55 protein-coding genes, 1 tRNA gene, 2 pseudogenes and 1 riboswitch (1 of these 59 only partly in view) are annotated in these 54,927 nt (G+C 65.8%); of the genes and pseudogenes, 23 read left to right on the forward strand and 35 right to left on the reverse strand.

Annotated features, from left to right (window positions below; translation table 11 throughout):
- Positions 1 to 220: 220 nt before the first annotated feature.
- The 15 genes and pseudogenes from N5C88_RS25980 to N5C88_RS26050 all read right to left on the reverse strand — a co-directional run bounded on the left by N5C88_RS25980 (position 221) and on the right by N5C88_RS26050 (position 13,990).
- Complete coding sequence (locus tag N5C88_RS25980; protein WP_015460533.1) at positions 221 to 979, reverse strand: TnsA endonuclease N-terminal domain-containing protein; 759 nt, start codon at positions 977 to 979, stop codon at positions 221 to 223.
- 64 nt (positions 980 to 1,043) lie between these two features.
- Positions 1,044 to 1,451 (reverse strand): annotated as a pseudogene (locus tag N5C88_RS25985) (DNA cytosine methyltransferase); the annotation flags it as partial.
- Positions 1,452 to 1,457: 6 nt separating this feature from the next.
- Positions 1,458 to 2,614, reverse strand: a protein-coding gene (locus tag N5C88_RS25990) for an IS3 family transposase (protein ID WP_280016530.1) whose coding sequence is annotated in 2 segments (ribosomal slippage) — positions 1,458 to 2,374 and positions 2,374 to 2,614 — 1,158 coding nt in all. Because the reading frame shifts where the segments join, the coding sequence is not laid out codon by codon here.
- A 64-nt stretch (positions 2,615 to 2,678) separates the two neighbouring features.
- Positions 2,679 to 3,338: pseudogene (locus N5C88_RS25995) on the reverse strand (DNA cytosine methyltransferase); the annotation flags it as partial.
- A gap of 537 nt (positions 3,339 to 3,875) precedes the next feature.
- Complete coding sequence (locus N5C88_RS26000) at positions 3,876 to 5,888, reverse strand: DNA topoisomerase III (RefSeq protein ID WP_280016531.1); 2,013 nt, start codon at positions 5,886 to 5,888, stop codon at positions 3,876 to 3,878.
- 273 nt (positions 5,889 to 6,161) lie between these two features.
- A complete protein-coding gene (locus tag N5C88_RS26005) occupies positions 6,162 to 6,614 on the reverse strand; it encodes a single-stranded DNA-binding protein (RefSeq protein WP_021264250.1) in 453 nt (150 codons plus the stop codon).
- Between the two features lie 73 nt (positions 6,615 to 6,687).
- Positions 6,688 to 7,215, reverse strand: coding sequence for a DUF3158 family protein (locus tag N5C88_RS26010; protein ID WP_021264251.1), 528 nt, complete (start codon positions 7,213 to 7,215; stop codon positions 6,688 to 6,690).
- The gene (locus tag N5C88_RS26015; protein ID WP_021264252.1) at positions 7,212 to 7,994 is read right to left on the reverse strand and encodes a PFL_4669 family integrating conjugative element protein; all 783 of its coding nucleotides are present in this window, start codon (positions 7,992 to 7,994) and stop codon (positions 7,212 to 7,214) included. Before N5C88_RS26015 ends, N5C88_RS26010 begins: the two co-directional genes overlap by 4 nt.
- A 316-nt stretch (positions 7,995 to 8,310) precedes the next feature.
- Positions 8,311 to 9,555 carry an STY4528 family pathogenicity island replication protein gene (locus N5C88_RS26020; protein WP_022580260.1) on the reverse strand — a complete coding sequence of 415 codons (1,245 nt, stop codon included), beginning with the start codon at positions 9,553 to 9,555 and terminating at the stop codon, positions 8,311 to 8,313.
- 3 nt (positions 9,556 to 9,558) lie between these two features.
- On the reverse strand, positions 9,559 to 10,119 hold the full coding sequence (locus N5C88_RS26025; protein WP_021205172.1) for a DUF2857 domain-containing protein: 561 nt from the start codon (positions 10,117 to 10,119) through the stop codon (positions 9,559 to 9,561).
- A gap of 15 nt (positions 10,120 to 10,134) precedes the next feature.
- Positions 10,135 to 11,769: a ParB family protein gene (locus N5C88_RS26030; RefSeq protein ID WP_023912118.1), complete on the reverse strand. Its 1,635-nt coding sequence runs from the start codon at positions 11,767 to 11,769 to the stop codon at positions 10,135 to 10,137.
- Positions 11,762 to 12,010 (reverse strand): hypothetical protein, encoded by a 249-nt coding sequence (locus N5C88_RS26035; protein ID WP_021264254.1) that lies wholly within the window; start codon positions 12,008 to 12,010, stop codon positions 11,762 to 11,764. Before N5C88_RS26035 ends, N5C88_RS26030 begins: the two co-directional genes overlap by 8 nt.
- Positions 11,994 to 12,869, reverse strand: coding sequence for a ParA family protein (locus N5C88_RS26040; RefSeq protein WP_021264255.1), 876 nt, complete (start codon positions 12,867 to 12,869; stop codon positions 11,994 to 11,996). Before N5C88_RS26040 ends, N5C88_RS26035 begins: the two co-directional genes overlap by 17 nt.
- 42 nt (positions 12,870 to 12,911) lie before the next feature.
- On the reverse strand, positions 12,912 to 13,124 hold the full coding sequence (locus N5C88_RS26045; protein ID WP_021264256.1) for an AlpA family transcriptional regulator: 213 nt from the start codon (positions 13,122 to 13,124) through the stop codon (positions 12,912 to 12,914).
- Between the two features lie 119 nt (positions 13,125 to 13,243).
- On the reverse strand, positions 13,244 to 13,990 hold the full coding sequence (locus N5C88_RS26050) for a hypothetical protein (protein ID WP_021264257.1): 747 nt from the start codon (positions 13,988 to 13,990) through the stop codon (positions 13,244 to 13,246).
- 852 nt (positions 13,991 to 14,842) lie between these two features.
- Here N5C88_RS26050 and N5C88_RS26055 point away from each other — a divergent pair.
- Positions 14,843 to 14,916, forward strand: a tRNA-Cys gene (locus N5C88_RS26055).
- 106 nt (positions 14,917 to 15,022) lie between these two features.
- Here N5C88_RS26055 and N5C88_RS26060 read toward each other — a convergent pair.
- On the reverse strand, positions 15,023 to 15,481 hold the full coding sequence (locus N5C88_RS26060) for a hypothetical protein (RefSeq protein WP_280016532.1): 459 nt from the start codon (positions 15,479 to 15,481) through the stop codon (positions 15,023 to 15,025).
- Entirely contained in the window at positions 15,478 to 16,452 is a 975-nt protein-coding gene (locus N5C88_RS26065) for a D-2-hydroxyacid dehydrogenase family protein (protein ID WP_059371657.1), read from the reverse strand. Before N5C88_RS26065 ends, N5C88_RS26060 begins: the two co-directional genes overlap by 4 nt.
- A gap of 240 nt (positions 16,453 to 16,692) precedes the next feature.
- On the opposite strand from N5C88_RS26065, the gene N5C88_RS26070 reads away from it, so the two are divergent.
- Together N5C88_RS26070 and N5C88_RS26075 are read left to right on the forward strand one after the other, a co-directional pair.
- Positions 16,693 to 17,016 (forward strand): hypothetical protein, encoded by a 324-nt coding sequence (locus N5C88_RS26070; RefSeq protein WP_054451291.1) that lies wholly within the window; start codon positions 16,693 to 16,695, stop codon positions 17,014 to 17,016.
- Between the two features lie 2 nt (positions 17,017 to 17,018).
- A complete protein-coding gene (locus N5C88_RS26075) occupies positions 17,019 to 17,609 on the forward strand; it encodes a DUF2946 family protein (RefSeq protein WP_118932886.1) in 591 nt (196 codons plus the stop codon).
- A 9-nt stretch (positions 17,610 to 17,618) separates the two neighbouring features.
- On the opposite strand, the gene N5C88_RS26080 is transcribed toward N5C88_RS26075, so the two are convergent.
- The gene (locus tag N5C88_RS26080) at positions 17,619 to 18,038 is read right to left on the reverse strand and encodes a nuclear transport factor 2 family protein (RefSeq protein WP_223283230.1); all 420 of its coding nucleotides are present in this window, start codon (positions 18,036 to 18,038) and stop codon (positions 17,619 to 17,621) included.
- 141 nt (positions 18,039 to 18,179) lie between these two features.
- A complete protein-coding gene (locus N5C88_RS26085; protein ID WP_059371654.1) occupies positions 18,180 to 18,581 on the reverse strand; it encodes a DoxX family protein in 402 nt (133 codons plus the stop codon).
- 130 nt (positions 18,582 to 18,711) lie between these two features.
- On the opposite strand from N5C88_RS26085, the gene N5C88_RS26090 reads away from it, so the two are divergent.
- From N5C88_RS26090 to N5C88_RS26110, 5 genes are all read left to right on the forward strand, one after another.
- Positions 18,712 to 19,644, forward strand: a complete 933-nt coding sequence (locus N5C88_RS26090) for a LysR family transcriptional regulator (protein WP_280016533.1) — start codon at positions 18,712 to 18,714, stop codon at positions 19,642 to 19,644.
- A 10-nt stretch (positions 19,645 to 19,654) separates the two neighbouring features.
- A complete protein-coding gene (locus N5C88_RS26095) occupies positions 19,655 to 20,236 on the forward strand; it encodes an NUDIX hydrolase (protein WP_059371652.1) in 582 nt (193 codons plus the stop codon).
- A complete protein-coding gene (aat, locus tag N5C88_RS26100; RefSeq protein WP_251877750.1) occupies positions 20,233 to 21,006 on the forward strand; it encodes a leucyl/phenylalanyl-tRNA--protein transferase in 774 nt (257 codons plus the stop codon). Before N5C88_RS26095 ends, aat begins: the two co-directional genes overlap by 4 nt.
- Positions 21,007 to 21,048: 42 nt before the next feature.
- The gene (locus N5C88_RS26105) at positions 21,049 to 21,786 is read left to right on the forward strand and encodes an arginyltransferase (RefSeq protein ID WP_059371650.1); all 738 of its coding nucleotides are present in this window, start codon (positions 21,049 to 21,051) and stop codon (positions 21,784 to 21,786) included.
- Between the two features lie 67 nt (positions 21,787 to 21,853).
- A complete protein-coding gene (locus tag N5C88_RS26110; RefSeq protein WP_059371649.1) occupies positions 21,854 to 22,894 on the forward strand; it encodes a quinone-dependent dihydroorotate dehydrogenase in 1,041 nt (346 codons plus the stop codon).
- A gap of 148 nt (positions 22,895 to 23,042) precedes the next feature.
- On the opposite strand, the gene phaP is transcribed toward N5C88_RS26110, so the two are convergent.
- The gene (gene phaP, locus N5C88_RS26115) at positions 23,043 to 23,621 is read right to left on the reverse strand and encodes a TIGR01841 family phasin (protein ID WP_059371648.1); all 579 of its coding nucleotides are present in this window, start codon (positions 23,619 to 23,621) and stop codon (positions 23,043 to 23,045) included.
- Between the two features lie 381 nt (positions 23,622 to 24,002).
- Here phaP and N5C88_RS26120 point away from each other — a divergent pair, with 381 nt between their 5' ends.
- Positions 24,003 to 24,980 carry a tripartite tricarboxylate transporter substrate binding protein BugD gene (locus N5C88_RS26120; RefSeq protein WP_059371647.1) on the forward strand — a complete coding sequence of 326 codons (978 nt, stop codon included), beginning with the start codon at positions 24,003 to 24,005 and terminating at the stop codon, positions 24,978 to 24,980.
- Positions 24,981 to 25,060: 80 nt separating this feature from the next.
- Here N5C88_RS26120 and N5C88_RS26125 read toward each other — a convergent pair whose 3' ends face one another.
- The 3 genes from N5C88_RS26125 to N5C88_RS26135 all read right to left on the reverse strand — a co-directional run bounded on the left by N5C88_RS26125 (position 25,061) and on the right by N5C88_RS26135 (position 27,749).
- Positions 25,061 to 25,921 (reverse strand): IclR family transcriptional regulator, encoded by an 861-nt coding sequence (locus N5C88_RS26125; RefSeq protein WP_059371646.1) that lies wholly within the window; start codon positions 25,919 to 25,921, stop codon positions 25,061 to 25,063.
- A gap of 168 nt (positions 25,922 to 26,089) precedes the next feature.
- Positions 26,090 to 26,905 (reverse strand): molybdopterin-binding protein, encoded by an 816-nt coding sequence (locus N5C88_RS26130; protein ID WP_059371645.1) that lies wholly within the window; start codon positions 26,903 to 26,905, stop codon positions 26,090 to 26,092.
- A 34-nt stretch (positions 26,906 to 26,939) separates the two neighbouring features.
- Positions 26,940 to 27,749: an EI24 domain-containing protein gene (locus tag N5C88_RS26135; RefSeq protein ID WP_054449954.1), complete on the reverse strand. Its 810-nt coding sequence runs from the start codon at positions 27,747 to 27,749 to the stop codon at positions 26,940 to 26,942.
- Positions 27,750 to 27,812: 63 nt separating this feature from the next.
- On the opposite strand from N5C88_RS26135, the gene N5C88_RS26140 reads away from it, so the two are divergent.
- Positions 27,813 to 28,196, forward strand: coding sequence for a thioredoxin family protein (locus N5C88_RS26140; RefSeq protein WP_059371644.1), 384 nt, complete (start codon positions 27,813 to 27,815; stop codon positions 28,194 to 28,196).
- Positions 28,197 to 28,277: 81 nt separating this feature from the next.
- On the opposite strand, the gene N5C88_RS26145 is transcribed toward N5C88_RS26140, so the two are convergent.
- From N5C88_RS26145 to N5C88_RS26155, 3 genes are all read right to left on the reverse strand, one after another.
- Positions 28,278 to 29,768, reverse strand: coding sequence for a DEAD/DEAH box helicase (locus tag N5C88_RS26145; RefSeq protein WP_118932890.1), 1,491 nt, complete (start codon positions 29,766 to 29,768; stop codon positions 28,278 to 28,280).
- Between the two features lie 322 nt (positions 29,769 to 30,090).
- Positions 30,091 to 30,426 (reverse strand): AzlD domain-containing protein, encoded by a 336-nt coding sequence (locus tag N5C88_RS26150; protein WP_054449947.1) that lies wholly within the window; start codon positions 30,424 to 30,426, stop codon positions 30,091 to 30,093.
- Complete coding sequence (locus N5C88_RS26155) at positions 30,423 to 31,172, reverse strand: AzlC family ABC transporter permease (protein ID WP_059371643.1); 750 nt, start codon at positions 31,170 to 31,172, stop codon at positions 30,423 to 30,425. Before N5C88_RS26155 ends, N5C88_RS26150 begins: the two co-directional genes overlap by 4 nt.
- Positions 31,173 to 31,368: 196 nt before the next feature.
- Between N5C88_RS26155 and N5C88_RS26160 the strand changes: the two genes are divergently transcribed.
- The 4 genes from N5C88_RS26160 to N5C88_RS26175 all read left to right on the forward strand — a co-directional run bounded on the left by N5C88_RS26160 (position 31,369) and on the right by N5C88_RS26175 (position 34,166).
- Positions 31,369 to 32,289, forward strand: a complete 921-nt coding sequence (locus N5C88_RS26160) for a branched-chain amino acid transaminase (protein ID WP_059371642.1) — start codon at positions 31,369 to 31,371, stop codon at positions 32,287 to 32,289.
- Between the two features lie 77 nt (positions 32,290 to 32,366).
- A complete protein-coding gene (locus N5C88_RS26165) occupies positions 32,367 to 32,588 on the forward strand; it encodes a zinc-finger domain-containing protein (RefSeq protein WP_059371641.1) in 222 nt (73 codons plus the stop codon).
- A gap of 37 nt (positions 32,589 to 32,625) precedes the next feature.
- Positions 32,626 to 33,048 (forward strand): nuclear transport factor 2 family protein, encoded by a 423-nt coding sequence (locus tag N5C88_RS26170; RefSeq protein ID WP_054449940.1) that lies wholly within the window; start codon positions 32,626 to 32,628, stop codon positions 33,046 to 33,048.
- A gap of 17 nt (positions 33,049 to 33,065) precedes the next feature.
- The gene (locus N5C88_RS26175) at positions 33,066 to 34,166 is read left to right on the forward strand and encodes an alpha/beta fold hydrolase (RefSeq protein WP_118932892.1); all 1,101 of its coding nucleotides are present in this window, start codon (positions 33,066 to 33,068) and stop codon (positions 34,164 to 34,166) included.
- Positions 34,167 to 34,191: 25 nt separating this feature from the next.
- On the opposite strand, the gene N5C88_RS26180 is transcribed toward N5C88_RS26175, so the two are convergent.
- The gene (locus N5C88_RS26180) at positions 34,192 to 35,703 is read right to left on the reverse strand and encodes a M48 family metalloprotease (protein ID WP_223283217.1); all 1,512 of its coding nucleotides are present in this window, start codon (positions 35,701 to 35,703) and stop codon (positions 34,192 to 34,194) included.
- 72 nt (positions 35,704 to 35,775) lie between these two features.
- On the opposite strand from N5C88_RS26180, the gene galU reads away from it, so the two are divergent.
- Positions 35,776 to 36,627, forward strand: a complete 852-nt coding sequence (galU, locus tag N5C88_RS26185) for a UTP--glucose-1-phosphate uridylyltransferase GalU (protein WP_059371638.1) — start codon at positions 35,776 to 35,778, stop codon at positions 36,625 to 36,627.
- A 28-nt stretch (positions 36,628 to 36,655) separates the two neighbouring features.
- On the opposite strand, the gene N5C88_RS26190 is transcribed toward galU, so the two are convergent.
- Both N5C88_RS26190 and N5C88_RS26195 read right to left on the reverse strand, forming a co-directional pair.
- Positions 36,656 to 38,101, reverse strand: coding sequence for an amino acid permease (locus N5C88_RS26190; RefSeq protein ID WP_059371637.1), 1,446 nt, complete (start codon positions 38,099 to 38,101; stop codon positions 36,656 to 36,658).
- 84 nt (positions 38,102 to 38,185) lie between these two features.
- Positions 38,186 to 39,523, reverse strand: a complete 1,338-nt coding sequence (locus N5C88_RS26195) for an FAD-dependent oxidoreductase (protein ID WP_280016534.1) — start codon at positions 39,521 to 39,523, stop codon at positions 38,186 to 38,188.
- Between the two features lie 299 nt (positions 39,524 to 39,822).
- Here N5C88_RS26195 and N5C88_RS26200 point away from each other — a divergent pair, with 299 nt between their 5' ends.
- A complete protein-coding gene (locus tag N5C88_RS26200; protein ID WP_059371635.1) occupies positions 39,823 to 40,671 on the forward strand; it encodes a MerR family transcriptional regulator in 849 nt (282 codons plus the stop codon).
- Between the two features lie 31 nt (positions 40,672 to 40,702).
- Here the strand turns inward: N5C88_RS26200 and N5C88_RS26205 are convergent, their stop codons facing one another.
- The 4 genes from N5C88_RS26205 to N5C88_RS26220 all read right to left on the reverse strand — a co-directional run bounded on the left by N5C88_RS26205 (position 40,703) and on the right by N5C88_RS26220 (position 46,392).
- Entirely contained in the window at positions 40,703 to 41,578 is an 876-nt protein-coding gene (locus N5C88_RS26205; protein WP_118932896.1) for a cytochrome c oxidase assembly protein, read from the reverse strand.
- 87 nt (positions 41,579 to 41,665) lie between these two features.
- Positions 41,666 to 42,769: a porin gene (locus N5C88_RS26210; RefSeq protein WP_059371633.1), complete on the reverse strand. Its 1,104-nt coding sequence runs from the start codon at positions 42,767 to 42,769 to the stop codon at positions 41,666 to 41,668.
- A 52-nt stretch (positions 42,770 to 42,821) separates the two neighbouring features.
- On the reverse strand, positions 42,822 to 45,620 hold the full coding sequence (mgtA, locus tag N5C88_RS26215) for a magnesium-translocating P-type ATPase (protein WP_118932897.1): 2,799 nt from the start codon (positions 45,618 to 45,620) through the stop codon (positions 42,822 to 42,824).
- Positions 45,621 to 46,041: 421 nt separating this feature from the next.
- Positions 46,042 to 46,392, reverse strand: a complete 351-nt coding sequence (locus N5C88_RS26220; protein WP_280016535.1) for a hypothetical protein — start codon at positions 46,390 to 46,392, stop codon at positions 46,042 to 46,044.
- Positions 46,393 to 46,420: 28 nt separating this feature from the next.
- Here N5C88_RS26220 and N5C88_RS26225 point away from each other — a divergent pair, with 28 nt between their 5' ends.
- Complete coding sequence (locus N5C88_RS26225) at positions 46,421 to 46,720, forward strand: hypothetical protein (protein WP_124260367.1); 300 nt, start codon at positions 46,421 to 46,423, stop codon at positions 46,718 to 46,720.
- A 109-nt stretch (positions 46,721 to 46,829) separates the two neighbouring features.
- Here N5C88_RS26225 and N5C88_RS26230 read toward each other — a convergent pair whose 3' ends face one another.
- Entirely contained in the window at positions 46,830 to 47,834 is a 1,005-nt protein-coding gene (locus tag N5C88_RS26230) for a sodium:calcium antiporter (protein ID WP_118932898.1), read from the reverse strand.
- A 7-nt stretch (positions 47,835 to 47,841) separates the two neighbouring features.
- A riboswitch (yybP-ykoY riboswitch) is annotated at positions 47,842 to 48,080 on the reverse strand.
- Positions 48,081 to 48,201: 121 nt separating this feature from the next.
- Here N5C88_RS26230 and N5C88_RS26235 point away from each other — a divergent pair.
- Complete coding sequence (locus tag N5C88_RS26235) at positions 48,202 to 49,545, forward strand: aminopeptidase P N-terminal domain-containing protein (protein WP_280016536.1); 1,344 nt, start codon at positions 48,202 to 48,204, stop codon at positions 49,543 to 49,545.
- Between the two features lie 16 nt (positions 49,546 to 49,561).
- Here the strand turns inward: N5C88_RS26235 and N5C88_RS26240 are convergent, their stop codons facing one another.
- Positions 49,562 to 50,035, reverse strand: a complete 474-nt coding sequence (locus N5C88_RS26240; RefSeq protein ID WP_059371627.1) for a hypothetical protein — start codon at positions 50,033 to 50,035, stop codon at positions 49,562 to 49,564.
- Positions 50,036 to 50,114: 79 nt separating this feature from the next.
- Here N5C88_RS26240 and N5C88_RS26245 point away from each other — a divergent pair, with 79 nt between their 5' ends.
- The 5 genes from N5C88_RS26245 to ruvC form a co-directional block, all read left to right on the forward strand.
- Positions 50,115 to 51,284 (forward strand): UbiH/UbiF/VisC/COQ6 family ubiquinone biosynthesis hydroxylase, encoded by a 1,170-nt coding sequence (locus N5C88_RS26245; RefSeq protein WP_280016537.1) that lies wholly within the window; start codon positions 50,115 to 50,117, stop codon positions 51,282 to 51,284.
- Positions 51,285 to 51,399: 115 nt separating this feature from the next.
- Complete coding sequence (gene dusB, locus N5C88_RS26250; RefSeq protein WP_054457331.1) at positions 51,400 to 52,425, forward strand: tRNA dihydrouridine synthase DusB; 1,026 nt, start codon at positions 51,400 to 51,402, stop codon at positions 52,423 to 52,425.
- A gap of 36 nt (positions 52,426 to 52,461) precedes the next feature.
- Positions 52,462 to 52,701, forward strand: a complete 240-nt coding sequence (locus tag N5C88_RS26255) for a helix-turn-helix domain-containing protein (protein WP_006217670.1) — start codon at positions 52,462 to 52,464, stop codon at positions 52,699 to 52,701.
- Between the two features lie 101 nt (positions 52,702 to 52,802).
- On the forward strand, positions 52,803 to 54,392 hold the full coding sequence (gene purH, locus N5C88_RS26260) for a bifunctional phosphoribosylaminoimidazolecarboxamide formyltransferase/IMP cyclohydrolase (RefSeq protein WP_280016538.1): 1,590 nt from the start codon (positions 52,803 to 52,805) through the stop codon (positions 54,390 to 54,392).
- Positions 54,392 to 54,927, forward strand: partial view of a crossover junction endodeoxyribonuclease RuvC gene (gene ruvC / locus N5C88_RS26265; RefSeq protein WP_054457336.1) — the 5' portion only. The gene runs 13 nt beyond the window's last position; 536 of the gene's 549 nt are visible here — the first part of the coding sequence; the start codon lies at positions 54,392 to 54,394; its stop codon lies beyond the right edge, outside the window. The genes purH and ruvC overlap by 1 nt, the downstream gene beginning before the upstream one ends.

Consider the following 54,927-nt stretch of genomic DNA (forward strand, 5'->3'; position numbering starts at 1 on the left):
CAGCGCGCCGGTATTTCGGAGGCTTTTGCGGTAGCGGTTAAATTGCCGCTTGCTGGCTCCGAACTCGGCGGCGGCAGCCTCCACGGTCGCGCTGTCGAAACGACCGCCGGCTTCCAGGCGCGCGATGATGTCGCGCCGGCGCTCGGCTTCGGCGACCTGCGCCTCATCCATCGTCGAAATGTCGAGCGGCGCCCCTGGCCCGGGTAGTGCGCGCTTCGCCTCATAGTCGCTTCTGCGATCCAACAACGGCAACCCACGTCTGAGGTCCAATCGGCTGACCGCGGTCGAGGGAGAGTTGGCCTCGCGCGACCATACGGTAGAGCACGGGCAGTAGAGCTTGAGGATTAAGACCTCGTTGTTGCGCCAGCGCGAGAATCTCGCTGATGCGGTAGCTGTCACGTTGTTGCAGGAACGCGACGCAATCCTGCTCGAATTGCACATCGAAAGGCTTGTCGAGGTGGCCTGACAACAACCGGGTGCTGGACAACCATTCGCCGCTCATCATCCGGTCGGTCACCACTCGGAAGATCGTGCCTTCTTGCCCCGCCGCCCACGTTCGCGCGGCGGCATAGGGCGCGCGCATCAGCCTGCGGGAGCGCCAAAGATCGCGATGGGTCTTCACCTCAACGACCGCCCTTCGCCAGGAGAGCCCAGCATCGGCTGCGACCTCCACCACGAAATCAGGCGTGTATCGACGAGCGGCTCCGCGCTTCACATCCTGGAAATCAATCACCAGGCGTTGGGCGTGAACGGCGGTGACGCGATGGCTCGTCCTGCAAAACATCAGGAAGTCGCGCTCGATCGACGACTCGAAGGGTACTAGCGGGCCTCGAGGTGGAACTGAGATTGAGCCGCGGACGGCGCTCAGGGGTCGAGGCGCGAGCTGCTCGTCGGTCCACCTGGACGCCACTTCAGAAACCAGGGACGTCAACTGTCGCCGATTGCGAACTGGGGACGTCTTCTGTGGGTACGGGGTCATCTTCTTTTGCCTATTTCGAGCGCCGAAGAGCCCCGGAGGGACATCATCTTTTGCGCGTTCACAGCAGCGTCGGCGTCAGGTCGAGCGTGGCATCCGCGCCGCTGCCCTGGGCGGTGAAAGCGATGATCGGAACACCCTTGCCGGTGCCGTCCTCGCTGCTGCCCTTGCCGTTGTTGGCGGTGTCGAGGGTGTGGGCGATGCTGCCGGCGACCGACTGCACCATGAACGTCTCGGTGCGGATGTCGTGCTTGGGGCCAGCGGCCATCAGGCATGCGGCCACATCGACGGGGCCGGTGCCGCCGCTGAACCCGAACGTCGTGGTGACCTTGCCGTAGGGCTGCTTCAGTCCAGCAAATCCTGCAAGTCCTGCGCATGCGCCTGCTGCTTCAGCACCCGGTCCAGCATCGCAGGCAGCTTCTTGCCACGGCGCGCTGCCCGCACAAGAATCCCCGAGCAGGCCTGCGCGCTCAAAAGGGTTCTACCCCGAAATTACGGACTGTTTGGAAAGGGCTGAAAACTTCTGGTCCTGCTTGACCCGGCGCCGTCGCATCCTGGGGTTGTGGCGGCGCTCGATATATTCGAACACATCGGACCGGGCGGCATCGAGTGTGGGATACGTTGTGCGATAGATCCGCTCGCGCTTGAGCAATCCGAAAAAGCCCTCGCAGGCTGCATTGTCGCCACAATGCCCCACCGCACTCATCGAGCAGAGCAGGCCATTGGCGGCCAGGTAATCCTGGTAATCACCGCTACGAAATTGGCTGCCGCGATCGGAATGCAGGATCAGCGGATGCTGCTCCTGACGCTGCCAAACCGCCATCTGCACGGCCCTGATCACCATCTGCCGGTCCTGCCGGTGGTGCATGGACCAACCCACAATGCGCTGATCAAACAGGTCCAGCACGACGCACAGATACAGCTTGGCCTGCTGGGTCTTGATCTCGGTGATGTCGGTCACCCACTTGGTTTCCGGCTCCAGGGCGCTGAAATCACGCTCCAGCAGGTTGCGCACGCCCGGCGGCGTCAGTGTCGGTTGAGCGCGCTGGCCACGCCGTTTCGGGCGTGGCCAGCCCTGCAGGCCCGCTGCCGCCATCAATCGGGCAACCCGGTTCCGACTGGCCATCAACCCTTCCTCGACCAGATCCTCCTGCATGCGGCCGGCCCCCAGCGTGCCCCGGCTGTCCTGGTGCAGCGCATGGATACGGCTCAGCAAGCGCTCGTTGTCGTGCTGTCGAGCACTGGGCAGTCGCTTGCTCCAGTCGTAGTAGCCACTGGTCGATACCCGCAGGCAGCGGCACATCAGGCGAATCGGAAACTCATCGCGGCAACGTTCGATCACCTGATACCTCAGGATGATCCCTTGGCAAAGAACGTCGCCGCTTCGCGCAAAAAATCCCGCTCCTTGGTGATCCTGGCCAACTCGCGCTTGAGCCGGGCAACCTCCTCGTCACGCGGGCTACCGGTGCCAACAAAGGCGGCTTTTCCCACCGCCTGTGCCTCCCGCTTCCAGCGAGTCAGCAGGCTGTCACGGATGCCCAGCTCACGGGCTACCTGGGCGCAGCTGACACCTGGCCGACTGGCTTGCTCCACCGCACCACGCTTGAACTCGGCACTGAACTTACGACGCTTTGACATGAACACTCCTCATGGCCTCGATCGGCCTTCTTGTAAGTGTCCGTGAAAACGGGGGTGAACCCAAAAGTACTTCTGCGGGATCGAGGCCATCTCCACCACTTGCCACAAGAAACACGCGCTTGCGGCGTTGGGCGACACCGAAATATTGAGCGTCGAGCTCGCGCCAGGCGATGCGGCGGCGGGGTCCAGACACACAACCAGCGTGCGCCCACCGATCCCCTGGCGGCTGGAGCGCACGGCTTTCTCCGGCCAGTGCCCCCAAGAAATGCCCGAAGGCATTGCTGCGGTCGTTGAGGACGCCGGGGACGTTTTCCCAGACGAGCGTGGCCGCCGGGCGGCCGTCTTGGTGGCGGATTTCGTCGATGGCATTTGCTAACTCCACGTAAGCGAGGGTGAGCGCACCGCGCGGATCGGCAAGGCCCTGACGGGCACCGGCGACGCTGAAGGATTGGCAAGGGGTTCCGCCGACCAGGATGTCGGGTGCCGGCACGGTGCCGGCGCGCACCTGGCGGGCGATCGCGGTCATGTCGCCCAGGTTGGGCACGCGGGGATAGCGGTGGGCGAGCACGGCGCTCGGGAACGGCTCGATCTCGGCGAACCACGCGGCTTCGAGGCCGAGGGGTTGCCAGGCGAGGCTCACGGCCTCGATGCCGCTGCACACGCTGCCGTACAGCAGTGGCGCGGCCTGGGGCGCACCGCATGGGGTGCGAGGTTGCGGGTTCATGTCGGGTCTCCTGTTCGTGTGGCCCTGGACCGTGTGGCCGGGCCGGGACGTTGATCGGCAGGAGAAAGGCGCCGAAGGCCCAGCGGCCTTCGGCTTGGGAGGACGGAACCACCCGTGGGCTGTTGCAGGCCCGGTCGTCGCTAGAACCGTCTGCTGTCAGCAATCGCACCCGGCGCATGTCGTGGTTGACGCCGGCATCTTCTGGCGCACATCCGCGCACAAAAGGAGCCCAGTTTTTCGCCGTTGGGCACGGCGTCGAATACCGCTGACCATGAAGGGTCTCCGGGTGGCTCGCGCAGCATGGCAAGCCATCGGGGGACCCTTCGCAGAGGCGGAAGAATGCAGATCAGCAGAACGCGCCGGGAAACCCCGGACATGGTTCGCGGAGAAGCTACCTTCAGGTCCCGCGGCCGGGGACGGCCGGGCGGGACGCGCACACGGACAAGAGAAGGCGTTGCGCGCTGGGCGTCCCGCAGGGCATGCGGGACATGGGCCACGCCGCCGATGGCGGGCACGGCTCTCGGGGAGCGGGGTCGGTCAGGAGCCCTTGCGGCCGCTAGTGCGCGGGCGCGAGGCACCGCGCTTGGACGTGCCGGTTTCGACCGGCAGCGTGCCTTTGCAGTCGGGGTAGCGACTGCACGACCAGAAGGGGCCGGTCTTGCCGGTGCGTTGGCGCGTTGGTGCGCCGCACTGCGGGCAAGTGGGACCCTGGGGAACCTTGATGGACAGCGAGGTGCTGCCGTACTGCACGATCAGTTGCGAAATCCATGCGGCCTGCTTGCCGATGAACACATCCAGGGTGAGCTGTCCGGCCTCGATCATGTCGAGCGCCTGCTCCCACACGGCGGTGGTTCCGGGGTCGGCAATCGCCGCGGGCACGGCGTCGATCAACGTGAATGCCGCATCCGATGCGCGAATGGAGCGTCCTTTCTTCACGAGATAGCCCCGCGTCAGCAGGCCGGTGATGATGTTGGCGCGCGTGGCTTCGGTGCCAATGCCCGTCGTGTCCTTCAACTTCTGCTTCAGGCGCGGGTCGGTCACGAAGCGCGCCACGCCTTTCATCGACTTGACCAGTTCGCCCTGGGTGTAGGGCTTCGGAGGCAGCGTCTTGAGCGCCTTGACTTCGGCCTCGGCCACTTGGCATGCCAGGTCCTCGCGCAGCGCGGGGAGTACCTGGCTGCGCGCGGTGGTTTCCCCGTCCTCGTCCGCTTGCGGCTCGGCCAGCACCAGGTGCCAACCCTGGGCGGCCACCTGCTTTCCGGTCGCCACCAGCTTCTGCTGGCCGCAGGACAGCTCGGCGATCGTGCGGTCGAACTCGTGGTGAGGGAGGAACTGCGCCAGGTAATGCGCGCGGATCAGCCGGTACACCGCCAGTTCTTTCTCGCTCATGGCGGAGAGGTTCGCGGGTTCGAGCGTCGGGATGATGCCGTGGTGCGCCGTGACCTTGCCATCGTTCCAGGCGCGAGAGCGCTGCGAGCGGTCGAGCTGGCCCATGATCGGGCGCAGCGAGGGATCGGTCTTGAGCAAGCTGTCCAGGACAGTCGGCACTTCCGCGAACATGCTTTCGGGCAGGTAGCCCGAGTCGGAGCGTGGGTACGTCGTAGCCTTGTGCGTCTCGTACAGGGCCTGGGCGATCACCAGGGCTTCTTGCACGTCCAGCCCAAGCTGCTTGGAACAAACCTCCTGCAAGGTGCCCAGGTCGAACAGCAGTGGTGGGCCTTCGCGCACGCGCTCGGTCTCGACCGACAGCACCTGCGCGGCACCCGCAGCGCGGATCTGCTGCGCGGCCTGCTGGGCGATGGGCTGCTGCAGGCAGCGGCCGGCATCGTCGGTGCAGCCATCGGGCGGAACCCATTGCGCGCTGAAAGGCTGGCCGCTCGCGGACAGGGACACGTCGATGGCCCAGAACGGCACCGACTTGAAGGCCGTGATCTCGCGGTCGCGGTCCACGACGAGCTTCAGGGTCGGCGTCTGGACGCGGCCGACGGACAGCACGCCGTCGTAGCCGGCCTGACGCCCGAGCACCGTGAACAACCGGCTGAGGTTCATACCCACGAGCCAGTCGGCGCGCGAGCGCGCCAGCGCCGAGTAGTACATCGGCAGCGTGTCGGCCGACGGCCGCAGCTTGCCGAGCGCGGTGCGGATCGACGCATCGTTAAGCGCCGACAGCCATAACCGCTCGACGGGGCCGCGGTAGCCGCACAGGTCGATGATTTCGCGGGCGATCAACTCGCCCTCGCGGTCGGCATCGGTGGCGATGACCAGATGGGTCGCCTTCGCCAGAAGCGCCTTGACGACCTTGAATTGCGTGGCGGTCTTCGGTTTGACCTCGACCCGCCACTGCTGGGGAATGATGGGCAACTGCTCCAGTGACCAGCGTTTGAGCGCCGCGTCATAGACCTCGGGGGCTGCCGCTTCTACGAGATGGCCGATGCACCAGGTGACGGTGACGCCGGAGCCGCTGAAACAGCCTTCACCGCGCTGTGTCGCGCCGAGAATCCGGCCAATGTCTTTGCCCTGGGAGGGCTTCTCGCACAAGAACAGCCGCATGTCCGTCCATCCGATTTCCGTGGTTCATTGAGTTGCTGGAATCGAGGATGCCGAGCACCACCAGGGGCAGCAGCAAACAAGCCGCATGCGGTGGCGACCACTTTCACGGGATGGGATGGAGGGGACGGGAGTGGCGTGCGGCCGGGGATGTGCGGGCCGGGAGCCGCGTTTTTTTGGGGCGTGTGGACGCCGGTGGACGTTGATGGAGCTATCCCCTGGGGATAGCTCGCGAGGACATGGGGCGACCGACGACTGCCGCCGCCCCATGCCGGGTCACTTCCTGCGCTTCGGCTCCTTCGGCGCGGTCGGTTCCTGGGCGGCCTGGGGCTTCGGCTGCGCCTCCTGCGCTGGTTCCTGCTGCCTCGGGCTGAGGGTCACGGACTCGATGCGGAACGGCAGGATGCCAACGCTGCGCGCGTTGATCTGCCAGGTCTCGCGCGGTTGATCCTCGTTGTCCGTCCAGGGTTCGCGCTCCATCCGGCCGAGGACCAGCACGCGCATGCCCTTCTGGTAGAGGTCCTTCCAGTGCGCGGCGTCGCGGTGCCAGATTTCCACCGGCGCCCAGAAGCCGCCGCGGTCCTCGAAGCTGCCATCCTTCTTGGGAATGGGGTTGTCGAAATAGACGTTCAGGCGCAGAAGGCGGCTGGGCTCGTCGTTGCCGTTGGGGAACTCCCGGTACTCGGGGGGCGAGCCGATGTTGCCCTCGCCAGAAAAATGCGTGCTCATGTTGCAATCTCCGTGGTGGTTGAAAAACCCGCACCTGGTCGGCGACGGGCGCGTGCTGGAGTGCCCGGCGCGATCACCGATCGCGCATGGCGGGTGGCGTGGACTTGAGCCGGCGCAGGTAGGCGTCTTCCGCCTCGGCGGCCTTGCTGGCGCACTCCTGGGCCTGCCTGCCCAAGGTGTGCAACAGGCTGATCTGCATGTTCAGCGTGATGCGCTGAAGCTCGATCGCGTGCAGGTCGGCCAGGAGGTTGACCGGCGTGCTGGTACTCGCCATCAGCTCCTGCCACAGGGCCACGCCCATGGCTGACCTGTCGTGCTTACGCCAGCGCAGAAACACCGTGCCTGCGCCAGTGGTCTGCTGGGCCAGTTCGATGGGCAGCAGGTGGAAGGGATGCCCGAGGGCCTGTTGCAGCACCTGTCGCTGCGCCAAGCCAATCAACTCGTCGCGCATGGCGAAGCACTGGCTGGCCCAGGCCTCCAAGTCCCCTTTACCCTTAAAAGGCCTTAAAAGGCCTTTTTGAGAGCCTGCGTGTTCCAGCCGCATGAAGGCGGTCTGTTGCAGGGGGCGGAAGTAGCGGGTGTCGCAGTTCGGGGCGCTCATGCCTGTGCGTCCTCGCCCGTGGTGGCCTCGGGTGCCTCGGTGGTGGCGGCCTCGTCGCTGGGCGATGCGGCTGCGGCAGGACCGTCACTGCGCTGCTGCAGGCCACGGCGCACGATCGGCGGCGCGAACTTCGAGCGGCGCGTGCCTTCCAGCACGTCCTGCGGCAGTTCGCCGAATTTCTCCAGCGCCGCCCGCGCTGCGGCATTCTTCGCGGCGAAGTCGTCGCGGGTGCAGCCCGAGTAGCGGAACTGCTGGGCCAAGCTGAAAAGACTGCGCAGCGCATGCGCGCCTTCGTTGAGCCAGCGTTCGAGCGTCGAGCGATCGATCAACGCCGTGTGGTGCGCGAGGATCAGCTTGCGGGCGATGTCGTCGTAGTCGGCCAGCAGGTACACCGCGGCAAAGCCCAACTGCGCATTGACGAACAGCGGCAGCTTGACGGGCTGCACGTTGAGGTTCTCGCCCAGGGTGAGTGCCGGCGGCACGCTCGCCAGGGCCTGGTCCACCTGCTCGCGCAGCGATTGCAGCGTGGCCTTCGTCTGTTCGAGCTTGTCCTCGATGCGCAGCATCCAGAAGTCGCTGTACGGGTCGTCCTGCTCCGAGCCGCGCCGCATCTTGTTCATCTGGGCGATGTAGCCGTTCAGGCCGACGATGCCCGGTCGCCCTTCGGCGGCGGTGCGGCCGTGCCAGATGCGCGAGGCATGGTGCGTGTGCAGCGTCAGCGACATCGCGCTGCGCAAGGAGCCGAGATTCAGTTGCAAGGGTTCGTTGGTGGTTGCCATGGCGTCCGCTCGTTGTTGGAAAAGAGCGGACAGCTTCGGCAGGTGGCGGAAGGCAGTCAGTCAACAAACCGAAACCCGCCCGTCCCCGGTTCAGGGGGCGGCGGGTGCATGCGTCGCGAGCTATCCCCTGGGGATAGCGCCATGGAGCGCCAAGAAACGCTGCATGCCTGGATCAGCATGGACAGGGCCGATCCCGCGGCAGGCGATCGAGGCCCAGCGTGCAGCGGTTCGACGTCGTAGCTGTCAGTGGAACTATCCCCTGGGGATAGCTCTACTGGAAGCCACGGGCATCCACTTCACCGCCTCGCAGGCCCGCTCACTTGCCGGCGAGCAGGTTGCGCAGCCGCTCGATGTGCTGCCTGGCGACTTCTGGCGGCACCGGCTTGCCCTGCGGCTGGGATGGTGGCGGTGCTGGTGGTGGCCGCTCATTGGGTGGAGCGTGTGCCGATGGCGCGTCTTTCTTGGCCCAGGCGTTGAACTCGCCATGGATGGCCCGCTGGATGATGCCGAACAGATACCCCGCAGGATTGCGGATGCCGTGGCTGCTGCATCGTGCGGCCCATTCGTCCAGCACGGCCTGCCTCAGCGCGGCATCGACCTGCTGCAATGCCACCCGCGCACCTGTCTGCTGCTCTGCCTTCAGTTCCGCGAAGCGTTTGGGCCATTGCAGGTCGCCCAGCGCGCGCGCCTGCGCCTGCGCGGTAGTACGTACTTCATTCATACGACTACTACGTACTGTACGGGCCTGCTTCGGATTCCGAAGAGAGGCGTCTGGCGCGGGTTTCGACCCTGCTTCGGATTCCGAAGTGGGGTCATCGGGATTCCGAAGAAGGCTCGTCGGCCCTTCTTCGGATTCGTGCGTGGCGTCCTCCTGTGGATAACTTTTGTGCGCTCCGACGCTCTGGCTGGCGAAGCGTTCGGCCAGGACTTGCAGCCTCGACGGCAGGGTGCGCCCGGCCAGCATCGGGTCTTCGCCGATTTCCTTGAGGGTGTGCAGGCCCACGATCTGCACGGCTTTGGCCGAATGGCCGAGCGCCTGGCTGACCAGTTGCAGGTAGTCCGGGTCGAGCTGCATCGCTTCAAAGGGGGTCAGCGGCTCGTCGTGCAGGACATAGAGGTTGCCGAGGATGCGACCGGTCTTGGCGTCGCGCCGTCGCCGCACCAGGCTCAGCCATCGGGTCAGCCTCAGCAGCGTCAGGGCTCGCGCCACGGTTTCGTGCGAGGCCTGCCCGGCGCAGGGCATCGAGGCCAGCCAGGGCCGCAACTGCTCATAGGTGGGGAATGCGGTCACGCCGTCGTCGTTGAGCATCAGCCGGAACACCTGCCAGGCGTTGCGCTCCAGCGGCGTCAGGCGGCGATCGAGGAACAGCCGCCGCGGTACGGTCTCATGCCGGTTGCCGCTGAAGAGGAACGCATCGCCGGATGCGGCCGGTGTCGCAGGTGACGGCGCAGGTATGGTTGTGGGCGGGCTGGGCCTGGGCGCAAGGTCTTTCAGCGCCGCGTCGAACAGGTCAGCGAGTGCGACGGGGCCATGGCGTGGTGCGGTGTCGTCCACGGCCATGGCTCAACCCAATCCCTGATCGACCCACGACTTGATCGCGGCCCAGACCACCGACAGCGGCAAATCCATGCCTTCGGCGAGGTCCATGGCCGCGTCGAGAATCGAGGTCTCGTCCTCCAGGTCCACATTCCTGCTGCTGGTGATGGCTTTCCAGCGCCGCCACAGTTCGACGTCCTGCTTCTCGTCCAGGACAGGGTGACGCCCCTTGCGCTTGGGCAGGCCCAGCACCTCACGGCGCAGGGCGACTTCCTGATGGGTCAGGCCATAGAAGCGGCTGACCATCTCCGTGCTGGCCCCCAGTCGCAACATGCGATCGACGGTCGCGATTTCCTTCTCCACGTCCTGCGCCTGCGAGAGCAGACGCCGGAGCACCTCACGGTTCACGGACACGGAACACCACGAGACATTGGCGTTGGCCAGCACGCTCACCATGGCGGGATGCTTGAGCGCATCCAGCTCGGCCTCGCTGAAGCCCATCGCCTTGCAGCGGCGCAGTTGGCCGTTGCGCAGGTCGTAGAGCGCCTGGGCGATGACGGCCTGATTGAGCGGGTGCGGGGCGGACATGCTGGTCTCCTTCCTTCATGCTCCAGGGCCTGCGGCACCGGATTCCAGGTCCAGCAGGCGCCGGGCCAGGCGCAGCAATCGGAACAGCTTGACCAGCGCGGTGTCGCTCAAGCGGCGTGTCGCATCGCCTTGGCCGTGCAGCAGCGCCGGCAGATCGGAGGCAAGCTGCCCGCCGTCCAGATCGGCATCGGTGAAGCTCTGGCCTGCCAGGCTCGCCAGCAATGCCAGCACGGCGCGGCCCTGCGGTGATGGGGGCTGCGCGCTGGCATGGCATGCGAAGCCAACACCGTCCGCGCGTTCCTCGATGCACTGATCAAGGCCTGCCTCGCCCGCGATCTCGCGGGCGAACTGCGCGATGTGGATGCGCAGGCGATCAGGCGTGTCCAGGCCCGCGTCGATGTGCCAGACGTCGGAAATCGGGTAGAGACCGCCTGCCTGGACGGGAATGGACTGCAAGACATTGGCCGAGAAGTCGGGCAGCGCATCCCCCAGCTCGTCGGCGACCATCCGCTGAATGGATTGCAGCCGCTCCGTCGTCGGTGCAGGCGAAACGATGTGCCCCTGCAGCAGATCACCAGGAGCCGCCACAGGGCTTCCTGCGGGCGAGCCGTCCGCCCCCGAGCCGGCCTCGCGGTCGCGCGACCCAGGCGTGACCGCCGGCGTCGGGGCTGATGGGGCTGATGCGGCGGGCGGGTGTGCCATGGTGCCAGGCTCAGGCAGCGCGGGCGGCGCCGATGGCGGGGTCGGATCGCTGACCAGGGCGCGATGGCGGCTTTCGGATTCGGTGAGGTCGAGCGCCAGCACGTCGTAGTCGATGCCGAGCAGCTCGGACATCTGGCCGATCAGCTCGTCCTGCACGCGCTGGGGGGCGAACTCGTCGGCCTGCGTGTCGAACTGCGACAGCACCTCCTGAAAGAAGTCGTCGAAGTCCTGTACCAGCATGCGGCCCTTGGCGTAGCGCTCCCACGCGAGCATGCAGGCCTTGCGCATGACCGACAGGCGCTCGACCTGGTGGCGGCCGAGCCCACCATAGAGCACGGTCGGGATCGCCGGCAGCAGGTAGCGCACCGCGTCGTTCATCCGGCTGATGTGCGACTGCTGGACCGGGAAGCCATCGGCGGCGAGGCGGCGGGCCAGCTCGGACTGGCTCAGCGCGGCGCCGCTTTCCTGCTCGTAGAACTCGCGCGCCTTCTCGACGCCGAGGGCGCGCTCGATGAACGTCAGGCCCCCGCGCAGTTCGTTTTCGGCCAGGTGGCCGGTCAGCATCACGACTTCGCCGCGGCTGGGCCACGGACGGAACAGGCACGATATGCGGAAGAACCGCTCGTCCTTGGTCTCCGACCACAGTTCGCGCAGGATCGCCAGGCGCGTGTTGCCGCCGTTGCGGATGATGTAGTGGTCCTCGCCCGGGCGCCGGGTGATGGCCGGTGCCGCGTCCAGGCCGCGCTCACGGATGGACGCCTTGATGTCCTCGTAGGCCGGGTTGCGCTTCTTCCTGGGATCGTGGTCGTAGGGGCGCAACTGGTCCAGGGTCACGACCATGGGCGTGTCGGCGATCGGGTCGCTCAAGGCCGAGGTGGACGGGCCGCTGCGCTCGAATCCGGCCGCGAGCAGCTTGCCGGCCATCTGCTGGGAGGTCATCTCAGCCATGGCGGCCTCCCTGCGCTGGGGACCCGGCCTCGCGCTCGGCGCGGCGGATCTGCGCGCGGGCGTTGAGGGCAGCCCGGTGGTCACTGGCCGTCGAACTGGTGTAGATCGCGGCGCAGCCTGCCTTGGTGAATTTGAGGTGGCCGCCCGGCGTGCGCTTGACGTGCCAGCCTTCACCGACAGCGAACTCGATCAGGGCGCGCAGCCGTTTGTGGCCTCGGGCTAGTTCATGTGCGTTCGCCATGGGACCTCCCGGTATCAAGAGGGAATGGCGGGCGGCCGGACACCGTGGCAAATCGGTGCTGCCATTGCGGGAACAGTTCGCCAGCGAGGCCGCGCATGGTGTCGAGCGCGGCGGGGGCGACTCTGCCCGGTGGCTGGCGGTACTCGACCCGATGCACCGGCAGGCCGCGCGTCGCGGCGCGCGGATAGGCTTCGATCGCCGGCACGTCGGTGGCCAGCACGCGGATGCCGGTGTGGTCCTGGAACAAATCACGCAGGGCTTGCTGGATCAGCCGGGCGTTCGCCGACACCGGGTGGACCCGGTTGATGAGTAGATGCAGCGGCGGCGGCTCAATGCCCAAGTGCCGGTACGGCGCGATATCTTCCAGCAACTGCATGGTGCCGCGCCGCAGTTCGCGGGCGGCGAGGATCTCCGGGGTCACGGGTGACAACGCGAGATCGGAGGCGAGCACCGCCATCTCCAGCGTCACCGAGCGTGCGCCCTGGGTGTCGATCAGCACCAGGTCGTAGAGGGGAGTCAGTGCCGGCAGCAGGTGCCGTAGTCGCAGGCGTCCGTCCGGCGCGTGCAGCAGCAAGGTGTTCAGCTCGCCCCGGTGGTCGTTGGAGAGCACCAGGTCAAGGCCTGTGATGATCGTGCGGGACACGAGCTGGCCGAGGTCGCGCTCGTTGAAGGCCAGCAATTCATAGATGCCGCCGGGCGCGCGGTGGGCCAGCTCGTAGTACGAGGACAAGGTGGGCTGCACGTCGAGGTCGAGCAGCAGCACGCGCAGCCCCGCATCGGCAGCGAGTCCGCCCAGGTTGGCGGCCGTGGTCGTTTTACCGACGCCCCCTTTGGTTGAGACAATGGATACAACCTGCATGGCGTTCTCCGTGTGAGGATGGGAAGTCCGCGGGAGAACGGGTCAGGCCCGGTTGTTGACGCGCTCGGCGATCCACTGATCGATTTCGATGGAATCCCAGCCGACGGCGCGCACGCCCAGGCGCAACGCTTTGGGAAACTTGCCGGCGCGCATCAGGTTGTAGAGGTGGGCGCGCTTGAAGCCGGACTTCGCTTCGACTTCTTCCAGGCGCAGGATGCGGCGCTCGTTGGGCGGCAGTACAGGTGCTTGCGACATGGCGGTCACTCCTGAACGCTCAGTGGCGTTTGTTGGCGTGACACCTATTCAAATGTCGGCTTCTGTCCCAGACCACCGTAAATGCGGTTTCCGCGACCGCAGATACGGGCTTGCAAATATCAGGAGACGGCGGACCGTAGCTTGCGGCGGGCCTGCGCAAACTTGGCTTGTAGCGTGCGATCGGTAATGCCCATGAGTTCGCCGTGATGCGCGATCATCGCGGTAGCGATGGCTTCCTGGCTGTTGAAGCTGGAGTACGGTGTGCCCGACGGGGATTGACCGAGCATCAGTTCCAGCATCGTGCCGATGATGTGCAGGTAGGTGGCCTCGGCACGGTCGCTGATCGGGCACTGGGCGCATGCAGGAATCACCGTGGACTGCTTGAGTAGCGCGTCGTGCTTGTCTTGCAGTTCGCGCAGTTGATGCTTGCACTGCTCCAGGGCGGATTTGAGGGCCAAGCGCTCGACTAGCATGGCTTGGCCAGTCTCCAACGAGATGAAGGGATGGGCGATGCGCTCGCTGCGGGAGAAGAGAAAGCCGGGCCGCTGCTCGGGATAGTGCTCGTGCATCCAGCGCTTCAGATCGACGTGGCGCACCGTCAGATCAGGGGCGTCGATCAGTGCGGTATCGCGTGTCGTGATGCCGTTCTGCCCGAAGGGCAGTTCTCCATTGAGGATGCCGTCGTAGATGCGGTCGGTGTACAGCCTCAGTTCGCCCCAGCGCGGGCAGTCCAGCGACAGTGGCAGGTCTCTCGGCGACGAAATCGAGGCCAGGATGACTTGCTCGAACCGCAGCAGCCCGGCCCAGCGTATGGAGGCTTCGATCGGGCGGTAGAACACCTTTGATGTTGGTGCATTGTTGTTCATGCTCCCATCTCCTTCCAGGAGAACTACATGGCCGACTCCTTTGGCGCCAGCCGGAAGGTTGGCGTGTTGTCTGTGCATGAAGCGGGCCCCGAGGTCCGCTTCGTCATGGGGCCTGAGTACTTCTCACCGGCTTGTGTTGCAGGTAGCCGTCGTGTGCTCGATGTGCAAGAATTCAGTGAGTCGCAAGATGGTCGAGCCTCCGCTGGCAGACTCGAAAGTGACGCGCACAGTAGCAGCGTCATAAGTAGCGGCGATCTTCGCAAAACCGTTTGGGTATGGCCTGATATGCCAGCGGTTTCACGAGGCGCGAAGGGCTCGTAATCGCTGCCCGGCGTCCACAAGGACGCGGTGAACGCCCAGCCTGTCATGCTTGCCCAGCATCCTGATATAGCGACAAAGAATCGCGCGCTGACGCGCCACGGCTAGGGTGCGCGTTCTTCCTGCATGATTTGCGCGGCCGAGCTACGCAATGCGCGGTGCATACGGCTCGTATGCTGGCATCCGAACTGAGCCAGCACCGAGAGGGGCGGCCTGGACGTCATCGCGGTAGAGGTGCGGGCACCGAGAGCAGGGGCGCAGGCGGGCCAGTTCGAGACCGTCGCTGACGACGTTGTGACGAGTGTGGGTCCGGTGTGCAGAGTGCGGGTCTATGGACGCCAGTGGAACTCTTTGGACGATCTTGTTGGCGGAGGCGAAAAACTAGGCTATAATCTAGGTCTTCGCTGGCTACCTCGGCGAAGAAAGTGTTCGGGAAACAACGACTTACGCGCCTAGTAAATGTCTCGTTTCCCGCTCCAAATACAAAAAGGAAGCAACGGCCAACACCGCGCTTCCTTTTTTCTTGCAAGTGCTGGCGCAATGGCAGAGTGGTTATGCAGCGGATTGCAAATCCGTGTACGTCGGTTCGATTCCGGCTTGCGCCTCCAGCGATTTCCTGAAACCCGCAGATGAAACTCTGCGGGTTTTTGTTTTTCCGGATCAGCAATGACGGGCTGCGGACGGCGAGCCGCCGCGCGATTGCCCCGACACGGGCTAGTCAGCCTTGACTGCAGCCAAGGACTCCAGGCATCCCGTCTGCCAGGCGAACTCCGCTTCGAACGATTCAGGATCCGACACGGCGCCGTAACCGCCCTGACCGTAGACCGCGGCGTAGGCCGCGTATTCGGCTGCGCGCAACGCCTTGCCGGCAAGGGCGCTGGCGACCGCATAGGTCGCGGACACCGCGGCATGGCCGCAGCCGTCCAGGGATTTCGATCCCTGATGCCGGTTCGCCAGGCGCGCAGCCTCGGCGGCCGCCTGCTGCAGCGGTTCACGGCCGATCGCGCCGTCCAGATAACGGCCGAGGCTCGCCAGGCAATCCACGGCCTCCTGCTCTTCGAGCAGATGCTCGACCCGCTGCGCACAGGCGCGGCCGAAAGCCAGGCGCAGCCGTTCATTGCCCGCATCATCCAGATCGAGCTGCCTGACCAAGCGTTCGAGCGATGCGTTCATGGTGACACCGCCTGCGGATTCACCATGTTCACGGGCTTGCCCGCCGCATAGGCAAGGATCTGGTTGAACACGTCCTTGAATTGCAGATCCCATTCCTCATAGGTCACATACCCGATATGGGGCGTGCACAAGACGTTGGGCATCTGCAGCAGCGGATTCGCCGTGTCGGTCAGGGGCTCCTGTTCGAATACGTCCAGCGCCGCCATGGCCGGACGGCCGGCGCGCAACGCCTGCACCAGGGCGCCGGGTTCCACCAGTCCGGCGCGGCTGGTGTTGACGAACAGCGATCCCTCTTTCATGGCCGCGAGATCCGCGGCGGTGACGATACCCTTGGTGGCGGGAACCAGGCGCATATGCAGCGACAGCACGTCACAGGAGGCGAAGAACTCCTGCCGGGAGCTTGCGACTTCGTAGCCTTCCTCGCGCGCGCGCTGCAGCGACTCGGGGCGGGCCCAGACCAGCACGCGCATGCCGAACGCCCGCGCGTAGCCGGCAACCACCCGGCCGATGCGGCCATAGCCGAAGATGCCCATGGTCTTGCCGCGGACAGTGTGACCCACGCCGCATTGCCAATGGCCTTGGCGCATGGACTCGACCTGTTGCGGCAGCTGCCGCATGGCGGCCAGCACCAGCGCCCAGGTCAGCTCGGCGGCGGCATAGGAAGGCGTATCGGCATGCAGGTCGGAACAGACCAGGACGCCGTGCTCGCTGCATGCGGGGACGTCGATATGCGGATAGACGCTGCGCTGGCTGATCAGGCGCAGTTTGGGCAACTTCTCTATCAGTTCGCGCCGTATCGTGGTGCGTTCGCGGATCAGGACCAGCGCTTCTGTATCGGCCAGGCGCTGCGCGAGCACATCGGCATCTTCCGCGTGATCCGTCCAGACGGTGACCTCGTGATCGCGCAGCAGCGCGTAGCAGGGCAGGCGTCGCAGGGTATCGAACCAGTCGTCCAGGATCGCAATCTTCATGTGCGGGACTCGTCGGGTGGAAATGAATGTTCAAGTTTTACGCTGCTTCTTGCCTCTCGTAAAACAAAATGATGCCGTTCATTCCTCCGTCGTCAAAGACGTACGCCGCGACCGCCCCGCTTCGTCAATCGGCCGCTCAGGTACGATGGCGGCTTTCCCCAGCATCTCGTTACGCATCCCTACGCGCCGTCAATCAAATGATTGCTATGGTGACGCCGTTTGCAACTGATGATGGATACCATGCGTACCATTCCGAACTCTCGAGCCCGTCCCTCCTCCGCGCTGCTGACGCTGTCCACGGCGGCGTTGCTCACGCTGGCCCCGCTTGCCGCGCAGGCCGACTCGGACAAGCACCGCCATCGCCACGGCCGCGAGTACAAGGAACAATATTGGGACGGCGCCTGTAAGGTCGAGCGCAAATGGAAACGCAATGGCGACTACCAGGAAAAGCGCAAATGCCGGGATGATTACCGCCACGGCTATGTGCAGGTGCCGCAGCCGGTGGCCGTGATGCCGGCGCCCGCCATTGTCATCAACCCGCCTCCCATCATCATCCGCCCCTGAACATGGATCAATCGGTGAAGGACGCGCTAGCCCGCTGGCCCGACGTGCCGGCGGTATACGGCTGGCTGTCGCTGGACGCGCGCGGCCGCTGGCGCCTGCATCCGCAGGGCCTTGCGGCAAAGGGCGGCCCGGGTGAATCCATCACCAATACCCAGATCCTGGAATTCATCAACCGCAACTATGAACACGATGACGCGGGCCGCTGGTTCTTCCAGAATGGCCCGCAGCGCGTGTTCCTGCGCTTGGACGCCGCGCCCTATGTGCTGCGGCTGAGCGACGACAACCGCCGACTGCTCACGCACACGAACGTGGCGATCGATTCGGTCGATGGCTGGAAACTGGACGACGCAGGACAGTTGTATGCAATGACGCCTCTGGGCGCCGGCATCGTGCTGGACCGCGATCTGCAGCCGCTCCTGGAGAAGATGGCCACGGCGGACGGCGCGCCGCTGCTGGACGCGCTGGCAGACCTTGCGGCCGGCAGCGCAATCCACGCCGTCCTGCCCGGAATCTATGCGGCCGCGCCGCTGGCGTTGATCGCGCAAAAGGATGTGGCGCGGGAATTGGGCTTCGAAGCGAATCCCCGCGCCTGAACGGCACGCTCAGAACATGCCGTTGGGATTGGCGGACTGCTCGGGAATGGGCTGCACCGCGTCCCAGTGCTCCACGATCTTGCCCTGCTCCAGACGGAAGATGTCGATGATGGCGCTGCCGCGGTCGCCGAGCTGGCGCACCGCGTGCACGTGCAGGATCACATAGTCCCCATCGGTGAAGACACGCTTGATCTCGCTGCGCGACTGCGGAAACTTGTCGCGCAGGAAAGCGATGAACTTGCGGAAGCCTTCGGGCCCGTCCGCGGCATTCGGGTTGTGCTGCACATAGCGGTCGCCGACGTACTTCAACGCCGCATCCGCGTCCTTCTGGTTCAGGCCCTTCTCGTAGAAGGCCAGCACGGCCGCCTTGTTGGCGGCTTCCTGCTCAGCGGAAGCATGGACGGCGGGAGACAGGGCCAGGGCCAGCATGGCCGCCGCAGCGGCGCGCTTGAGGTATGACTTCGTGAAGGACATGGATACTCCGGAAATGGAAAACGGCCGGGCCATTCTATGGGCCGGCCGTCCTGTCGGCCACGTCCGTGGCGGTAGACAGACTGGTGCGCGCAGCGATCAGCCGCGCCAGCTTTTGACCAGCGCAAACTTGCCATCGCCCAGCAGCAGCAACACAGCGGCCGCCACACTCAGGAAGATCGGGTATTCCCAGCCGCCGCCGGGGTTGCTGAAACCCCAACCGTTGCCGAAATGCACGGTCGCAGCCACGAACAATTGCACCACGGAGATGATGGCCACCCAGCGCGGCAGAACACCCAGAATCAGCATGATGCCGGCGATGATCTCGAAGAACGTCACCGGATACGCCAGCCAAGCAGGCACGCCGATCTTGGCGAAGAACTGCGCGGTGCCGGGCAGCGTGAACACCAGCAGCTTGGTCAGGCCATGGGCCAGGAACATGACGCCGAGCGCCACGCGCAGCAGCAGCGCGGCATAGGGCGCGGTACGGGTATCAACCATTGCACTCTCCTAGAGCGGTAGGGGAATCGCCCAGGATGGGAAGATTCTTGATGAGCGTTATTCTTGCGATTCCAAAAACAAAGATAAACATGCAGAATTGCAAATTATTGTTCCCCGATAGGAAACAATCTTGGACACGCACATCGCCATGCAGACCTATGCCAAGGTCGTGGAATTGGGCTCATTCGCGGCCGCGGCCGACAAGATGGGCCAGGCCCGCTCCGTGGTCACGCGCCAGATCGCCTATCTGGAGCAGAAGTACGGCGTGCGTCTCCTGAACCGCACCACGCGCAAGCTGAGCATGACAGACACCGGACGCGCCTTCTACGAACGTGTGCGGCCCATCCTGGCCGAGGTGGCGGACCTGGAACTGTCGCTGCAGGCCGAGGGCCAGCGGCCCAGCGGCCGGCTGCGGGTGAGCGCGCCGGTGTCGTTCGGCATCCTGCACCTGGGACCCGCCATTGCCGAGTACCTGCAGCGCTACCCCGACGTGATCATCGACCTGGACCTGAACGACCGTCTGGTGGACCTGGTGGAGGACGGCTACGACGTGGCGGTGCGTATCGGTCCGCTGCAGGATTCCTCGCTGGTCGCGCGGCCGCTGGCGCCGCAACAGTTGCGGGTCTGCGCCGCCCCTGACTACCTGCAGCGCCACGGCACGCCGCAGACTCCGGAAGAACTGAAGCAGCATCGCTGCCTGCATTACGCCTATGCCAGCACCGGCAACGAATGGCATTTCGAGAAAGACGGCGTGACCCATCTGGTGCGCGTGAACGCTGCCCTGCGGGCCAACAACGGCGACGTGCTGCGGACCGCCGCGCTGGCCGGGCACGGCATCATCCTGCAGCCCGATTTCCTGGTGGGCGACGACATCCGTACCGGCCGTCTGGTCGCGCTGCTGGCCGATTACGCCCATACCCCGATCTCCATGTACGCCGTCTACCCGCACCGGCGCTTCCTGTCGCCCAAGGTACGATCCTTCGTGGAGCATCTGGAGGGCCGCTTCGGCGCCCCCTCCCCGGCCGTTCCGGGCCGGCGCGCCAGCCCCCGCCGCAGCCGTTAGAATCGTACCCATGACCGCAAAATCGCCCCTCGAATACTTCCCCGCGCCGCGCCGTTCGCATTTCTGCAGCCAATGCGGCTCGCCCATCAGCCGCCGGGTTCCCGAAGGCGACAACCGCGAACGCGACATCTGCGATCACTGCGGCGCGATCCACTACCAGAACCCAAGGCTGGTGGTCGGCACGGTGCCGGTCTGGAACAACCGCGTCCTGCTGTGCCGGCGCGCGATCGAGCCGCGCTACAACACCTGGACCCTGCCCGCCGGCTTCATGGAGCTGGGCGAAAGCACGGCGCAGGGCGCCGCCCGCGAAACGCTGGAGGAATCCGGCGCGCGCATCAAGCTGGGCGAGCTCTACACCATCATCGACCTGCCGCAGATCGACCAAGTGCACGTGTTCTACCTGGCGGACGCGCTGTCGGACGCGCTGGACCCCGGTCCCGAAAGCCTCGAGGCCCGTTTTTTCGACGAGTCCGAGATCCCCTGGGACGACCTGGCGTTCCGCACCGTGGCCACGACGCTGCGGCACTACTTCGAAGACCGCAAGCTGGGCGTGTATCCCCCCCACCACTACACCCTAGAATCGCACCGTTGAAACTCCCCTGGCTCGCCGTCGACACCCCTTTTCCGCCCGCGGAGTTTGCGCTTGCGGATCCCGACGGCCTGCTTGCGGCGGGCGCGGACCTGTCCACGCCCAGGCTGATCGAGGCCTATTCCAACGGCATATTCCCGTGGTACTCCGAGGGCGAGCCCATTCTGTGGTGGAGCCCCGATCCGCGCATGGTGCTGGCCGTGAAGGACTTTGCTCCCTCGCATTCGCTGCGCAAGCTGCTGCGGCAGATCGCCAGCCAGGAGCAGTCCGCGGCGCCGCGCGTGCAGGTGCGCGTGGATACCGCTTTCGCGGAGGTGATGGCGCAGTGCGCCGCGCCGCGCGACGGTCAGCCCGGCACCTGGATCACCGCCGCCATGCAGCAGGCCTATCGCGCCTGGCATGAGGCCGGCTACGTGCACAGCATCGAAACCTGGATCGACGGCGAACTGACCGGCGGCCTCTACGGCATCAGCCTGGGCCGCATGTTCTTCGGCGAATCCATGTTCACCCGCGCGCCCAACGCATCGAAGATTGCGCTGGCCTATCTGGTGCGCTACCTGACCACGCAAGGCGTGCAACGCATCGACTGCCAGCAGCAGACGCGCCACCTGGCCAGCCTGGGCGCGCGCCCTATCCCGCGCGCCGCCTTCCTGCAGCATGTGCGCACTGCCACTGCACAGCCCGCCGTCGCGTGGGCCCGGGGCACGCTGGACAGCGCCGGCCGCTTGCATCCCGACACAGCATCGGGCCCGGGGTTCGGCGTTAATATGTAGCCACTCCCCTTGCGGGCCTGCCGCCGCATTGCGGGACCTCCGATGAGCCAGCTCAAAGAACTCCCCTTCTCCACCCTGCAGTTCTACGCCACCGCTCCGTACCCTTGCAGCTATCTGCCGGGTCGCCAGGCACGGTCGCAGGTCGCCGCGCCCGGTCATCTGATCAACGCAGGCACGTATTCGCAACTGGTGGAGCAAGGCTTTCGGCGCAGCGGGCTGTTCACCTACCGGCCCCATTGCGACAACTGCCACGCCTGTATTCCGGTGCGGGTGGATACGGCGGGCTTCGCGCCCAATCGCAGCCAGCGCCGCGCCTGGCGCGACCACCAGGGTCTGCAGTCGTTCGTGGCCGAGCTGGCCTGGTCGCCCGAGCACTATCGGCTCTACACGCGCTATCAGCAGGGCCGCCATCCGGGCGGCGGCATGGATGAGGACAGCCGCACGCAATATGCGCAATTCCTGCTTACCAGCCGCGTCAACACCCGTCTGGTCGAGTTCCGCGACGAGACGGGCGAGCTGGTCATGGTGTCCATCATCGACGTGCTGGACGACGGCCTCTCGTCCGTCTACACCTTCTACGATCCCGACATTGCCGGCAGCCTGGGCACCTACAGCATCCTGTGGCAGATCGAACAATGCCGGACGCTGAACCTGCCCTGGCTGTACCTGGGCTACTGGATCGCCGACAGCCGCAAGATGTCGTACAAATCCAGCTTCCACCCGGCCCAGTTCCTGGTCGACGGCGTGTGGGGCGAGCAGCCCGCGTTGCCGCCCGCCTGATCCGCCCCTCCTTTGGAGCGCCTGGGGCGGCGCAGGGCCGGCAAAATTCGCTCTACAATTCCGCCCCATGTCTATCCTCTTCCACGCCTACCCCCTGGCCCGCCCGGCGCTGTTCGCCATGGACGCGGAAACCGCCCACGAAGTCACCTTGTCGGGCCTGCAGCGCGCCTATGAATGCGGCGCCACGCGCAAGCTCATGCACGCGCAGCCAAAGGCGCCGAGCACGCTGATGGGCTTGCAGCTGGCCAACCCGATCGGGCTGGCCGCGGGCCTGGACAAGAACGGCGCCTATATCGACGCGCTGGGCAACCTGGGGTTCGGCTTCATCGAGGTGGGCACGGTCACCCCGCGCGCGCAGCCGGGCAACCCCAAGCCGCGCATGTTCCGGCTGCCGCGCGCCAATGCGCTGATCAACCGGCTGGGCTTCAACAACCAGGGCCTGGAAGCGTTCCTGGCCAATGTGCAGCGCAGCACCTGGCGCAAGCAAGGCGGCATCCTGGGACTGAATATCGGCAAGAATGCGGACACGCCCATCGAGCGCGCCGCGGACGACTACCTGATCGGGCTGGAAGGCGTATATCCGCATGCCGACTACGTGACGGTGAATATTTCCTCGCCCAACACCAAGAACCTGCGCGCACTGCAAGGCGGCGACGAGCTGTCGGCCCTGCTGGCGCAACTGGCGGATAAGCGCCGCATGCTGGAAGACAAGCACCAGCGGCGCGTACCCATGGCGGTGAAGATCGCCCCGGACCTGACGCACGAGCAGATCGATTCCATCGCGGAGACGCTGCCGCGCCATGGCATCGACGGCGTCATCGCCACCAACACCACGCTTTCGCGCGACGCCGTCACCGGCCAGCCGCATGCCGAGGAAGCAGGCGGCCTGTCGGGCGCCCCGGTGCATGAATTGTCGTTGGCGGTCATCCGCCGCCTGAAGGAGAAGCTGGGCGGCAGCCTGGCCATCATCGGCGTGGGCGGCGTGATGTCGGGCCGCCAGGCCCGCGAAAAGATGGACGCGGGCGCCGACGCCGTGCAGCTCTACACCGGCCTGATCTACCGCGGCCCGGCGCTGGTGGGCGAGTGCGTGCGCGCCGTGGCGCGCTAGGCAAGCACGGCCGGCATCCGCCGGCCCCGCAGCGAAAAAAGCAGGCAAAAAAAAGGGGCCACCCGGTGGGTGGCCCTAATTCCAGCTCTGCTCTGTCACTCAACAGTACTACATAACTGCGGTTTGCGCAGCCCTGCGCGCCAAAAACTTAGGCGCTGCGGCGGCTGCGGCTGGCAACCTTGGTGGCGGCGTCGGCGGCATCCGTGGCAGCCTTGAAGGTCGCGTTGGCGGCGGCATTCAGGTTCGACTCGGCGACTTCGGCGGCCTGCTTGGCGGCTTTGGTCATCGAATCGTAGGCGCTGGTCGCGGTGGCCAGCGAGGACTTGATCAGGGCAACGGCGCTTTCGGAGCCGGTCGGGGCGTTCTTGGAGAACTGGTCGACAGCTTCGCTCAGCTGCTGCTGGCCTTCGGCGATCTGGTCTTCGGTCAGCTTGACCAGGCTGGTCTGCACGCCGGCAACGATGTCGTACACATGCTTGGTGTAAGCCATGGCCTTTTCAGCGCCCGGCTGCAGCAGGCCCGAGGCGAAAGCGGCGGCTTCCTGCGGATCCTTGACTTCAGCGGCTTGCTGCGACTTCTGGGCGACTTCGTCCAGGGTGGCGCGAACGACCTTCAGGTTCAGTTCGACCAGCTTTTCGAAGCCGGCGAACACGGCCGACTGGGCGGCCACGATGGTGTTGATGCTGGCCTTTTGACGGTCCAGGACTTGTTGCGGGATAGCGCTCATAGGATGCTCCATGGGTAGCCGGAGGCTGTCCGGCAAGTAAGGAATGGTTGTCTGCGACGAACTATAGAAACGTGCGCGGAAACTGGTACTACAAGCTACCGCCGGCCCGTTTGATGCACTGCACAATTGACATTCTAGGCCGGGAAAAATCCTTGTCAAGGAGTTTTTGTGCGACGCAACAAAGAATTGCACTTTGACGGTGCATGCTTTGTCCCGGGTTTGATCCAGCACAAAGGTTTCCCAGGATTCGGGAAATACCCGAAGTGACGTCGTATCAATTGTTTTCTAAACTGCTTTCACGCTGATGACAGACAAATAAACCCATAAGTCAGCGCGCAACAACGAAATCGCAGCAAGCAAAACCCTGCAATTGGAGACTCCATGACCCTCATCCCCCGCACGCTTTCGGCCTTGCTCGCGGCCAGCGCCATGCTCGCAGCCGGCGCCGCCCAAGCCGAATACCCGGATCGCCCCATCAACATGGTGGTGCCGTTCGCCGCCGGCGGCCCGACGGACAACGTCGCGCGTTCGCTCGCGGAAGCCATGCGGCCGAGTCTGGGCCAGACGGTCGTGGTCGAGAACAAGGGCGGCGCCGGTGGCACCATCGGCACGACCCAGGTGGCGCGCGCCCAGCCTGACGGCTACTCCGTCCTGCTGATGCACGCCGGCTTCTCGACGGCGCCCTCGCTGTACAAGAATCCGGGGTACGACCCCTACAAGAGCTTCGAACCCATCGGCCTGGTGGTCGACGTGCCGATGACCATCATCGCGCGTTCGGACTTCCCGCCCAACAACATCAAGGAACTGGCCGAGTACGTCAAACAGAACAAGGACAAGGTGTCCCTGGCCAACGCCGGCATCGGCGCCGCCAGCCATCTGTGCGGCACCATGCTGGTCGAGGCCCTGGGCGTACAGCTGCTGACCATCCCCTACAAGGGCACCGCGCCCGCCATGAACGACCTGCTGGGCAAGCAGGTGGACCTGCTCTGCGACCAGACCACCAACACCACCCAGCAGATCGACAGCGGCAAGGTGAAGGCCTACGCCGTCACCAGCCTGAAGCGCGTCCCCACGCTGCCGAACCTGCCGACCATGGACGAATCCGGCTACAAGGGCTTCGAAGTGGGCATCTGGCATGGCATGTGGGTGCCGAAGGGCACGCCCAAGCCCGTCGTGGACAAGCTGGTCAAGAGCCTGCAGGCCGGCCTGGCCGATCCCAAGTTCCAGGAACGCATGAAGCAGCTGGGCGCGACGGTGCTGACGGCCGAAGCGAACCCGCAAGCCCTGGAAGCCAAGGTCAAGCAGCAAGTCCCGCAGTGGGGCGAACTGTTCAAGAAGGCTGGCGTCGAACAGCAGTAACCCAAACCATGCGCCCTTGCGGCGCATGCAAAGGAAAAGCCCCTTTCGGGGCTTTTCTTTTTTTGCGGGCCTGCGCGGGATTACGGGCGCAGAGCTTCCGCGGCCATGCCCAGGCCGTTGAAGCCGGTCGAAACGGAGGGCTCGTAGCCCAGCGCTTCCGAGATGCTGGCGGCGGTATCGACCAGCGCCTTGATCCAGTCGTCCTGCAGGCGTTCGGCGGGAGCCGAAATGGACAGGCCGGCGACCAGCTTGCCGGTGTCGTCGAAAATGCCCGCGGCGATGCAGCGCACGCCGAGTTCCAGTTCTTCGTTGTCGCGCGCATAACCATGGCGCCGCACCAGCGCCAGTTCACGCTCCAGGCGGTCAAGGTCGGTCAGGCTGTTGCGCGTGTGGCCGGCCAGGCCGGTGCGCAGCGCGTAGGCCCGCACCTGGCGCGCATCGGCGGTGGACAGGAACAGCTTGCCGGTGGAGGTCAGGTGCAAAGGCGCGCGACCGCCGATGGCGCGGACCACCTGCATGCCGGAGCGTTCGCTCCAGGCGCGCTCGATGTAGACGATCTCGTCGCCCTGCTGGACCGACAGGTTGATGGTCTGCCCGGTCAACTTGTGCAGCGAACGCATGGCGGAAATGGCCGCCTCGCGCACGTTCAGGCGCCCCTTGACCAGCGAACCCAGCTCCAGCAGGCGCATGCCCAGCTGATACAGGCCGTTGTCGACGCGTTCGACGTAGCGGCCCACGACCAGGTCGTTCAGGATGCGATGCGCGGTGGACGCATGCAGGCCGGTGGTCGCGGACAGTTCTTTCAGCGTTACCGGATCCGGCTGCGCAGCCAGGGCGTCGAGCAGGCGCATGGCGCGCTCGATCACCTGGATGGCGATGGGATGGGAGGCGCCTTCGGTCTCGGCGTCCAGGGCATTGCGGGTAGTGGGGAGACGGGACATGGAAAGGGGGACGAGGACAGCTGCGCCGCCTGTAGGGCCCCACCTTCGGGAACCGGACTTGCGGCATCGCAGCAAACAGTTCTTTCCCGTATTGTGAAATTTACTGGCGCGTTTGGCAACCGCTTTTTGTATCAAAAAAAAGGCCGCACCTCGGGTGCGGCCCTGTCTTCATGCTGCTGGCGGGGGCGCCAGCTTGCCGCCCAGACGTAGCACCTCGGCCCGCAAATACTCCAGTGCTTCGGCCGCCGCGGCCGGTTCGCCCTTCACGCCCAGGTCGATGTGGGGGGTGCCGCCGGCCTCGCCCACGCTGGGCAGGCTGAACGCGCGCACGCCCGGCCAGCGCGTTTCCACGGTCTGCATGGCCGGCGTGATGCGCGATTCGGGCATGCTGAATACCAGGAAGGAATGCTCCGCGTGGGCGTGCACATGCTGCAGTGCACGATAACGCGTGTCCAGCGTCCATTCCAGCATGGGCCAGGCCATGACGGGAAATCCCGGCACGAAGGTGTGGTCCTTGATGTAGAAGCCGGGAATGCGGTTGTAGGGGTTCGGGACGATCTCGCAGCCTTCCGGAAACACGCCCATCTGCAGCCGCTGCTGGTTTTCCGGCGCGCTCATGTCGGCCGTGCCCTGCCCTTTTGCGGCCATCTCGGCCGTGCGCAGCGCGATGGCCTCTTCGGCCTCCGGGTGCAGCGCCAGCGGCAGACCCAGCGCGGCTGCGGCGGCCTGGCGCGTGTGATCGTCGGGCGTGCCGCCGATGCCGCCACAGGAAAACACCACGTCGCCGGTGGCAAAGCTGCGCTTGTAGGTGGCGATGAGGGTGTCGCGGTCGTCGGGCACGATTTCGGCCCAGCCCAGCTGCATGCCGCGCGCGCCCAGAAGCTCGACGACCTTGGAAAAATGCTTGTCCTGACGGCGGCCCGAGAGGATTTCGTCCCCTACGATGATGAGGCCAATGCGGCGGGCGGCGGATTCTGCGGCCATGTCCGATTCCAGAAGTTGAGAGGGATGACGCGGTTCAGACGTCGATGACACGGTCCTCGCGCAAGCGCTTGAGCGCTTCCAGACCGTAGTGGGCGTAGACCAGGGCCGAGAACACCGGCAGGATGACCCACGCGGGCGGCAACAAGTTCAACAGCGAGCAGATCAGGCCTATGGTCCAGAAGCCGCCGTTGTTGCGTTCCAGGATGAGCTTGCGCTCGGCGGGGCTGGCGTGTTCGACGATGGCGTCCACGCGCATCATGCGCGAAAACGCGAACGCCCACCAGAAGATCGACAACGCGATGGCCATGGGCGGCACCAGCCACAGCGGCAGCGTAAGCAGCCAGCCCGCGGCAAAGGCCAGCGATACCCAGATCGCGTTCCACACGCTGACCGCGGTCGCGTGCTTGCCTTGCCGCGTGACGCTGACGTATTCACGCTTGCCGACATGATTCAGCACCAGCGGCATCACGAACACGGCGGCAATCGCCAGGCCCAGGATGCCCGATACCGGCAACAGAATGGCCACCGCGATCACGGGGATCATGTAGACCTTGAGCGAGAACAGCCCCATCGCCAGCATCCAGTCCTCGGCCCGGTTGACGAAGTCCCAGCGCGCCGCCTCGGCCGCCAGCCATTCGTTGAGCGGCGTCCAGAACAGGTATAGCAGCAACAGGGCCCCCACCAGCGCGATCAGAAACGGCAGCAGCACCGCGAACAGCATGGAGGGATGGCATTGGGACACCAGGGCGCGCTTGAACGCCTGGCCGACGCTGACGGCGCCGGCCCCGGCAGCGGAAAATCGGCCGTTGTCGGGCGTGGCGGAATCAGTGCGCAAAGCAGTCATGGAGGAAGAATGAGGGGGTAGACATCCCGGGTATGATAGTCAAACACGCCTTCATCTGCCCACATGTCCCTACTTGTACCCGATACCGACCTGGCCACGCTGCGCGCGCGGTTGGGCTCATCGCCCGACGCCTGGCTGGTGGCCTGCTTCTGCGCCGCCTGGTGCGACACCTGCGAGCAATACAAGCCCAAGCTGCAAGCGCTGGCCCAGGCCATGCCGCGGCATGTCTTCGCCTGGATCGACATCGAGGACCACGCCGAACTGCTGGGCGACGAAGACGTGGAGAATTTCCCCACGCTGCTGGTGCAGATCGGATCGCGGGTGGTGTTCTACGGCCCCATGCTGCCGCACATCGGCCACCTCGAACGCCTGCTCGAAAGCCTGAATGAAAACAGCCCTGCGGTCGCCACCGCGTTGCCGGACCTGCCGCGCCTGCTGGCGGCCTGAGCCGCAGCAGGCATCACGCGCTCCAGCCATAAAAAAACCCGCAAGCCTGAGGGCTTGCGGGTTTTTTCATGCCGGCGCCTTTCAGGGCTTGCGGCTGCCGCCCAGCAGGACGGCGATCTGGCGTTTCGGCCCGGAGGATGCGCCATTGTTCCTGGGCGCCGGCTCTTCGGCGGGCGCGGACGGCGCCGAGGGCTCGTAGGGCTTCAGGAAGAAATCATCCACGGGCTGGCGCGGCGCGCCGGACGAATAGCTGGAACGACGGTCGGACGAGCGGCCGCGGTCACCGCGGCTGTCACGGCCTTCACGACCCTCGCGGCCTTCACGGCCTTCACGCGACGACGAACCGCGGCGCTCGTCGCTGCGGCGGTGGCTGCGGGCGACCAGATCGGCCGGAACATCCAGCGTGCCGCGCGGCACTTCGCGCTTGATGAGTTTTTCGATGTCGAGCAGGAAACGCTCTTCGTCGGGCGTGAACAAGGCGATGGCCTCGCCCGATGCGCCGGCGCGGCCGGTGCGGCCGATACGGTGCACGTAGTCTTCGGCGTTGTACGGCAGGTCGTAGTTGATGACGCAAGGCACGCCGGCCACGTCCAGGCCGCGCGCGGCCACGTCGGTGGCCACCAGCACTTCCAGTTCGCCGGCCTTGAAGGCTTCCAGCGCCTTCATGCGGTCGGCCTGGGTCTTGTCGCCGTGGATGGATTCGGCCTTGACGCCGTCGCGCTCCAGGTCGCGGGCCAGCCGCGCCGTGCCGATCTTGGTGTTGGAGAACACGATGACCTGGTTCAGGCCGCGCGACTTCACCAGATGCACGACCGCGGCGCGCTTGGCGTCGCTGGGCATCTTGTAGGCGATCTGGGTGATCGTGTTGGCGGTGGCGTTGCGCGCCGCGACTTCGATTTCGACCGGTTGATTCAGGTACGAGCGGCCCAGCTTGCGGATTTCATTGCTGAACGTGGCGGAGAACAGCAGGCCCTGGCGCTGCGCGGGCAGCAGGCGGATGATGCGCTCCAGGTCCGGCAGGAAGCCCATGTCCAGCATGCGGTCGGCTTCGTCCAGCACCAGGATGCCGACCTGACTCAGGTTCACGTTCTTTTGCTCGACGTGGTCGAGCAGGCGGCCGGGCGTGGCCACCAGCACTTCGCAACCGCGGCGCAGGGCTTCCTTCTGCGGACCGATATCCACGCCACCGAAGACAACTGCCGAACGCAGCGGCGTCTGCTTGCTGTAGCGCTTGACGCTTTCGTAGACCTGGTCGGCCAGTTCGCGCGTGGGCGTCAGGATCAGCGCGCGCACCGGATGGCGCGCGGGCGATGCGCTGGTGTTGGCCAAGGGCATCAAGCGGTGCAGGATGGGCAGCGTGAAGGCGGCCGTCTTGCCGGTGCCGGTCTGCGCGGCGCCCATGACATCGCGCCCTTCCACCACGACGGGAATGGCCTGGGCCTGGATCGGCGTGGGCGTGGTGTAGCCGGTTTCGGCGATGGACTGCAGCAGCAGAGGGTGCAGCCCGAAATCGGTGAACGTCGGCGCGGGTGCGTCAGCGGCAGGTGCTACGGATTGAGTGGATTCAGTCATCAGGGTTAGGCAGATACCGGGACCAGTGAAAAAGAACAAAACGAGAGTGCTACGCGCACTGCACTACATATGCATCGGAACAGTCTGAACACGCGCAATCCGCATCCTGCGTTGCAGGCCAGGCGGCGCATTCTGGATTCGATACTTATGAGGGCAGTACCAGGCCCGGATTGCTGTGGATAACATGATTTTAGCGCAGCCGCATTACCACACGGTCCACTCGCCTTCTGAAAGGCATTGCAAAGGCCTTCCGCCGGCTGTCAGCAAGCGCCCGCCGGGCATACCAGCAGCGTCCACTGGATGGACGTTTTGGCAACGACCTTCAGCCGGCCAGCCAGCGCAGGCCCCAGAGCGCCAGCATGCCGACGATGATGACCAGCACCGCGCTGCGGGTGCGCAGAAAAACCAGGATGGCGAGCACGCCCGCGACCAGCTTGTAGTCGAACACCGGCCCCAGGCCGGCCTTCCACGGCAGCAGGTCGGGCACGATGATGGCGGTCAGGGCGGCGGCGGGCGCGTAGCGCAAGGCGCGGCGCACTCCTTCCGGCAGGGGGATGTAATCGCCGAACAGCATAAAGCCGGCGCGCGTCAGCACGCTGCACAGCGCCAACAGCAGAATGGCGGAATAGACGTAGATCTCGGCGGGCCAGAGGGTCATGCGCGGGCCTTGAAGTAGCGTTCGGCCCAAATGCCGGCGACCACGCCCGCCACCACGGCGGCGGCCAGGCCCAGGCGCAGCGGCAGGACCTGCCCGGTCCAGGCGACCACGCCGGCAGCCAGCATGGAAATCAGCATGGGCTTGGTGTTGGCCAGCGGCACCGTGATGGCCAGCAGCGCCAGCACCGCGGCAAAGTCCAGCGACCAGTCCGTGGGCACCATGGAGCCCAGGTAGATGCCGACAATGGACGAGGTCTGCCAGACGAACCAGCCGGGCGCGATGGCGCCCAGGAAGAACCAGAGCTGCTCGCGGGTGCCGCGCACGGCCGCATCGCCAAAGCGCGGCATGAACAGCACGAAGCCCATGTCGGTCGTGAAATACCCCAACCCGAGGCGCTTGGGCCAGGACAGGTGGCGGAAATAGGGATGCAGCGCCGCGCCGAAAATGAGGAAACGCAGGTTCACCACGCAACCGGCGGCGAAGATCAGCCAAAGCGGCGCGCCGGTGGCGATGAGCGGCAGGGAGGTCAGCTGGGCGGAACCCGCGTAAAGCAGCAGGGTCATGGCCAGCGCCATGGTCTCGGTCAAGCCCGACTTGACCATGGCCACGCCGGTGACCAGCCCCCAAGTGGCGGTGGCGATCAGGGCGGGCACGATGGCGTGCACGCCAGCCCGGAATGCAGCGATACGCTCCTGGCGGACCGCGACGGGGTCTTCGGATTCAGGAAGCGCGGATTCAGAGGACAACGGCTGGCCCCTGGCGATTCGGACAGGACGACATGGAAACTCTAAGGAAAAGGAACGCACGACAACCCGTTCGCCCGCCGGGATCAGTACGCGCGGGCCTGGCGGCGCCGCGCCGGGGCGCGAATAGGCGCGTATTGTAACCTCGCCGCTTGATACAATATGGACCTCGGGATTCTTGGGCGCTTGGGAGTAGACCATGTCGATGGCAGACCGCGACGGCTTCATCTGGTATGACGGCAAGCTCGTACCGTGGCGAGACGCGACCACGCACGTCCTGACGCACTCCCTGCATTACGGCCTGTCGGTATTCGAAGGCGTGCGCGCCTACCGCTCAGAGATCGGCACAGCCATCTTCCGCCTCGAAGACCATACCAACCGCCTCTTCAATTCGGCGCACATCTACCAAATCCCCATGCCCTTCGATCGCGACACGATCAACGAGGCGCAGCGGACGGTCGTGCGCGAGAACCAGCTGGAAGCCGGCTACCTGCGCCCGCTGGTGTTCTACGGCCCCGAAAAAATGGGCGTCTCGCCCAAGGGCGCCCGGGTGCACGTGGCCATCGCGGCCTGGCCCTGGGGCGCCTATCTGGGCGAAGAGGCGCTGTCCGCGGGCATCCGCGTCAAGGTGTCGTCATTCGCGCGGCAGCACGTGAACGTCACGATGCCGCGGGCCAAGGTGGCAACTACCTACGCCAATTCGATCCTGGCCAATACCGAGGCCCTGCAGGACGGCTACGACGAAGCCCTGCTGCTGGACACGGAAGGCTTCGTGGCCGAGGGTTCCGGCGAAAACCTCTTCATCATCAAGGACGGCGTGCTCTGCGAGCCTGAGATCGCCTCCGCCCTGACTGGCATTACCCGCTCCACCATCCATGCGCTGGCCGCCGACCTGGGCCTGCGCGTAGTGACCAAGCGCCTGACGCGCGACGACGTCTACATCGCCGACGAGGCGTTCTTCACCGGCACGGCCGCCGAAGTGACGCCCATCCGCGAAGTGGACAACCGCCAGATCGGCTCCGGCCAGCGCGGCCCGATCACGGAGAGGCTGCAGAAAGCATTTTTTGACGTGGTGAATGGCCGCAACCCGAAGTACCATCACTGGCTGAGTAAAGTCTGATCCGCGCGGTCCGGTCCATGACCTGGCCGCATCATTGCCCCAACCTGCCGATTACCGGTTTTTTTTCAGGAATATCCATGACCGCTGCTGCTCCGGCCGCCGTCCCCCACCCCCACGAAGTCATCGAGGTCGGCGCCGACGACCTGCCCGTGTTCTGTCCGGGCCCCAAGGCGCCGCTCTGGAGCATGCATCCCCGCGTGTTCCTGGACGTGGCCCGCACCGGCTCCGCCAGCTGCGCCTACTGTGGCGCCGAGTACCGCTTGAAGCCCGGCACCGTATTGCACGGCCACGGGCACTGAGTCACCCGCTCTACAACGTCCACCCGTTTCCGCCGCCATGTTCGCCACGCCCGAAGAAGCAGAGCACGCGTTCTACGAAGCCCTCGACCAGGCGGACGTCGTACGCCTGATGCAAGTGTGGGCAGACGACGAGGAAGTCGTCTGCATCCATCCGGGGGGCCTGCGCATCGTCGGCCACTCGGCGGTGCACGATTCCTGGCAGCAGGTGCTGGCCAACGGCCCCCTCCATGTGCGTCCGTTGCGTCCGCTGGTCATGCTCAGCATGATGTGCGCGGTGCACGTGCTGGTGGAACAGGTGGCGGTGCAAACGCGGGAAGGCACGCAATTCGCCAATTGCTACGCCACCAACATCTACCACAAGGGGCCCACCGGCTGGCGCATGGTCATGCACCATGCCTCGCCGGCGCCCACGGAAGCCGGGGTGCTCGACTTGCACGACGTACCCGACATGCTGCACTGAATCGGGTGGATTTTTAGTTGGCCGCTGCTCGTCTTGATACAACGCCCTGCCCCGTCCCCTCCTGGTTGCCCGGAGGCGACAGCCAGACGGTTTACGCCGCCCTGTTCGCGCAGTATCACCGCATCGCATTCGTGCGCGAACGGGTAGACACGCCCGACACCGATTTCGTCGACTTCGATTGGACCGGTCCGGGCCTGTTCCCGCACAAGTCCGCCGACGGCGCGCCCGTCAGCGGCCAGCGTCCGGTCGCCAATGGCAAGACCGCCGCGGCCCGGTGGATGACGGATGCGGACTGGAAGTCCCTGCCGCATACGCCCGATACGCCGGCCCTGATCCTGTTCCACGGCCTGGAAGGCGGCAGCAACAGCCGCTATGCGCAGTCCATCGCGCATCACTTCCGTGCGCGCGGCTGGATCGTGGTGATCGCGCATTTCCGCGGCTGTTCGGGCGTGCCCAACCGCCTGGCGCGCGCCTACTACTCGGGCGATTCGGCCGAGGTCGGCTTCATGCTGAATACCGTGCGCCAGCGCATTCCACATGCGCGCTGGCATGCGGTCGGCGTATCGCTGGGGGGCAACGCCCTGCTCAAGTACCTGGGCGAACACCAGGAGGACACCGGCTGGCTGACGGCCTGCGCGGGCGTGTCCGTGCCGCTGGACCTGGTGGCCTGCGGCAAGACGCTGTCCACCGGCGTGTTCAACCGCAGGGTCTACACCGCCCACTTCCTGAAGACGCTCAAGCACAAGGTGCTGGAGAAGGCGCACCGCTATCCCGGCGCCGTGGACGTCATGCGCATCGCCCATGCGCATGATCTGCGCGAGTTCGACGACACCTACACCGCGCCCATGCACGGTTTTCGCAATGCGCTGGATTACTGGACGCGGGCGTCCAGCAAGCCCTGGCTGCCGAAGATATCCGTGCCGACACTGGTGCTCAATGCCCGCAACGATCCCTTCGTGCCGGCAGCCTCGCTGCCGACGCCCGAGGAATGCTCGTCCACCGTCCTGCTGCATCAGCCCACGGATGGGGGACATGCCGGTTTTCCGACCGGCAGCTTCCCCGCCCACCTGAACTGGCTGCCGCAGCGGCTGGGACGCTTCTTCGAAACTGGCCAGTAGGTCGCAGCGGCGCCCTGCCCGGCGCTCAACCCGACTTGAAGCGTTCCAGCAACTGGCGCTCTTCGGCCAGCTTGTCCTTCACTTCCTTGATCTGCACGTCGATCTGCGACTGCTCGTAGAAGTCGGTGGACATGTTGCGCGCCTGCTGCAGCTGCGACTCCGCGGCGGCGTATGCGCCAGTCATGACGTAGTAGCGCGCCTGGTCGCGGCGCGCAGCCACCGGCTTGCCATTGCGGTCTTCGCTCTGCGCCAGCATCTGGTAGAGGCTGGGTTCGTCGCTGCCCCATTGCTTGATCTTGGCCCGCAGGTACTCCTGCGCGTCCGTGTGGCGGCCGACGCTTTGCAACGCCTGGGCATAGGCAATGCCCAGGGCCCGATGCCCGGGCCAGCGCTTGGTGCCGGCCTGGGCCAGCTCCAGCGCCCTGGGGTACTCCTTGCGGGCCAGGGCGATATCCACGCTGAGCTTGGCCAGCTGGGCCGAGCTGCGGCCGTCCGCCGACGCCAGGCTCCAGTTGCGCTCGGCATCAGCCAGGTTGTTGCGCTGGAACGCCTGCAGCGCCAGGCCGTAGTAGGCGGCCGACTTGCGCACGCCCGACAGCGCCTGGGCCTCGTCCTGCAATTGCTGGCCGGCGGTACGCAGGCTGACCGCGTCGCGGCCCTGCACCACGCGCATCTTGGCGCGTATGTACCAGAAGTCGTCGCTATCCACGTGGCGCGCCACGGGAGACTGGTTGCGCACCCGATTCTGCACGTCCGACATGCGCTCGATGGACAGCGGGTGGGTGCTGGCCCAGGAGCCGCCGCCCGCGCCTTCGTTCAGGCGCGACGCGTTCATCAGGCGCCCGAACATCTGGGCCATGCCTTCGGCGTCGTAGCCCGCCTTGGTCAGCATCTGCAGCCCTGCCCGGTCGGCTTCGCGTTCCGCGTCGCGCGAAAAGCCCAGCTGGCGGTTGATGGCCGCAGCCTGGCCGAATGCCGCCACGCCCATCGCCAGGTTGCCGCCGCCCCCGGCCAGGGCCGCCAGCAGCGCCCCCGCCAGGCTGGCCAGCATCACCATGCTGTTCTGGTTCTGCTGGGTCATGCCACGGGCGATGTGGCGCTGCACGACGTGGCCGATTTCGTGGGCCAGCACCGCCGCCAGCTCGGATTCGCTGGCGGAAGCCACGATCAGCCCGGTATTGACGCCGATGAAGCCGCCGGGCATGGCGAAGGCGTTGATTTCGGGGTCGCGCACGCCGAACATCTCGACCTCGGGGACCGCGCCGGGCGCGAAGGCCGCCAGCTTGCGCCCCATGGTGGTGAGGTACTGGCTGAGTTCGGAATCGTCCACATAGGTCGGGTCACGCCGCCCCTGGGCCATGATGGCTTCGCCCAGGCTGCGTTCCAGCGCGGGGGACAGTTCAGCGGCGGAGGCCGCGCCCATCGAGGGCAGGCCTACGGGCTGCGCCCAGGCGGCGATGGGGATGGCGGGCACGGCCAGGGCCACGGACAGCCCGACGATTGCACCCCGTTTCGCAATCGAGCAAATGGATGGCATTTTCCTGCGGTTCATAAGCCTATGATAGCGATGCGCTTAAAATGTTTCATCGATAGCCCCAACGAGGTCTCAATGCGTCCTGTCCGTAAAGCTGTTTTCCCTGTCGCCGGCATGGGTACGCGCTTCCTGCCCGCCACCAAGGCAATGCCCAAGGAAATGCTGCCCGTGGTCGACAAGCCGCTGATCCAATACGCCGTGGAAGAAGCCGTGGCCGCCGGGATCACCGACCTCATCTTCGTGACGGGGCGCAACAAGCGCGCCATCGAAGACCACTTCGACTCCGCGCCGGAACTCGAATCGGACCTGGAAAGCAAGGGCAAGCACGAGCTTCTGGCCATGGTGCGGGGCATTCTACCCGCGCATGTGAATTGCCTCTATATCCGCCAGTCGGCCCCGCTGGGACTGGGCCATGCGGTGCTGTCGGCCGCGCCTGCCGTGGGCGACGAACCCTTTGCCGTGCTGCTCGCCGACGACCTGATCGACGCCGAACAGCCCGCGCTGAAGCAGCTGATCGACGTGGCCGTGGCGCAGAACGCCAGCGTGCTCGGCGTGCAGGACGTGCCGCGCGTGGACACCCGCAAGTACGGCATCGTGGCCACCCGCCAGGGGGATGCCAGCGCCAACGGCCGCACGGAACGCGTCACCCATATCGTCGAAAAGCCCGACCCTGAAGCCGCGCCGTCGACGCTCGCCGTGGTGGGCCGCTACGTGCTGGAAGCCGCGATCTTCGACCACCTGCGCTCGACCAAGATGGGCGCCGGCAACGAGATCCAGCTGACCGACGGCATCGCCTCGCTGATGCGCGAGCGCGCCGTGTATGCGCACCGCTATGAAGGCGTGCGCTACGACTGCGGCAGCAAGGCCGGCATGTTCCAGGCCACCGTGGCGCTGGGCAAGAAGTACCACGGCCTGCTGCCGGAATAGCCGCAAGCCTGCGGCCATTCATGCCGCGTCAAGGCTTGAGCGCCGCGGCCTCGCTCAGGCCGTTCAAGCCTTGTCCTGGAATCCTCCGCGCCGCGGGCTCCTGGGCCTTCGGCCCGCCAATGCCGAAGCGCTGCGCCGCCACGCCCATCAGGACGATTACAGCGCCCAGCGCGGAGGTATACGCCACCTCCTGGCGATACGTTCCCTCCAGCACCATCGTCAGCAAGGCTGCGCAGATGAACAGAATGACCGCCCAGGTCAGCCAGGGAAACAACCACATCTTGAACTTCAGCTCGACTCCCTGAGCCTGCAGGCGTTGCCGCATGCGCAGTTGGCAGCATGCGATGGTCAGGTAGACAAACAGCGCCACGCAGCCCGTGGTTTGCATGAGGACGTCGTACAGGTCCATCGAGGACGTCGCCATCATGTAGACGGCAACGAATGCGAACACGCTGGATATGACCACGCCCACGTACGGCGCGCCCGAGGAAGCGCCAGTGACAGCCATGATGCGATGCGCGTCGCCACGGCGGGCCAGCGAATAGAGCATGCGCGACGAGACATACAGCGCCGAGTTGAAGCAGCTGCAGACCGAGGTCAGCACGATGGCGTTGACGATCAGCTGCGCGTACGGAATGCCCATCGCGTCCAGCACCACGTTGTAGCTGCCGCGCGTCGGGTCGACCAGGGCGGGGGTGTCATAGGGTACCAGGCAAACCACCAGAAAGATGGACCCTACATAGAACAGGCAGATCCGCCAGACCACCGATCGGATGGCTTTCACGATTTGGCCGCCGGGCTCGGAGGTCTCACCCGCCGCCACCGTGACGACTTCCGCGCCCATCATGGCGAACATGATGCCCAGCAATGCGGTGACCACGGCGCCGGGCCCATTGGGCATGAATCCCCGATCGGTGAGATTGGACATGCCGCCGGCATCGCCGAAGGGCCACAGGTGCACAACCGCCAGCGTGCCGACCACCAGGAACAGGACGATGGCCACCACTTTGATCAGGCCGAACCAAAACTCGAATTCCCCGTAGTTCCTGACGTTCATGAAGTTGACGCCTATCAATCCTAGCGTCAGGAGCAGCGCGTAGACCCAATTGGGCGCCACGGGGAACCAGCCATGCAGAATCTGTCCCGCGACATAGGCTTCCCAACCCATCAGCAGCGCCCAGAAGTACCAGTACAGCCAACCGATGGTGAAACCCGCCCAGCGCCCGATAGCGCGATCCGCGTAGGTCGAAAAAGAACCGGTATCGGGCTGGGCCACGGCCATCTCGCCCAGCATGCGCATGACCAGAAACACCAGGATCCCGCCGCCCAGATAGGCCAGGATCACCGCTGGTCCGGCCAGCGCGATCTGCTTGCCCGACCCCACAAACAAGGCCGCGCCGATGACCCCCGCAATGGAAATCATCGTCATGTGGCGCGATTGCAGCCCACCCTTGAGTCCCTCACCCTTAGACATGCTTTCTCCTTTTACCGCGCCCCCGGTATGGAACGCGCTTGTTTTGGTTATCCCGCGCAGGCCTGATGCACGGCGCGCTTGACGCTAGTCCTCAAGTCCTGCGGGCGCGAACCCAGCCAGGAGCACGTCAAGCCAGCGCGGCGCAAGATCCCGCGCTTCACGCTCTTCCTTTCTACGCACGGCGTTGCGGACCAGCGAACCGCCGAAGTACTTGATGGGTTCGGGCGGAAACCGCTTGGGCTTGCGGTCGACCAGGGCGCAGCGGCGCCACGCATCGTTGCGATCCAGGGCCAGGCTTGCCAGAATCCTGCCGCCCAACAGGCTGGGCGCGACGCCGTTGCCGCTCCAACCCACTCCGTAGTGGATGTGTCCGGTACCGGCCAGGGTGCCGAAAACGGGCAGGCTGTCGTAGGTCCGATCGATCGGACCCGACCACGCATGCGAGACGCGCACGTCGGCAAGCATCGGGTAGGCGCGGCGGAAATCCTGCTCCGCCATCAGGCAGCTTTCTTCGTGGCGGCTGAAGGTGGCGTCGATGACGCCACCCCGGGAAAGCGCGCCCGTGCCCTTGCCGTATGCGATTCGCCCGTCCCGCGTGGTCCGGTAGTACCCGACCATCAACTGCGAGTCGGTGATGGCTTCGCCCCCCGTCCAACCCAGCGCGGCCAGGCGCTCGGGAATCGCCTGCGTCACGACGATGGAACTGTTGACGGGCACGATCAGCCTTGAGATTTCAGGAATGGCGACGGCCCATGCATTCGTCGCCAGCACGACGCTTTTGGCCAGTATCGTGCCCGAGGCGCTGCGGATCACCGCCGGATAGCCGTGGCTCAACTCCAGCACCGGCGTGTTTTCGTGGATCACGATGCCGCGCTCCAGGGCCACCCTGCGCATGCCTCGCACCAGCCTTGCCGGCTGCACCGTGGCGTTGCCGCGTTCGAACACGCCCGCCCTGTGCATGCGAGACCCGGTTCGACGTGCGACGTCCTCCGGCAGCATGTGCTCGAAGGGACGCGCGCCGACCCGGGCGCAGGCCTGGAGCGTGCCCTCCCATGACTCCTGTTGCGCATCGGAAGTGGCCGTCCAGAGCCATCCCCCGCAGCGAAAGTGCGCATCGATGCGATGGCGGCCGCAGAACTGTGCGATTTCATCGATGGCGCGTTCCGAGGCCCGGGCCAGGAACAGCGCATCGTCGACATCCGCGAAAGCAAGCAGCGAAGCGATTTTCGGCCACCAGGACATGGCCATGCCGCCGTTGCGCCCTGAAGCGCCTCCGCCGCAGACGTCCCGCTCCAGGACCACGACCTTGGACTGAGGGCTGAGTTCCTTGATGCTCAACGCCGTCCACAGGCCTACATAGCCTCCACCGATAATCACGATGTCGGCGGCCTGACTGCCGGTCAGCGGCGCACTTGCCTGCAAGGCGGGTTCCGCCTCCCGCATCCAGAAACTGCGTTGCAGGAAAGGTCCGGCCTGGCTTGAATGGTGTGAAATGATCATGAGCAAAGCGGCCCAATCTGGCCGCGCCTGGAATCAAATATATCTACATAATTTCTGTAGGTTGCGATCCTATAGAAGCTGATTTTCGGAAAAAATAGGGGCTTTCCCCCATATTTCCGGTCCTATCATGAAGGATCGTGTTTATATAATTTATCTATATATATTCTGTATGTTCTGCCAGAACAGACCGTCCACCGCGCCAGCACAGGAACTTCACTTGCATGTCTGAGTATCGAATCGGCGACGTCGCGCGCCTCACAGGCACGAACATCTCGACGCTGCGGCTATGGGAGCAACACGGCCTCCTCGTTCCGGCGCGCACCGAAACAGGACAGCGCGTCTACTCAGATGCGGATCTGGCCCGGGTATCCCATATCGTTCGTCTGCGGCAGATCAACGGCCTGAACATGCCCGCGATCCGTCGCGTGCTGGAGGAGTCGCAGGCCGGATCGGCGTCCACGGCGCCACCATCGCCCGCCTCGGGCGCCACGGCATCTCAAGCCCGCGAAATAGCTGACGCGGCCGCGCTCGGACTGCGCTTTCGCACCGCGCGCCGAAGCGCGGATCTATCGCTGAAAGAGGCGTCGGACGAAACCAGCCTGCCCGTGTCCTTCATTTCGACCTTTGAACGGACGGGCCGCGGGGCCACCGTGGCGAGCCTGAAGCTGCTCGCCACCTGTTATGGCACGTCGCTGACGGCCCTGTCGGAAGTACCGCCCAAGCCGTCGCGCAACGCGGCAGAGGTCGTGCGCAAGGGTCAGGAAATACACGCCCCGTCGTTCGGCGCGGGCATCCAGATCCTGCAGCTGGCAACGAGCCTGCCTTCGCTCGACTGCCAGAAATGGGTGCTGGCGCCGGGCGCCCGCAGCGAAGGCGCCTATACGCACCATGGAGAAGAGTGCATCCACGTCATCGCCGGCGAGTTCAGCATTACGGTCGATCTGGCGGCGCCGGTGACCTTGCGCGCCGGAGACAGCATCTCGTTCCTTAGCGGGCGGCCGCATTCGTGGAAAGTCGTCGGCGAGGAAACCGTGGAACTGTTCTGGGTCAATACGCCGAAGAGCTTCTGAGCCCGGCGGCGTACGCCACCCGCCGCGGTTCTCAGGCCGAAGCGGCGCGAGCGCGGGCCTTGGAGCGGGCCAGCGCTTCGCGATCCGCCTTGCGCAAGCGCCCCTTGGCCGATAGCCGCATCAAGGTTCCCAGGGCCACCATCAGGCCGATCACCTCGACCAGCGCCGCCGGAATCCACATGGTCAGGCCGCCTATGGTCTGGTCGGTCTGGGCCGACATGGCGATGGCGCGGCCACATAGTTCGAACAGCGGATAGATGTCGCTTTCGGTGAAGGCGATGACTGCGCCCGCCACCATCTGCGGCAGCATCGTCAGCACGGGCGAAATGACCCGGCCGCCCGGCGTCATGGCCGCCGGCGGCGCGGGCCGGCGATCCAGGATCAGGTTCCAGTACATGAAGCCGCTGATCACCACCGACCAGTTCATCAGGCGGTAGAGACGCCAGTCCAGCATGGAATAGAACTGCACCGACGGAATCAGCCAGACCAGCACCAGGAAGACGAACAGCGTCGGCACGAAGATCTTGTGGGTCAGCACCGCCACCGTCGCGCGGCCGGCGCCGGTGCGCAGGAAGTCACGCAGGCGGATGCGCCAGCGCATGGGCAGGCCCGCCCGCATCACCTGTCCCGGGAACGCCGCCATCACCAGCAACGGCCCCAGATGGTGCAGCACCAGATGCTGGATGCGGTGGATGAAGAACATGCGCTCGGCGTAGTAGTCCAGCCGGGTATGCATGGACAGGTACAGCAGCACCATGCCGGTCCAGAACAGGATGCTGCGGGCGGCGGTCACGCGATGGACCTTTTGGCCGCGCACGAACAGCACGATGGCCACCAGGAAGGAGGCCACCAGCGTGGGAGAGAACTCCCAGGGTATGAGCCATTCGAGACTATCCATGCAAACCATCCGGAAAACGTCGGGGCTGTACGAGGACGGGCGCCATGCGCCGCACCCGCCGATTGTAGTTGACCCCGGCCCGCCCTGCCCCGGCGCTCAGAAACGGTGCGAAATGCCCGTGCCCACCCGCGTGGTGTGGGAGCGGGCAGGATCGAACTGGTCGTCCAGCGTGTAGTTCGACGCATAGCCGGCGAAGGCATAGAGCGTCGTGCGCGCAGACAGGCTGTAGGTATAGCCCAGCGTCATCACCTGCGCATTGCGCGCCGTCATGCCGTTGTCCCAATGCCAGTCCGGGTGCGCCAGCGACCATTGCACCAGCACGGCGCCGGGTCCGACCGGCACGCTGGCCCCGACCAGCCAGGCATCGACCGTGCCGCCGCGTACGAAGGCAGCCGGCCCCAGGCCCATGCCCAGCCCGTCCGGATCGCCCCCGTCCAGCCCGACATCGCCGTTGCGCTGGCGCGACCATGCCAGGGACAGCTTCAGCACCTCGAAGTCATAGGAGGCGCCCAGCTGCACCGCTTGCGGCCGTCCATTGCTGCCCGGCGGGGCGTCGGCCAGGCGCAGTTGGTCCCAGGTGGCGATCGCCAGCAAGGGTCCGTCCTCATATTTCAGGCCGAGGCTGAGCGCGCGGTTGTTGTTGGCCGTTTTGAACTGGTTGCGGTCGTCGGCGTCGAAGGAGTAACCGATGCCGGCCTGGAAACCGCCCCAGACAGGCGTGTAGTAATTGACCAGGTTGCTGAACTGGTAGTTGTCGGACGCCTTGAAGGTGGCGCCCATGCCCATTTCCTTCCAGGACGCGATTTCCAGGGAATTGCCGTAGACCTGGCCTATGGTGTGCTGGCGCCCCAGCCGCAGGTCGCCGAAGCTGTCATGTCCCAGGCCGACCCAGGCGGCGTAATTGAAGAAGCGGTCGTCGTCGGCCCGCTTGCCCGACGAAGGATCGAAGCCGCTTTCCAGCTGGAACCTGGCGCTCCAGCCCCCGCCCATGTCTTCCGCCCCCGTCATTCCCCATAGCGAATCGGTCAGTCCGCCATTGAGCAGACCGCTGTGGCTGCCCTGCCCCGAGACCGTGGTGACGGCCACCCCCGCGTCCACCACGCCGTACAGCGACAGCCCCTGCCCGGTCTCGGCGCTACGCGCCGCCAGGGGAAGGGCCAGGCCCACTGCCATCAGCGCGGCAAAAGTAGCGATTCTCATGCGTTTCTCCTGATTGCGCGGCGGGCTTGCGACCGCCGCGGGCCTTATCGACTTATTGCCAACCGTAGCGGCGGACCCAGATTCCCTTCAGCAACTGCGTCAGCGTGCAGTAGGCCAACAGGATGCCGACCAGCCAGGGGAAGTAGCTCCATGGCAGCGGCTGCAGCTGGAGGTACTCGGCCAAGGGCGAAAACGGCAGCAGCAGCCCCATCGTCACCACCATCAGGGTCATGCCCATCAGCGGCCACGCGGCGCGGCTTTGCAGGAACGGGATCTTGCGCGTGCGGATCATATGGACGATGAGCGTCTGCGACAACAGGCCTTCGACGAACCAGCCCGATTGGAACAGCGTCTGGTGTTCCGCGGAGTTGGCCTGGAAGATGTACCACATGAGCGCATAGGTGGCGATATCGAACACGGAGCTTATCGGACCGAAAAACACCATGAAACGGCCCAGGCCATCGGGGTCCCATTGCTGGGGTTGCTTCAAGAGTTCTTCGTCGACGTTGTCAAACGGAATTGCGGTCTGGGAAATGTCGTACATCAGGTTCTGCACCAGCAGATGAATGGGCAGCATCGGCAGGAACGGCAGGAAGGCGCTGGCCACCAGCACCGAGAAGACATTGCCGAAGTTCGAGCTGGCCGTCATCTTCAGGTACTTGAGCATGTTGCAGAAGGTTTTGCGGCCTTCGATGACGCCGTCTTCCAGCACCATCAGGCTCTTTTCCAGCAGGATGATGTCCGCGGCCTCTTTCGAGATATCGACCGCCGAATCCACGGAGATGCCCACGTCCGCCGCCCGCAGGGCTGGCGCGTCGTTGATGCCGTCGCCCATGAAGCCCACGGTGTTGCCCTGGGCCCGGAGGCTGCGCACGATGCGCTCCTTGTGGGCCGGCGTGAGCCGCGCGAACACATTGGCCTCGCGCACCGCGGCGGCCAGTTGCGCCTCGTCCATCGCTTCGATATCGGCGCCCAGATAGACCTTGCGCACCTCGAAATCCACCTCGCGGCAGACCTTCTGCGTCACCAGCTCCACGTCGCCGGTCAGCACCTTCACCTCGATGCCGGAATCCTTGAGCGCCTTGAGCGCGGGAGCGGTGGATTCCTTGGGAGGATCCAGGAAAGCCATGTACCCGACCAGCACCAGATCGGACTCGTCGGCCACGCCGTAGGTTTGCTGGGTGGGCGGCATTTCCTTGACGCCGACCGCGATGACGCGCAGGCCGTCGCGGTTCAGGTCCGCCGTCACCCGGCGGATGTCGGCCCGGCGGGCAGCGGTCAGCAGATGCTCTTCGTGGCCCACACGCAGGCGGGTGCAAACCGCCAGCATCTCTTCCAGCGCGCCCTTGCAGATCAATTCGTGATGCTCGCGGCCGTTCTCGGTCTCGTTGACCACCACCGACATGCGGCGCCGGGAAAAGTCGAAGGGAATCTCGTCGACCTTGCGGTACTTCGCCGCCAGATCCAGCTTGCGCTCGACCTCGGCGTGCTGCAGCACCGCCACATCCAGCAGGTTCTTCAGGCCGGTCTGGTAGTAGCTGTTGAGATAGGCGTAGGCCAGCACGTCGTCGCTGCTGGCGCCGTACACATCGGTGTGCCGCTCCAGCACGATGCGGTCCTGGGTCAGGGTGCCGGTCTTGTCGGTGCACAGCACGTTCATCGCCCCCAGGTTCTGGATGGCGTCCAGCCGCTTGACCACGACCTTGCGGCGCGACATGCGCACGGCGCCCTTGGCCAGGGTGGCCGTGACGATCATGGGCAGCATTTCAGGCGTCAGGCCCACGGCGATGGCTAGCGCGAACAGCAGCGCTTCCATCCAGTCGCCCTTGGTGAAACCGTTGATCAGCATGACGATGGGCGCCATGACCAGCATGAAGCGGATCAGCACCCAGCTCACGCGGTTGATGCCTTGCTGGAACTGGGTCGGCGCGCGGCTGGTCTGCGTGACGCGTCCGGCCAACTGGCCGAAGTAGCTGCGCGAGCCGGTGGCCACCACCAGGGCGCTGCCCGAGCCGCTGACCACGTTGGTGCCCATGAAGGCCATGTTCTCAAGTTCCAGCGCGTTGGCGGTCTCGCTGCGCTGCGTGGCGTACTTTTCGACCGGCAGCGATTCGCCCGTCAGCGCGGCCTGCGCAACGAACAGGTCCTTGGCATTCAGGATGCGGCAGTCGGCGGGAATCATGTCGCCCGCGGACAGCAGCACCACGTCGCCCGGCACCAGCTCCGCCAGCGGCACCTCGACCTGGCGCGATCCGCTGACATGCAGCGCCACGCCGAAGAATCGGCGGGCGTCGCCCTCGGCGTCGGCTGCCGGGTCGCTGCGCAGCACCGTGGCGGTGTTCTGCACCATGGCCTTGAGCGCCTCGGCGGCGCGATTGGAGCGCTGCTCCTGCGCAAACCGCAACACAGTGGAGATGAGCACCATTGCGCCGATGATGAATACCGCCGTCCAGGACTGGTCGTCGGGTTCGGCCATGCGCACGTCGGTGAGCCAGGACAGCGCCGCCAGCGCGGTCAAAAGCAGGTTGAACGGATTGCGATAGGACAGCCAGAGATGCGTGTACCAGGAGAGCGGCTTTTCGTGGTCGACCTCGTTGGCGCCGTAGCGTTCGCGCGCGGTCTGGGCCTGGGCCTCCGACAGTCCGCCGCGGCTGCTGCCGAACAGGGCGAACAAGGCGCCGAAGCCCATGCGCGACAGGTCCAGCATCTGGCGGTTGGCATGGCGCGCGGTATCGGAGGACGCGGCGGCCGTCGTGGCGCCGCGCTCGGGCATGGGCGAACGGCGGAAATGTCTTGCGCTATGGCGCAGGCCCGCCGCCGACGTAAAGAAGGACTTGAGAAACTTGAACATCGGAGTGCTCCGGTTGTACGTGTAGTTCTTGGAGACACGGACGACCCTGCCCGCTGGCGGCTGCGCGCAGGCGGCAGCGGTCCGCGGCCTTCGCGCAGAAAGCCGTCAAACCGCCGCGTACAGGCGTGCGCAGGCGCCGGGGCAATGTTGCCGGTATCCGGATCGCATGAAATGCGCCGGGTGCGGAAAACGGATGGGAGCTAGCGGAGGAATCGGTACCGGCGGCAGAGGCGCACGCGACGTGGGCCAGGCCGGCGATTCTTGGCTGCGGACTCCGTACGGGCCAGGATGACTATCCTGCCTGTCGGCTCGCAGCGAGGAGGCAGGTCAGACAGGCATGCCGGCGCCACGCACTGGGCGCAATCGAGGCTCGGGGTCTAAGGCACTAGGCATGATCTCTCCTGTGGAAGAAAGGGCGGCTTCAGGCCAGCGCAGCCTGCGTGACTGGCGTGGCTTGCGTGCCGAAGTGCACGTGGCGCACGGCGGGATTGGCGCTCAGGCGGCGCGCCTGCGACATCAGTTCGCCCCGCAATTCCGGGGGACAATTGACGGTGATGCAGGCGGATGCCATGCCAGGATCCCGACCCTGGTCGATCTGCACCTGCGAGACGTCCAGGCCGGCGGCGCTGAAGTCCAGGCAGATCTGCTTGCGCAAGGCGCCCAGCTCGTCGCGCGGACAGATGACCGTCAGACGCGAAGTGCCGCGGCGGCGGCCCAGGGCGGTGGCGCGGTCCACGCCGGCGCGGCGTAGGAACAAGTCGAAGAAACGCATAACGACCTCCATTGCAAGAATGGGGAGCGTGATCGCGAATACGCGCGCGCCCGCGCTGCGTTCGGCGGACAGGCACGACAAACGTGCACGAACGCTGACGCTGCGGATTGCGGCGGTTCTGGCGGTTTACGTTGGGGAGTTTCCCGGCAAGCCGCTGGCTTGCGCGATTGTCCGGGCTTGCGCCTGGAGCTTGGGATACAACCGCAACCTGTTCAACAGGCTGCGGCAGACGGAGTTCTGCGTGGACCTGTTAAACAGCGACGTCGATGCAAGATCGACAACTTTCGCCGGAATCGGTATTCACGAAGACTGCTCCTGGGATGGATAACGGGCAGAAGTTTACGCGGGTTTCCACTTATGGACAAGGCTTTTGGGGCCAAATCGGGCCTGAATGTGGAAAAAACCGCGGGGGCCGAGGCCCCGCGCGCAACGCACTCTCAAGCGTAGAAGTGCCAGCCCAGATAGGCGGCGAACACGGCATACAGTCCGCCCACCGCCGACAACGCCGGCACGCTCATGACCGAACGGCGGAAACGCAGCCACAAGAGGCTGATCGACAGCATCGTGAAAAGGCCCGCCGCCAGCAAGGGAGCGTCCAGCAGCCAGGGCGTCATGAAGATGCCCAGCGCGCTGGGAATGGTCGCCTGGATCATCATGGCGCCCGAAATGTTGGCCAGCGCCAGCCGTTCCTTGCCCTGGCGCACCCAGATCAGCGCGTTCATGATTTCCGGCAGCTCGGTCGCCACCGGCGCCAGCAACAGCGCGGCCACATGAGGCGACGCGCCCATGGCCACGCCCAGCAGCTCGATCTGGTTCACGAACACATGCGATGCCCCGGCGATCACGACCAGCGCCAGTATCGTCTGCGTGACCGCCCAGAACATGCTCGGATCCTCGTCGCGCGGGCGCAGCTTCAGTGGCTCGAGGTCTTCGCTGGCCAGGCTTTCCTCGTCGTTGCTGAGTTCGCGCTTGACGTAAAGGCCGTAGGTGGCCAGAAACAGGATGCCCAACCAGGGCTTCCAGGCAAAGGCCAACAGGCCCAGGCCCACCTTGAAGATGAAGATGCCCATGAACCAGGCCTGGTCGCGGGCCAGCCGGCGCTGGTCCGCGTTGATACAGTCCGCCTGCGTGGCGCGTCCGCGGCGCGCGCGCCACAAAGCCAGGCCGACCACCGCATACGCCAGCGTCGCGAGCACCAGCGGGCCGCCCATGGCGGCGCCTACGCCTATGTCTTTTTGCTCGGGGGTTTCGCCGAACACGACGGCCATGAAAGTCACGGCGCTTTCCGGCAAGGCCGTGCCGAACGCGGCGAGCACGGTGCCGGTGGCGGTGGCGCCCAGCTGGAAGCGATGGCCGACCCATTCGACGCCGTTCACGAAGAACTCGCAGGCGAAGTAGATCACTGCCGCTGACAGGAAAAACAGGAACAGAGTGAGAAACATATAGGCGAGCCGGACGAGCAGAAACCAATTGGCGCGACGTCGCGGCTCGCCCGGCTGGGGTGAACGCAACGCGGCCAAAGGTCTCGCCTGGCTGATCCATGCGGCGATGCCGCCGTGCATGGATACCGCTACTAGCGCCATGGAGTTCTAGCGGCTGCTGCGCAGCGCTGAACCACCAAGTCTGTTGACGCTAGCTCCTTTGTGGGGACAAAGGATGGCTACTCCCCAATGACAGAGCCGCGATTGTAGCAGCTTGCCCCGCGCGGTCCAGCGAATTCCGCGCGCCCCTTGCGGGCTGTCGCAACCCGGGGATGGCAGGTAAAGTAAACGGCATCCTCACCCTGCCGGGCTTCACGCCCAATCCGCCATGAGCCTGCCTCCCGACGACATCGCCCCTTACGCCGCGCGGCGCCAACGCCTGATGGCGCAGATGCGCGCCGCAGGCGGCGGCATCGCCATACTGGCGACCGCCCAGGAAGCCACCCGCAACCGCGACGCGGAATATCCCTATCGGCACGACAGCGATTTCTTCTATCTGACCGGATTCACCGAACCCGGCGCCTGGCTGGTGCTGACCGCGGGCGCGACCGACCGCGCCGTGCTCTTCTGCCGCCCGCGCCACATCGAACATGAAATCTGGGAGGGCAAGCGCTTCGGCCCCGAGGCCGCCGCGGCGCATTTCGGTTTCGACGACGCCCATCCGCTCGATGCGCTGGACGAACTGATGCCCGCGCTGCTGCAGGACCATGCCACCTTGTACGCGCCCCTGGCCGGCGACAAGCGCAACGACGGACGCCTGCACCGCTGGCTGACCGCGGCGCGCGAGGCCAGCCGCGGCGGCCATGCGCCGCCTGCGCGCCAACAGGACATCCGGCCGCTGCTGGCCGAGATGCGGCTGATCAAGGACGCCACGGAAATCGCGGCAATGCGGCGCGCGGCCAAGATCTCGGCCGGCGCCCACGTGCGCGCCATGCGCGTCGCCCGCCCCGGCATGCGCGAGTACGAGATCGAGGCCGAACTGCTGTACGAATTCCGCCGGCACGGCGCGCAGTCGGTGGCCTACAACAGCATCGTGGCCGCCGGCGCCAACGCCTGCGTGCTGCACTACCCGGCCGGCGAAGCCGTGTTGCGCGACGGCGACCTGGTGCTGATCGACGCGGGCTGCGAGGTCGACAGCTACGCCAGCGACATCACCCGCACGTTTCCGGTGAACGGCCGCTACAGCGGTCCGCAGCGCGCGCTGTACGACCTGACGGTGGCCGCGCAGGATGCCGCCGCCCAGGCCACGGCGCCCGGCCGCAGCTTCAACGACGGCCATCAGGCCGCCCTGCGCGTGCTGGCGCAAGGCATGCTGGACCTGAAACTCTTGAAAGGCTCGCTGGATGGGGTGCTGGAATCCGGCGACTACAGCCGCTTCTACATGCACCGCACCGGCCACTGGCTGGGCCTGGACGTGCACGATGTGGGCGACTACCGCCAGCCTGGCCCGACCCAGGGCGCCGAACGCCCCTGGCGCCAGCTGGAACCGGGCATGATGCTGACGATCGAGCCCGGCATCTACGTGCGGCCCGCAGACGACGTGCCCGAGGCCTACTGGAACATCGGCATCCGCACCGAGGACGACGCGCTGGTCACGGACGAAGGCTGTGAACTCATCACCCGCGGCGTGCCGGTGCAGGCCGGCGAGATCGAAGCGCTGATGCGCGAGTAGGCGCGCCGGGCTGGCGCTAAAAGACGTAGCCGTCCAGCCAGCCCATGGCGATCCAGGTGTAGACCACCACCATGGCGATGGCGAACATGGACACGATGGCGCCGACCAGGCAGGCCAGGATCGCGACCAGCACCGGACCCCAGCCGGTCCGGGTCGGCCGGCCCAGGCCCTCGTTGTAGAGGCGGTCGAATTTCTCGTCCGGCATCAGCGAGAACACCGCGCTCTCGATGAACCCGTCGACCATGGGAATGAACACCAGGAAGAAGGCGGGGTTGTCGTACCAGACGGGGTAGAAGCTGATAGCGCAGAACAGGCTGATCAGCGTGTATGCGGTCACCAGCCAGGCATGGCGGCGTCCCAGATACCACCAATGCGCCCCCACCGCTCCGAACAGGCAGGCCAGCAATCCGACCGCGACCTTTCCGCGCGGGCGGCGGGTGGAAGCGGCGGAAACGGCGGACACTGGGGATGAGGCCTGGAGCTGCGTCATGTCGATCGACCGGAAAGAGGGCCACGGCGCCAAGACGCGCCGGCTGCTGCGGATTGTAGTGGACGGTTAAAATCCGGGCATGACTTCATCCGCCTTCGACATAGCGATTCTAGGCGCGGGCCCGGTGGGCCGCGTGCTGGCCCTGATGCTGGCCCGCGTGGCGCCCGACCCCGCGCGCATCGCGCTGCTTGCCGGCAGCGCGCCCGCCGCGGTCGCGCCGTCGGCGGCAGTCCCCGCCACGGATCCCCGCGTGCTGGCCATGAACCATGGCAGCCGGGTGCTGCTGGAATCGCTGCATGCCTGGCCCGAACGCTCTGCCGACATCCGCAACATCCATGTATCGCAGCGCGGCCGGCTGGGCCGCACCCTGATCCAGAACACCGATTTCGGCGTGCCGCAGCTGGGCAGCGTGGTCGCCTATTCCGGCCTGCACGCCAAGCTGGACGAATGCGTGGCCGCTTGCGGCGTCACCGTGTTGCAAGGGCCGCCCGCGCGGATCGGCATGCAGGACGCAGACGGCGTGCGCGTCGAACAAGGCGACGCGACACTGCTGTGCCGGGTCGCAGTGCAATCCGACGGCGCGGGCGCGACCGACGTGCGCCGCGACTACGACCAACATGCGGTGCTGACCACGGCGCACGCCCCCCTGCCCCGCCGCGGCTGGGCCTGGGAGCGCTTCACCGCCGAAGGCCCGCTGGCGCTGCTGCCGCACCCGCAGACGCCGGACGCCTATTCGGTGGTCTGGTGCAGCGCGCCCGAGCGCGCCGCCGAACTGGCGGCGCTGGACAACGCCGCGTTTTCGCGGGCGCTGTCCGCCGCCTTCGGCGACCGCCTGGGACGGCTTTCCAGCCAGGCGCCGCGACATGTCTTCCCGCTGGCGCTGAGCGCCCGCCGCGCCCAGGTGCACGGCCGCGTGGCGGCCATCGGCAATGCCGCGCAAACCCTGCATCCGGTCGCAGGCCAGGGCCTGAACCTGGGCCTGCGCGACGCGGCCCGCCTGGCCCAGACGCTGGGCAGCTGGCTGGCCCATCCGGACGTCAATCCCGGTTCCGCCCTGGCGGAATTCGCCGGGGCGCGCCACGTGGACCGCTTCATCACCGCCGGCCTGACCGATCTGATGCCTCGCATCTTCTCGACCGGCCTGGCGCCGGTGGAGCATGCCTGCGGCCTGGCCTTATTGGGGATGGATCTGGCCTCTCCGCTGCGCGCGCCGCTGGCGCAGCATCTGCTGCAAGGTTTCCGCGCCTGAACGCTTCCCTATCCGCCCTCGATAATGGGGGCGGTTGTCTGCTTTCGCCTTCCCTTGTTACGAATTGTTCTCCAGGTGACAAAGAGGGTACGAGCGAGCCGGTTAAAATGTGAGCATGCGCATAGGTCAATGGACCCTTCCCAACAACGTGCTGGTCGCGCCCATGGCGGGCGTGACGGACCGTCCTTTCCGCCAGCTTTGCAAGAAGCTGGGGGCGGGCTATGCCGTCTCGGAAATGGCCGCGAGCAACCCCAAGCTGTGGGATAGCGTCAAAACCTCCCGCCGCTTGAACCATGACGGCGAGATCGCCCCCATTTCGGTGCAGATCGCCGGCGCCGACCCCGCCATGATGGCGGAGGCGGCGGTGTTCAACGCCAGCAAGGGCGCCCGGATCATCGACATCAACATGGGCTGCCCGGTCAAGAAGGTCTGCAACGTGGCCTCCGGGTCGGCGCTCTTGCGCCATGAAGACCAGATCGCCCGCATCCTGGACGCGGTGGTATCCGCCTGCGCGCCGCTGGACGTGCCGGTGACCCTGAAGACCCGCACCGGCTGGGACCGCGAAAGCCGCAATGCCCTGCGGGTGGCGAAAATGGCCGAAAACGCCGGCATCGCCGCCCTGACCCTGCATGGCCGCACCCGCGCCGACCTCTATACGGGCGAGGCGGAATATGACACTATCCGCGCCGTCAAGGCCGAGCTGAAAATCCCCGTTGTCGCCAACGGAGATATCACTACGCCCGAAAAAGCCCGGCACGTCCTGGATTACACTGGCGCCGACGCGGTCATGATCGGCCGGGCGGCTCAAGGCCGTCCCTGGATTTTCCGCGAAATCGACCACTACCTGCGCACGGGCGAAACACTGGCCCCTCCCTCCTATGGGGAAATGCGCGAGCTGCTGCTCGAACATCTCGACGACCACTACCGGTTTTACGGCGAGCACACCGGCGTACGCACGGCGCGCAAGCACATAGGCTGGTATCTGGACGGCCTGCCGGGGGCGGATTCGTTCTGCGCCCGCATGAATCTGATCGACAACACCCGCGACCAGTGGCGGGCCGTGTCGGACTGGTTCGACCTTATCTCGCGCGACGGCGGATCCCATCCGGCGCCGGTCGCAGAAGCCCTGCTGGCGGCATAACCGCCTCAACACCAACATAAAAATATCTGTACTCAAATGAGCAAGAAAGATGTCCTGGAAGAATGCGTGCGCGCCAGCCTGGAGCGCTATTTCGAAGACTTGGGCGAATCCGAACCCCACGACATGTGGGACATGGTGATGCGCTGCGTGGAGCGCCCGGTGCTTGAAGTGGCGTTGGAAAGGTCGGGCGGCAACCAGTCGCGGGCATCCGAAATGCTGGGCATCACCCGCAACACCCTGCGCAAGAAGTTGCTGGCGCACAATATCCAGGTATAGCTTTCGTGCGCGGGCGGCAGGCGCATCGCGCCGCCCGCTCCCCCAGATTTCCCATCCGACCTGAACGAGAAAGGCGCTCCCGCCCCACTCCGTCCCTCACCATGAAAATCGAAACCGCCCTGCTTTCGGTGTCCGACAAGACCGGCATCGTTGAATTTGCCCGCGCCCTGGCCGCGCGCGGCGTGCGCCTGCTGTCCACCGGCGGCACCGCCAAGCTGCTGGCCGACTCCGGCCTGACCGTCACCGAAGTGGCGGCCCACACGGGTTCGCCCGAAATTCTCGATGGCCGCGTCAAGACGCTGCATCCGAAGATCCACGGCGGCCTGCTGGCGCGCCGCGACAGCGCCGAGCACATGGACACCATCAAGGCGGCCGGCATCGACCGCATCGACATGCTGGTGGTCAATCTGTACCCGTTCCGCGAAACCGTGGCCAAGCCGGACTGCACCTTCGCCGACGCCGTCGAAAACATCGACATCGGCGGCCCGGCCATGCTGCGCGCGGCGGCCAAGAATCACGGCACCGAAGCCGGCGGCGTGACCGTGGTGATCGACCCCGTCGACTACTCGCGCGTGCTGGCCGAAATGGACAAGGGCGGCAACACCTCCTACGGCCTGCGCCTGGCGCTGGCCTCCAAGGTCTACGCCCACACCGCCGCCTACGACGGCGCCATCGCCGCCTACCTGACCAGCCTGGCCGAAGCCGAGCCCAAGCAGGAAGCCGTGCCGGCCCGCAACGAATGGCCCGGCACCCTGACCCTGCAGGTCAAGCAGGAACAGGCCCTGCGCTACGGCGAGAACCCGCACCAGACCGCCGCCTTCTACGTGGACGCACAGCGTCCGGCCGGCCTGCTGGGCAACTACCGCCAGCTGCAGGGCAAGGAACTGTCCTACAACAACATTGCGGACGCCGACGCCGCCTGGGAATGCGCGCGCAGCTTCGAAGCGCCCGCCTGCGTCATCGTCAAGCATGCCAACCCCTGCGGCGTGGCCGTCGCGGCCGACACGCTGGGCGCCTACCAGCTGGCCTTCAAGACCGACCCGACCTCGGCCTTCGGCGGCATCATCGCCTTCAACCGCCCGGTCGACGCCGCCACGGCCGAAGCCGTGAGCTCGCAGTTCCTGGAAGTGCTGCTGGCTCCCGCCTATGACGGCGCCGCGCTGGCCATCCTGGCCGCCAAGAAGAACGTGCGCGTGCTGGAAGTGCCGATGGGCACTGGCCAGAACGCCTTCGACATCAAGCGCGTGGGCGGCGGCTGGCTGGTGCAGAGCCCGGACGCCTACAACGTGCCGCGCGACGCGCTCAAGGTCGTCACCAAGCGCCAGCCCACCGAAGCCGAGATGAACGACCTGATGTTCGCCTGGAAGGTCGCCAAGTACGTCAAGTCCAACGCCATCGTGTTCGTGGGCGGCGGCATGACCCTGGGCGTGGGCGCCGGCCAGATGAGCCGTATCGACTCGGCCCGCATCGCCTCGATCAAGGCGGAAAACGCCGGCCTGACCCTGAAGGGTTCGGCCGTGGCGTCGGACGCTTTCTTCCCGTTCCGCGACGGCCTGGACGTGGTGGTGGCCGCTGGCGCGACCTGCGTGATCCAGCCGGGCGGCAGCGTGCGCGACGACGAAGTGATTGCCGCGGCCGACGAGCACGGCATCGCCATGGTGCTGACCGGCACCCGCCACTTCCGCCACTGATGCGCGTCCTCGGCATCGATCCCGGCCTGCGCCGCACCGGCTTCGGCGTGATCGATGCCGACGGCCCGCGGCTGCGCTATGTGGCCAGCGGGACCATCGTGGTCCCGCCGGCGCTGGCGCTGTCCGAACGCCTCAAGGTCATCCTGGACAATCTGCGCCAGGTGGCCCGCGACACGCAACCCGACGTGGCCGCGCTGGAAATCATCTTCCTGAACACCAACCCCGCCTCCACCCTGCTGCTGGGCCAGGCGCGCGGCGCGGCGCTGTGCGCGCTGGCCGACAGTTCGCTGCCCGTGCACGAGTACACCGCGCTGCAAATCAAGAAAGCCGTGGTCGGCACCGGCCGCGCCGCCAAGGAGCAGGTGCAGATGATGGTGCAGCATCTGCTGTCGCTGGATGGCGCGCCCGCGCCCGACTCGGCCGACGCGCTGGCCTGCGCCATCTGCCATGCCCATGCCGGCCCGCTGCAGGACAAGCTCGAACGCCTGGGCGCGTCCCTGCGCATGAGCGGCAAGACCCGCATCCGCAACGGCCG

Origin of the sequence: Achromobacter sp. GD03932, from assembly GCF_029839485.1 — a bacterium.
Taxonomy (GTDB): Bacteria; Pseudomonadota; Gammaproteobacteria; order Burkholderiales; family Burkholderiaceae_B; genus Achromobacter; species Achromobacter bronchisepticus_A.

Excerpts from the sequence above, each read along its gene's own strand:
- N5C88_RS25980 (WP_015460533.1), bottom strand. The coding sequence starts at position 979 with ATGACCCCGTACCCACAGAAGACGTCCCCAGTTCGCAATCGGCGACAG.
- N5C88_RS26000 (WP_280016531.1), bottom strand. The coding sequence starts at position 5,888 with ATGCGGCTGTTCTTGTGCGAGAAGCCCTCCCAGGGCAAAGACATTGGC.
- N5C88_RS26005 (WP_021264250.1), bottom strand. The coding sequence starts at position 6,614 with ATGAGCACGCATTTTTCTGGCGAGGGCAACATCGGCTCGCCCCCCGAG.
- N5C88_RS26010 (WP_021264251.1), bottom strand. The coding sequence starts at position 7,215 with ATGAGCGCCCCGAACTGCGACACCCGCTACTTCCGCCCCCTGCAACAG.
- N5C88_RS26015 (WP_021264252.1), bottom strand. The coding sequence starts at position 7,994 with ATGGCAACCACCAACGAACCCTTGCAACTGAATCTCGGCTCCTTGCGC.
- N5C88_RS26020 (WP_022580260.1), bottom strand. The coding sequence starts at position 9,555 with ATGGCCGTGGACGACACCGCACCACGCCATGGCCCCGTCGCACTCGCT.
- N5C88_RS26025 (WP_021205172.1), bottom strand. The coding sequence starts at position 10,119 with ATGTCCGCCCCGCACCCGCTCAATCAGGCCGTCATCGCCCAGGCGCTC.
- N5C88_RS26030 (WP_023912118.1), bottom strand. The coding sequence starts at position 11,769 with ATGGCTGAGATGACCTCCCAGCAGATGGCCGGCAAGCTGCTCGCGGCC.
- N5C88_RS26035 (WP_021264254.1), bottom strand. The coding sequence starts at position 12,010 with ATGGCGAACGCACATGAACTAGCCCGAGGCCACAAACGGCTGCGCGCC.
- N5C88_RS26040 (WP_021264255.1), bottom strand. The coding sequence starts at position 12,869 with ATGCAGGTTGTATCCATTGTCTCAACCAAAGGGGGCGTCGGTAAAACG.
- N5C88_RS26045 (WP_021264256.1), bottom strand. The coding sequence starts at position 13,124 with ATGTCGCAAGCACCTGTACTGCCGCCCAACGAGCGCCGCATCCTGCGC.
- N5C88_RS26050 (WP_021264257.1), bottom strand. The coding sequence starts at position 13,990 with ATGAACAACAATGCACCAACATCAAAGGTGTTCTACCGCCCGATCGAA.
- N5C88_RS26060 (WP_280016532.1), bottom strand. The coding sequence starts at position 15,481 with ATGAACGCATCGCTCGAACGCTTGGTCAGGCAGCTCGATCTGGATGAT.
- N5C88_RS26065 (WP_059371657.1), bottom strand. The coding sequence starts at position 16,452 with ATGAAGATTGCGATCCTGGACGACTGGTTCGATACCCTGCGACGCCTG.
- N5C88_RS26070 (WP_054451291.1), top strand. The coding sequence starts at position 16,693 with ATGCGTACCATTCCGAACTCTCGAGCCCGTCCCTCCTCCGCGCTGCTG.
- N5C88_RS26075 (WP_118932886.1), top strand. The coding sequence starts at position 17,019 with ATGGATCAATCGGTGAAGGACGCGCTAGCCCGCTGGCCCGACGTGCCG.
- N5C88_RS26080 (WP_223283230.1), bottom strand. The coding sequence starts at position 18,038 with ATGCTGGCCCTGGCCCTGTCTCCCGCCGTCCATGCTTCCGCTGAGCAG.
- N5C88_RS26085 (WP_059371654.1), bottom strand. The coding sequence starts at position 18,581 with ATGGTTGATACCCGTACCGCGCCCTATGCCGCGCTGCTGCTGCGCGTG.
- N5C88_RS26095 (WP_059371652.1), top strand. The coding sequence starts at position 19,655 with ATGACCGCAAAATCGCCCCTCGAATACTTCCCCGCGCCGCGCCGTTCG.
- N5C88_RS26105 (WP_059371650.1), top strand. The coding sequence starts at position 21,049 with ATGAGCCAGCTCAAAGAACTCCCCTTCTCCACCCTGCAGTTCTACGCC.
- N5C88_RS26110 (WP_059371649.1), top strand. The coding sequence starts at position 21,854 with ATGTCTATCCTCTTCCACGCCTACCCCCTGGCCCGCCCGGCGCTGTTC.
- phaP (WP_059371648.1), bottom strand. The coding sequence starts at position 23,621 with ATGAGCGCTATCCCGCAACAAGTCCTGGACCGTCAAAAGGCCAGCATC.
- N5C88_RS26120 (WP_059371647.1), top strand. The coding sequence starts at position 24,003 with ATGACCCTCATCCCCCGCACGCTTTCGGCCTTGCTCGCGGCCAGCGCC.
- N5C88_RS26125 (WP_059371646.1), bottom strand. The coding sequence starts at position 25,921 with ATGTCCCGTCTCCCCACTACCCGCAATGCCCTGGACGCCGAGACCGAA.
- N5C88_RS26130 (WP_059371645.1), bottom strand. The coding sequence starts at position 26,905 with ATGGCCGCAGAATCCGCCGCCCGCCGCATTGGCCTCATCATCGTAGGG.
- N5C88_RS26135 (WP_054449954.1), bottom strand. The coding sequence starts at position 27,749 with ATGACTGCTTTGCGCACTGATTCCGCCACGCCCGACAACGGCCGATTT.
- N5C88_RS26140 (WP_059371644.1), top strand. The coding sequence starts at position 27,813 with ATGTCCCTACTTGTACCCGATACCGACCTGGCCACGCTGCGCGCGCGG.
- N5C88_RS26145 (WP_118932890.1), bottom strand. The coding sequence starts at position 29,768 with ATGACTGAATCCACTCAATCCGTAGCACCTGCCGCTGACGCACCCGCG.
- N5C88_RS26150 (WP_054449947.1), bottom strand. The coding sequence starts at position 30,426 with ATGACCCTCTGGCCCGCCGAGATCTACGTCTATTCCGCCATTCTGCTG.
- N5C88_RS26160 (WP_059371642.1), top strand. The coding sequence starts at position 31,369 with ATGTCGATGGCAGACCGCGACGGCTTCATCTGGTATGACGGCAAGCTC.
- N5C88_RS26165 (WP_059371641.1), top strand. The coding sequence starts at position 32,367 with ATGACCGCTGCTGCTCCGGCCGCCGTCCCCCACCCCCACGAAGTCATC.
- N5C88_RS26170 (WP_054449940.1), top strand. The coding sequence starts at position 32,626 with ATGTTCGCCACGCCCGAAGAAGCAGAGCACGCGTTCTACGAAGCCCTC.
- N5C88_RS26180 (WP_223283217.1), bottom strand. The coding sequence starts at position 35,703 with ATGCCATCCATTTGCTCGATTGCGAAACGGGGTGCAATCGTCGGGCTG.
- galU (WP_059371638.1), top strand. The coding sequence starts at position 35,776 with ATGCGTCCTGTCCGTAAAGCTGTTTTCCCTGTCGCCGGCATGGGTACG.
- N5C88_RS26190 (WP_059371637.1), bottom strand. The coding sequence starts at position 38,101 with ATGTCTAAGGGTGAGGGACTCAAGGGTGGGCTGCAATCGCGCCACATG.
- N5C88_RS26200 (WP_059371635.1), top strand. The coding sequence starts at position 39,823 with ATGTCTGAGTATCGAATCGGCGACGTCGCGCGCCTCACAGGCACGAAC.
- N5C88_RS26205 (WP_118932896.1), bottom strand. The coding sequence starts at position 41,578 with ATGGTTTGCATGGATAGTCTCGAATGGCTCATACCCTGGGAGTTCTCT.
- N5C88_RS26210 (WP_059371633.1), bottom strand. The coding sequence starts at position 42,769 with ATGAGAATCGCTACTTTTGCCGCGCTGATGGCAGTGGGCCTGGCCCTT.
- mgtA (WP_118932897.1), bottom strand. The coding sequence starts at position 45,620 with ATGTTCAAGTTTCTCAAGTCCTTCTTTACGTCGGCGGCGGGCCTGCGC.
- N5C88_RS26220 (WP_280016535.1), bottom strand. The coding sequence starts at position 46,392 with ATGCGTTTCTTCGACTTGTTCCTACGCCGCGCCGGCGTGGACCGCGCC.
- N5C88_RS26230 (WP_118932898.1), bottom strand. The coding sequence starts at position 47,834 with ATGTTTCTCACTCTGTTCCTGTTTTTCCTGTCAGCGGCAGTGATCTAC.
- N5C88_RS26235 (WP_280016536.1), top strand. The coding sequence starts at position 48,202 with ATGAGCCTGCCTCCCGACGACATCGCCCCTTACGCCGCGCGGCGCCAA.
- N5C88_RS26240 (WP_059371627.1), bottom strand. The coding sequence starts at position 50,035 with ATGACGCAGCTCCAGGCCTCATCCCCAGTGTCCGCCGTTTCCGCCGCT.
- N5C88_RS26245 (WP_280016537.1), top strand. The coding sequence starts at position 50,115 with ATGACTTCATCCGCCTTCGACATAGCGATTCTAGGCGCGGGCCCGGTG.
- dusB (WP_054457331.1), top strand. The coding sequence starts at position 51,400 with ATGCGCATAGGTCAATGGACCCTTCCCAACAACGTGCTGGTCGCGCCC.
- N5C88_RS26255 (WP_006217670.1), top strand. The coding sequence starts at position 52,462 with ATGAGCAAGAAAGATGTCCTGGAAGAATGCGTGCGCGCCAGCCTGGAG.
- purH (WP_280016538.1), top strand. The coding sequence starts at position 52,803 with ATGAAAATCGAAACCGCCCTGCTTTCGGTGTCCGACAAGACCGGCATC.